The sequence below is a fragment of the Terrabacter lapilli genome (genome assembly GCF_039531305.1).
GTDB classification, from domain to species: Bacteria; Actinomycetota; Actinomycetes; order Actinomycetales; family Dermatophilaceae; genus Terrabacter; species Terrabacter lapilli.
On sequence record NZ_BAAAPU010000007.1, the window covers coordinates 113,099 to 162,550 of the forward strand.

The following is a 49,452-nucleotide window of genomic DNA, read 5'->3' on the forward strand; positions in this document are numbered from 1 at the left end:
GCCCTGCTCCGTCGGATAGGCGAGGTGCACCAGGAGCCCCTCGCCTCCACCGCCCTCGGCCAAGGTGTCGAGCACGGCCTTGTGCATGGCCAGGTAGGCGTCGATGGGCGCCGGGAAGTGGAGCACGTATCCGTACATCGCCAACCTCCATCTCGTCCTTCGATGGGACGGCACAGGTTCGGCACCTGTCAAGCGTCATGACAGTCGAGTGCCAGCTGGGCCACCAGTGGGACTGTCGTCGGTGACGAGGTGTGACGCATCGTCCACGTGGGAGAACTCGCAGCGCACGGCATACCGCCCCGGGCTGCGCCAGGCGAGCGTCGCGGACAGCGCGTCGTCGACGGCATTCCTTGTCGGAGAGGCTTGCTCCGCCCTCGTATGCCGTGTGGCCTGGCATGGCATGGAGGCGAGGACGCCATCGCCCCCGTCCCGCGACGGACGTGTCACGGGACGGGGCGGGCAGCGCACCGCTGGGGCGCGCCTCAGTGGGTGAGCACGGCGGCCGCCAGTGCGCGCCGCTCGGCCGGCGACGGGTCGAACCCGGAGGACAGCTCGGCCCGCAAGGTCTGGGTGTCCAGGGCTCCCTGCCACCGTGCCACCGCGATGCAGCAGACGATGTTGCAGATGGTGCTCGTCAGCGCACGGGCCTCGCTCATGAAGCGGTCGATGCCGACGATGAGCGCGACTCCCGCGACGGGCACGTTCGGCATGACGGTGAGGGTGGCGACGAGGGCGACGAACCCGCTGCCGGTGACGCCGGCGGCGCCCTTGGAGGTCAGGAGCATCATGCCGACCATCAGCAGGATCTGGCTCCACCCCAGGTGGATGTCGCAGGCCTGGGCGATGAACATGGACGCCAAGGTGAGGTAGACGGCCGTGCCCGTGAGGTTGAAGGAGTAGCCGGTCGGCACGACCAGCCCGACCACCCCACGGTCGCAGCCGAGTCGCTCGAGCTTGGAGAGCAGGCGGGGAAGCACCGGCTCGCTGGACGAGGTGGCCAGCACGATGAGGATCTCGTCACGGAAGTACTTGAGCACCTGCAGCAGGCTGAAGCCGGTGATCTTCGCGACCGTGCCCAGGCCGACGAGGACGAAGACGAGGCACGCTGCGTAGAACGCGAGGATGAGCATCCCGAGGTTCCCGATCGAGTGGGCCCCGTACTTGCCGACGGTGAACGCCATCGCGCCGAACGCGCCGATCGGAGCGACCTTCATGAGGTAGCCGAAGACGACGAAGAGCACTCGGTTGAAGCTGGTGATGACATCGAGGGCGACCTGCCCGGCGCTACCGAGCTTGGTGAAGGCGAAGCCGCACAGGGTCGCGATGAGCAGCACCGGCAGGATCGCCCCGTCCGCGAAGGCGCCGACGAAGGTGGTGGGGATGAGCCCGAGGAGGAAGTCGGCGACGCTGTTGTGGCTTGCCTCGGTCGAGTACTTGGCCGTGACGCTCGCGTCGAGGTGGGCCGGGTCGACGTGCATGCCGGTGCCCGGGTGCAGGAGCAGGACCGCGGCGAGGCCGAGCGCGAGGGCCAGGGCCGTGAGGGCGTAGAAGAGGCCGAGCGAGCGTAGGAGGGTGGGGCCCACGCGCTTGACGTCGGACATCGAGGTGATGCCGCTGACGATGGTGCCGAAGACGATCGGGGCGATCATGAACCTGACCAGCTTGACGAACGCGTCGCCCAGTGGCTTGAGGTGGGTGCCCAGGTCTGGCCACAAGGCTCCGACGAGGATTCCGAGCGCGACACCGATGAGGACCTGCACGTACAGGTGCCCGAGGATGGTTTTGATCTTCATTGAAAAAACTTCCTGGGTCGGCCCCGCTCTGGTGAGAGGGCATGGTCATTGAAGCGGTGTTGCTCACGCCACGGTTCGAGCGACCTCGATGTGGGCGGTGGCGAGCTGACGGGCGGCGCGGTCGAGGACGACTTCCGCGACGTCTCCGGCCGGGTCCGTGACGAGCTCGGTCGTGACCACGCCTGCCGGCGTGCCGATCCGGAGCCGATGGCCGTGGTCGGATGTCGACTGCGGCAGGAGGGTACCTGCGACGACCGAACCGGTGACGCCGGCGGCGGCAGAGACCGCCACGGCAGAGGTCAGGCCGATCGCGGGATGCGGCGCCATCATCGAGAGCATTCGCACCCGCACGTCGTGGCTGTCCTCGGGGACGACGGTTCCGTCCGAGGCGGTGTAGGTGCCTGGGGGCGCGACGAGGCCGACTTTGGGGATCGCGTTCTCCGGAGGAGCGCTGGGGGGTCGGAGCCCCATGGCCACTCCCGCTGCCGCGCGGACCTCGAGCAGCAGGGGAAGCGCTTGCGTCAAGCTGTCCGTCATCGAGGACAGGTCCATTCCTAGGTCGGCCGCCCGCACGAAGACAGCCGGTGCTCCGGCGTCGACCATCGTGGCTGGCAGCGACAGACCTCCGGCCGTGACGGTGAGCCGGTCGGCGGCCAAGCCGGTCGGGAGCAGGCTGCCGGTCGACTGCCCCCACGGGGCGTGGAACGACAGGCGCACCGGGACGCCCGGGGCGGCGCTGCCCGGAACCCGTGCCTGGCCGGACGTCGGGACCCGTCGGAGCGGCGTCGCGATGGTCCCCGTGAGGACCGCTCCGGTGTTGAGGTTGCGCATCCTGACGCGGGTGGCCATCTCCCCGGCGGGCACGATGCCGGCCCCCACGGCATACAGGGCGATGGCCGTGGCGCAGTTGCCGCAGTTGGAGCCCAGCTCGACGGCGGTGTCACCGATGCCCACCTGCGCGAAGAGGTAGTCGACGTCCGCCGGTCCGTCCGGCGTCGCGGTGATGATGGCGGCCTTCGAGGTCGTCGAGGTGCCGCCACCGACTCCGTCGAGCTGGCGTGCGTCGGCAGCGCCGAACGCATCGGCCAACAGCTGGAGCATCTCCTCGTGGGTGCTCGCGTGGCGGGCGACGTCGTCGGCATCGAAGAGCCAGCACTTGCTCGTCCCGCCTCGATACCAGTGACCGCGAAGCTGCATGGTCGCCTCCTCTCTCAGAGGGGCCCGCATCGGCCCCGCTGCGCCAACGATCCCGATCCAGAGGCTTCAGGACAATCAGAGAAAAGTTGAGGAGCGTCGACTTTTGCTAAAGTCGACGCATGCTCGACCTCGACCTCCGACGGCTCCGGTTATTGCGCGAAGTCAGCCGGCTCGGTTCGCTCACGGCCGCTGCGGCTGAGCTGTCCTTCACCACCTCGGCCGTGTCCCAGCAGGTGACGAAACTCGAGCACGAGATGGGGGTGGCGCTACTCGAGCGGCACCCGCGCGGGGCCGTGCTGACCGAGGCCGGGCGGGCACTGCTCCGCTACGCCGACGACATCGACCGGATCATCGAGGCCGCTCGTGCCGAGATGGACGAGTTTGCCGGGTTGCGCCGCGGCCAGCTGCGCATTGGCACCTTCCCCACCGTGGGTGCCTCGCTCATGCCCGACGTCGTGCTGGCCTTCCGTGCCCGCCACCCCGAGGTGACCGTCACCGTCGTCAGCGCCCGGCGCGCCGGCCTCGTGGACCGGCTGAAGCGTCGCGACATCGAGCTGACGCTGCTGTGGGACTACCCGTGGCAGCGGATCAAGGACGAGGAGCTGACCACCATCACGCTGATGAGCGACCCGACGCTCCTGCTCCTGCCTCGCGAGCACAAGCTCGCCCACGCCCCCGCCGTACGCGCAGAGGCCCTCCAGGACGAGCACTGGATCGTCCGCGATGAGCACCCGGTCGCCGACGTCCTTCGCCGCGTCTGCAGGGCCGCGGGATTCGAACCCAGCGTCGCGTTCGCGGCGAACGACTACCAGGAGACCCAGGGCATGGTCGCGGCCGGCATCGGGATCGCCCTCGCTCCCCAGCTGGCCCTGAGCGCTCTGCGCCCCGACGTGGTCGCCGTTCCGCTGGAGAACGCACCCAGCCGCAGGATCCTGCTGGCCCATCTCACCGGTCGACACCTCAGCCCGTCAGCCCAACAGGCGACGGAGGTATGCCGATCCATCGCGAGTGCGCACCTGGCGAGTACGTGACGCTCCGGCAACGGCTCGAAGCGTGTACGCGGGCGGTACTGCTCGTGCGGTCGCGAGGCGGCGCTGACCGGCAAATCCGGTAGACCGGTAGACCTACGAATCCCTGTACGTGAGCGGCCCCAGCAAAGTGCCCTGGACGTGGTCGGTCTTTTCGCCGCCTGTCAGCGCAGGCGTTTCATCGCAGCGGGATCGCCAGCCCTTGACCCTCCCCCTAACGCGGACCCCGGCCGGTCGCGCCGTCAAGGAGTTCGCGCGCTGCATCAAGGTGGCCGGCGTGACGTGCAGTCTCCTCGATCATGTGCAGGGCCACCCAGCGCACATCGGTGATGGGCTCCTCGGGCCAGTGGAGCCCGTGCTCGCCCAGCAGCGCCGCGTCCAGGTCCCGCGACTGCAGGACCTCGTTCGAGATCTCGCACTGACGGCGGTACTGCCGGATCACCGCGGCGCCCGAATGTTCGGTGGTGAACGGCGCTTCCGGGTCGTAGGGCGGGTCGTCGATGCCGTCATCCCACGTCACCTGCGGTCGAGTCCCCATGACGACCCATTGGAACCACATCGCTTCGGCGCTGGCCAAGTGCCGAACAAGTCCGAGGGGCGTCCAGCCGGACGGAAGCACCGGCGTGTTCAGCTGCGACTCGTCAAGACCGTCGACAACCGCCAGCACGGCGTTCCGCTGCTGGTCGAGAAAGTACTGCAGCCGATCACGCTCGCTGATCACCAAATCACTCACGCGCTGAACAGTAAGCTCGACCAGCGACACGCTCAACGCCAATCCACAGGGCCCGCCCACCACCTCTTCCGAGCGGCACTAACCACCGCAAGCCGCCCGACGATCTCGGGTCGACCGCTTCCGCGGAAGGCGGCCTGGGCTTTTCGGACCCGTCGGCACCCTTCGATTGCCGACGGACTCGTTCAGCGGGAGGTCAAAGGCGCGAGGCCCGGATCGCTGAGCATGGCTCCGAGCTGGGCGGGAGTGACGGTCACGGAGGGCAGCGTTGTGCGACTCGGCCCGTAGGTCGGCACGACGTAGCCGGACACCCACGCGCCTGAGCTGTTCTTGACGTAGTAATCCGCCGCGGACGGATCCTGGTTCTCGTAGACGTACTGCACCTTGGTGGCCTTGACCGTACCGAGCATCACCGTCTGGCAGCGGAGCTTCACGTTGGGGTTCGGTGGGCGCATCGTGCACACGAATGGGTCACGCCAGACCTGGACGCGGGCGGTCCCGACGGCGGACTGACCCGGTTCGTGCCAGCGGACGCTCAACTCCACGCTCGTCAGCCCCCTGCCGTCGTAGCCCCAGCCGAGCTGGGTGCTCCCCAGATCCGTCGCGTCGAGGTGGCGGCCGTCGGGGTCGAGGTGGCGCAGGGCCGCGACCAAGCTGGCACGGGTGCCCAGGCTCGGTTCCGGCTCGGTAGCAGCGCCAGAGGGCGTGGTCGGGGCCGGCGCGAGCCCGCCGCCGGCGGGCAGCAGGGAGGAAACGGTGACCGCCGATCGGGAGGCGGCGGCCGGCGCATCGGAGCGGTTCGCGGCAGCGCCGTGCAACAGGGACGAGCCCACGGCGAAAGCGCAGACGACCGTCCCGGCGGCCACGAGCCCGCCGAGGCCGGCGCGAATCCGCTGTCGGTGCAGGTTTCGAACGCCGCGTGCGATGTCGTCGGTGACCGGGGTTGAGGGCGGTGGGGCCTGGTCACCCAAGGAGGTCAGTCGGTCGATGAGCTGCTGTTCGTTCATGGTCATCCCCTTTTCGTCAAGAGAGGCTGTTCGAGGGCGGACCGAAGGCGCTCGAGCGCGTCGGAGGTCTGGCTCTTGACCGTCCCCGGAGAGATCGACAGGGTCTCTGCGGTTTCGTTGACCGACAGCCCCCAGTAGTGCCGCAGCACGACGACGACCCGCTGGCCAGGAGACAAGCCACGCAACGCCTGCCACAGCTCATCGGTTTCCTCGAGCGCCACCGGCGCCTGGGCCACCCGGTCGAGCAGCTCATCGCGCGTGCTGCGTTCGCGTCGTCGGTGCGGGCGCCGAACCTCGTCGAGGTGGGCGTTGACGATGACCTTGCGTACGTAGGCATCGACCTGCCCAACTGCGATGACGCGTGGCCACGCCACGTACAGCTTGGCCAGAGCCGTCTGCACCAGGTCCTCGGCCTCGTGCGGGTCACCGCACACCAGAAACGCCGTGCGGTAGAGCCTCGGCCTGCGCGCCGTCACGTAAGCGGCAAAGCCAGCGTCCCGCTCGTCGCGCTTCATAGATCGTCTCCCCTGTTCGTGTCACCTCTACAACGGCGAGGACCCGTGAAGGGTTGGGTGCCGATCCTGATCCGTCTCGCCGTTCAGCCCACGCGGTACAGCGAAGGCCGAGCAGCCAAGCGGGCGCGACCGCAACGGGACCCCCTGGAACATGGCTTCACACAAAGGGCCTTGCCCAGTCTCGGTGGCAGCGGCAACCTACCTGCTTGGGCGGCGCGAGGGTCGCTCGTGGTTCCACACACTGCCGAGCACGTCGGGACCGTCCCGATGCGTGGTGCGGGCGGCCAGGACCTTCTGCTCGACCTCGTTGCTGGTTCTGGTGGGCGTCGTGTGCGGGCGCGAGGAGCGGTGACCAGGCCGGCCTCGCCCTCGCTGGCGCACCGGTCGATCCAGGTCTTGACGCCCTTTGCGGGAGACGCCCATCGCTGCCGCGATGTGCGCTTGGCCGGGTACACCTAGCGCACGAGTGGTTCAACCCAGCGCGGGCCAAGCAAGGTGGGCCGTGAATACGCGTCAGCGGTACTCGGGGTTGTGCCAACCGAAGTGCTCTCCCTCGTTCCAGGCAGAACGCTGGTTGCCGTAGCCGGGCACTCCGCCGGCGGCCTGCAGCATCCGCCCGAGGTGCATGAGGTTCCACGTCATGAACGTGGTGTTGCGGTTGGTGAAGTCGTTCTCCGGGCCCCCGCTACCCGGGTCGAGGTAGCTCGGTCCCGGACCAGCCTCGCCGATCCAGCCGGCGTCAGCGTTCGGCGGGATCGTGTACCCGATGTGCTGCAGGCTGTACAGGACGTTCTGGGCACAGTGCTTGATGCCGTCCTCGTTGCCGGTGATGAGGCACCCGGCGACGCGCCCGTAGAAGAGGTACTGGCCCTTGTCGTTGAGGAGGCCGCTCAGGGAGTACATCCGCTCGATGAAGCGCTTCGTGACACTCGAGTTGTCGCCGAGCCAGATCGGGCCGGCCACCACGAGGATCTGGCTCTCGAGGATGCCTGGGTAGATCTCCGGCCAGGCGTCGGTGTCCCAGCCGTGCTGGCGCATGTCCGGATGGACCCCGGTGGCCACGTCGTGGTCGACGAAGCGCACCTCATCGACCGAGACCCCGTGGTCGCGCATGATGGCTGCGCTCGCGTCGACGAGGCCCTGTGTGTGGCTCAGCTCCGGGCTCTTCTTGAGCGTGCAGTTCACGAAGGTGGCCTTGAGGCCGGTGAAGTCCCAGTCGGTCATGCCACGACTGTCCCCCATCGGGTTCTCCAGCCGCAGCGGTTTCGGGCCGTCGGAAGGGTCCGGCGATTCAGTGCGAGCAGGTTGAACTCCGGTCGCCATGCCACGAAAGAAGAGCGCTACCGGGCGAGGTCGGCGGCCGTCAACGCCGTCGATGCATCGCGGCTCCGGATGAGCCGCACGGTGGCGACGTTAGGTTCCGTGCGGAACCTGCTTTCACATGTCTTACGGAGCCCTTACCGAGGGCGCCGCGATGGCGGTGATGGCCCGCAGCGATGGTTGATTCGGTCATCGGCAAGATCACGCCACGCGAAAGGTCGACGTCATGAACACCCCCCGGTCCACCCGCACACCACTCATGGCCATCGCAGCAGCAGGAGTGCTGCTCGTAGGAGCTGCCGGGGGCGCCTCGGCTCACGAGAGAGGCGTCGTGGGACACGTCTACGAAGCCACCAACGCGGCGACTGGAAACGCGATCACCGTCCTGGACCGCGCCGCTGACGGCTCGCTTCACAGGGTCGGCAGCGTCTCGACGGGCGGGTTGGGCTCCGGCACGTCGCTGAATTCGCAGGGTGGGGTCGCCCGGGACGGCCGAATCCTGTTCGTGGTCAACGCAGGCGACGACACGCTCTCGACCTTGGCCGCGTCGGGGCACGGCCTGGTGCTGCGCGATCGGATCAGCAGCCATGGTGACTTTCCCGTCAGCGTGACCGCTCGGGATGGCATCGCGTACGTGCTCGACCAGAGCAGTGACACGATCCACGGGTTCCGCTACGACGCCTCGGGGCACCTGAAGTCCCTTCCAGGCTCGACCCGGGCCCTGACGCCGAACCCGGCCGGTGGCACGGCTGATGCGGCTCAGGTTTCCTTCACTCCTGACGGGCACAACCTGGTCGTGACGGAGAAGGCCACCAACACGATCGACACCTTCGCGGTGGTCCGCGGATACGCCGGTCGGGCCAAGGCGCACGCATCCGCCGGCACAACGCCGTACGGGTTCGACTTCGACCACCGCGGGCACGCGATCGTGTCCGAGGCAGCCACCGGCTCGGCGTCCTCGTATCGGGTCCGTCCGTTCAGGACGATCACCGCCGCACTGGGCAACGGGCAGAAGGCCGCGTGCTGGGTGGTGGTCGCTCGGGGCAACGCCTATGTCGTCAACGCCGCCAGCAACTCGATCTCCAGCTATCGGATCGCGCCCGACGGGTCCTTGACGTTGAAGTCCGCCGTCGCGGCCACCACGGGGGCCGGGCCCACTGACGCGGCCGTCTCACCCGACCAGACCTCGCTGTCCGTTCGACTCGGTGACGGCTCGGTCGCCTCGTATCGGATCGCCCGAGACGGCTCCCTCACCCCGATCGGGACGGCCGCTGCCACGGCATACGGCACCTCTGGCCTGGCTGAGGACTGAACAACCGCGGAGGTGGCCGCCCGCAGCAACGGGCGGTCACCCTCGCATGCCTTCACCGTCTCGTAAGGGGTTCACGACGCGAGGCGGGCGGAGGGCTTCTAGCGTTGACCCATGGGAGGCCGTGATGGCTAAGGTCCTCGTCGTCGACGACGACCGCACGGTGCGCGAGGTCGTCGCGACCTACCTGCGCGCCGCAGGGCACACCGCCACCGAAGCGGGGGACGGTGAAGCCGCGCTGACCATGATGCAGCGGCACCCGGCGGACCTGGTCGTGCTCGACCTGATGCTTCCAGGCCTCGGCGGGCTCGAGGTGTGTGCCCGTCTTCGAGAGACGTCGGACGTCCCCGTCATCATGCTCACGGCGCTGGGGTCCGAGACCGACCGGTTGGTGGGCTTGAGGCTGGGGGCCGACGACTACGTGACGAAGCCTTTCAGCCCGCGCGAGCTGGCGCTCCGGGTCGACTCGGTGTTGCGCCGGGTGGGTCAGCGCGACGATCGTGGGGCGGTGCTGTCCGACGCCGGTCTGGTCATCGACCCGGCCCAACGACAGGCCACCATCGATGGGGAACCTCTCGCGCTGACGTTGCGCGAGTTCGACCTGCTGTACTTCCTGATGGCGCATCCGCGGACGGTCTGGGGCCGTGAGGCCCTGCTCAAGGACGTCTGGGGCTGGTCGTTCGGGGACCAGTCGACCGTCACGGTCCATGTCCGCCGGCTCCGCGAGAAGGTCGAGGCGAACCCCACCACGCCCGTCAGGCTGGTGACGGTGTGGGGCGTCGGGTACCGCTGGGACCCGTCATGAGTGACACGCTCGCCGTGGCCCTCGTCGCCGCGGCCTGGTCCGGTGTCGCCGGGGCGCTCTGCGCGGCCGTGGCATGGCGGGTCCGGAACGCGTCCATCCGAGTGGCGCTCGGGCTGATCGCCGCCGCGGCGATCGCCGGAGTGCTGTCTGGGGTCGTGGGCACCTCTCGAGCGATGTTCCTCTCGGACCACGACCTCCGCGTCGTCATGGTCGTCTGCGCCGTCTCGGGCGTGGTGTCCATTGGCTGCGCAGCCCTGCTGTCGCGCGTCGTCCTGCGAGCGGCGCAGGAGCTGCGTGAGCTCGCCGGCAGGGTCGGCGGGAGGACGGCGGTCGCCGCGCTGGCGGACGGGCCGCGGGAACTACGCGACGTGGGAACGGAACTGACCCGCAGCCATGAGCGGCTCCAAGCCGCGCAGCAGCGCGAGCAGCACCTGGAACGATCGCGTCGTGAGCTCCTGGCATGGGTGTCGCACGATCTCCGGACGCCGCTGGCCGGCTTACGCGCGATGGCCGAGGCCCTCGTCGACGGGCTCGCCGAGGACCCGCAGCGCTACCACCAGCGCATGCTTGCGGACGTGGACCGGATGACCGTCATGGTGGACGACCTGTTCGAGCTGTCGCGCATCCACGCCGGCACGCTCCAGCTGAGCATGCAGCCAGTGGGCGTGCGCGACCTGGTCAGCGAGTCGATCGCCGGGGCAACCGAGATCGCACGTTCCCGCAACGTGACGGTCGACGGGAGCATCGACGCCGGTCTCGAGGTCAAGGCCGACCCTGGAGCGCTGTCGCGCGTCGTTGGCAACCTGGTGATGAACGCGATCCGCCACACGCCGGATGACGGTGTGGTGGTGGTGAACGGCCACCACGACGGAGCGATGGTCGAACTGTCCGTGACGGACGCCTGCGGCGGGATCGACGACTCCGACTTCGAACGCGTCTTTGACGTGGGCTGGCGTGGCGACCAAGCCAGGACCCCCGAGCCGTATGCCGGTGCCGGACTCGGGCTGGCCATCGTCAAGGGGATCGTTGAGGCTCATCGCGGCACGGTCGCCGTGGCCAACCATCTGGATGGATGCCGCTTCGTCGTGCGGCTGCCCGCCCACCCGTGAGCTTCGCCCGGGCTCACCGCCTGCTGGCGACAGAGAATCCTCGGGCGAAGCCTCTGCTCACGCCTATCGTGCTGCACTGGACTGCGTTGTCCGCAGAACCCCAGCGCCTTTCGGCGCTTCGGCGTTTCCAGTGAGCGCGCCATCTCGGGGGTCCGCCCGCGTCATGTCGCCGCGTGGGGGCTAGGTGGCAGCGTCCTCGAGCAGGCTCTTGAGCGCCTGGAGGTCCTTGCGGTTGGCGCGACGCATGGCGGCGGCCATCACCGGGGCCGCGAGCTGGCCGAAGCCTGAGGGCTCCCCCTCGTTGCGCAGCGTCATCCGGGTTCCACCGATACGGGTGTCGGCCCAGGTGTAGGTCGTCTTCATCGGGAACGGGCCCTCGGCTGTGCTCATCACGAATCGCTCGGCGTCCACCAGTTCGCGGACCTCGTAGGTGTAAGCGATGCGCCGACCCAGAAAGTGGGCGACGAAGGCGATGCGCGATCCGACGGTGGCCGGCGGTGGGGTCTCCCATTCAACGGAACTGATGTTGACGTACCAGCGCGGAGCGTTCTCAGGGTCGGACGCGAAGGCCGCAACCCGATCCCGGGCAGCATCGATCTCGATCGAGGTCTCCACGTCTACGCCCACCGTCCGAGCCTACTTGCGACCCGGCTGACGGGCACGGCTCGGCGACGCCGGTGGGCCGCCCAGCTGCGCCCGGCGCGCGGAGGCACGGCGGCAACGGGTGCTCGTGGCGGCTCGCGGCGGTGCAGCCGCGAAGGGCAAGGACGCGGCATACCGCCGCTTGTCGTGACCTGGGTGTCAGGCGCTAACGGCTTTGTCTCGTCGGCAGCGGGCGTACGTCGGACTTGGTGAGCACTGCGGGCGATGATGGTTCCTGCCCCTTCCCTGCGGCAGGAGACCGCCATGACGAACCGCATCACAGAGACGCTGCAGGTACCCGGCGCCAAGATCACCTATGACGTCCGGGGCCCGTTGCCGACGACCGGAAGACCTCCGTTGCTGATGATCGGCCAGCCCATGGACGCCCGCGGGTTCACTACCCTTGCGGCCCACTTCCCGGAGCGAACCGTGGTGACCTACGACCCGCGGGGCCTGGGCCGCAGCACCCGGAACGACGGACGCACCGACAACGACCCGGACGTGCAAGCCGAGGACCTCCATGCACTCATCGCGGCCTTGGACGCAGGACCGGTCGAGCTGTTCGCCAGCAGCGGCGGTGCAGTCACTGGCCTGGCCCTGGTCGCCGCACACCCCGAGGACGTCCGCACCCTGGTCGCGCACGAGCCCCCGCTGCTGTCCGTCCTGCCCGATGCCGAGCCGGCGCTCGCGGCGGAGCAGGCCGTCCAGCAGACGTACCGGGACAAGGGGCCCGGAGCCGGCTGGGCCCACTTCATGGCGATGAGCATGTGGCGGGGCGAGCTCACCGACGAGTACGCCGCCCAGCCCCCACCAGACCCGGGTTCGTTCGGCCTCCCAGCCGACGACGACGGCTCCCGGGACGACCCGATGCTGTCCGGGGCCTCCAACGCCGTGACCCGCTACGCACCCGACGTCGACGCCCTCAGGACGGCATCCACTCGGATCGTCATCGCGGCCGGGATCGAGTCCGCCGACACGATCACCGGGCGCGCCTCGGCGGCCGTCGCCAAGGCGCTGGGCCAGCCCCTGACGATCTTCCCCAGCAACCACGGAGGATTTCTGGGCGGCGAATACGGCCAAACCGGCGAACCCGAGGCCTTCGCTGCCAGACTCCACGACGTGCTCGACACCCGCTGAACTTCGCGCCACTGGTGGGCAACCCCCTCCGTCGCATTGCCCTTGCCACGGCCCGTCATCCGACGGGCGCTCGGAAGAGTCGCGAACAGGCGCTACCTCCTCGTCGCCGGTAACGGAGCGCCCAGCTGTTACGTCGATGACATCGACCAGGTGGTTGACGAGCTGGCCGCGGCCGGCGTCGAGCTCGTCCGCTACGACGCGTACGACCACGACGCCAGGGGGATCACCCCGCGCGCCGGTGGCGGTCGCATCGCGTGGTTCCAGGATCCTGACGGCAACACCTTCGCCATCGAGGCCGACACCTGAGCCGCACCCCGGGCTACACGCTTCCATCCGCCGCGAGCCGGGCCGAGGCTCACAGCCTCCCGACGTGATGTCGCGCCTGCTCCACGACTGCGTCCACGTCGAGCCCGTAGGCCCAACCTCCGCTCCGGGCAAAGGCGGCCAGCCGTTCCGCGGCGCGGTCGAAGAGTCGATCGGCTCCGACCTGGTTCCCGCGGGCCGCCTGGGTCATGGCAACACAGACCTGCGCCAGCCCCTGCCACAGATCCCTCTCCTCGGCCGGGCCCGCCTTCCACCGCGCCTCCAGCACCTCGTGGGCAGAGAACGGCCGTCCGGCCCTCACGAGCTGCCGGGCTGCCTCGAGGGTCTCGTCCGGAGGGAGGGGCTCCTCCGACACCGGCTCGACACCCTCAGCCCCATAGGGCAGCGGACGGCCCAAGGCGTCGCGAGGCCTTGCCTGGCGGGCGCGGCCTTCGGCGTCCCGGTCACGATCGGGCCCAGTCATACGACCAGCCTCCCAAGAGGCAGGCATGTCACTAATTTGCGTGATCATGCGCGCTTGAGGTCGACATCAAGCAGAAATGTGCAGTCAAAGCCTTGACCGTGGAGTAAGCGGCTGCCTAATGTCGCAGCACCGTTCCATCCGAAATGTCGTTTTTCGACGCGTCCTTGGCCGCGACGTCGCCCTCGCTCCGCGACCAGCTCTCCCACCCGTCGCGCGCGTGGCGCGCCTCCCCAAGGAACGTTCCATGACAAGAAATCGCACCCCCGGAAGGACCCCGCAATCTTGGGCGACGCCTCGCACCTGGGTCGTGACCGCTGTTGGGGTGGCGGCCCTGTGCCTCGCTCCCGCGCTGTCCGCGGCCAGTACCGCAACGGCCGCGCCCGCGCGATCCGCATCACCGCAATTTGCGGCGTCGAAGGACGAACTCCGTCTCCGAGTTCCTGCATCCAGCGGCGCACCCGGCTACCGGTTGGACATCCAACGTGCACCGTTGCGCATCACGACGGTGCGCGACGGGCACACCGTGCTGCAGACTGCCAGTGCCGCAGTAGGTTTCACGACCGCAGCAGGCCCGGGATCGGCCACGAACGTCACCGATGCGCGCTGGCATGACGGAGTCCTCGACCTGACGCTGGCCACAACTGTGCCGGGCGACACGGTGAACTACCGGATCACCCCCTCAGCCGACCGGTACCGCGTCACCTGGTCCGTCACAGGAACGAGCGCCGCCACCCAAGTGGCCGCCCGCTACGACCTGGCCTCCGCCGGCCACTGGTACGGCCAAGGGGAGGCGCAGACGCCCGACGGCGGCCCCTACACCCGCCAGCCGTGGCCGCTCGACTCCGGCACTGTCCACGACGACGCGATGGCCCCCGCCGAGTACCTCATGACCGACCCGTTCTGGTTCACCGAGCGGGGCACCGGGCTGTGGGTCGACACCCATAACGTCATGGACGTCTCCATGAACTCCGAACAGCACGGCGTCTTCGGCTACGCGATCAAGGACGCGAACTCGATGGACGACACGGTGTTCGTCGAGCGCAATGCCCGGGACGTGTACCGCGACTACATCGGGATCACCGGTACACCCACCAAGAGCGACGCCACCCCGGCTGAGTTCCGGACACCGCTGTTCAACACATGGGCCCAGAACTACACGGCCGTCTCCCAGCAGTCGGTAATGGACTACGCCAAGGGCCTGCACAGCGCCGGGATCCCGCTGCACGCGATCCAGATCGACGATGGCTGGTCGACCCGCTACGGCGACTTCGACTTCAACACCAAATTCCCGGACCCCAAGGGCCTCTCCCAGCAAATCCACTCCATGGGCTACGACTTCGGCCTCTGGGTGACGTTGTGGATCAACAACGACGCCAAGAACTACGCCTACGCTGCCGACCACGGCTACCTGCTGAAGTCCAAGACGGACCCGACCAAGCCGTGCAGCGTCACCTGGTGGAACGGCACAGCCGGCATCGTCGACCTGGGCAACCCGGCAGCCAAGGCCTGGTACATCGCGCAGCTGAAGAACCTGCAGAGCACCTACGGCGTCGACGGCTTCAAGTTCGACACCCGCTTCTTCGACGAGTCCTGCGCCACCTACCCCGGCTACAGCGCCCTCGACTACATCAAACTCGGCGCCCAGGTCACCGGCCTGTTCGACCAGCAGGGCGCGGGCGTACGCCTCTCGTGGACCGGTTCACAGAAGTACGGCTTCGTCATACGCGAGGTCGACAAGGGCACCGGATGGAACTCCCTCCAAGCCGGCGTCGCCCAAGCCATGGCGATCAGCACGATCGGCTACCCGTTCGTCGAGACCGACATGATCGGCGGCTCGCTCGGGCAGCCACCGGCAACCAAGGACGTGCTGGTCCGGTGGGCGCAGGCAGCCTCCCTCATGCCACTCATGTACTCCTCCACTTCACCACTGGGCGTGAGCAACGCCAGCGGCAGCCAGACCTACGACGCCCAGACCGCGCAGCTGTACGCCGACGCCGTACGCCTCCACCAGACGCTGGCCCCGTACATCGACACACAGGTGAACCGCGCCGTCCGCACCGGGGAGCCCATCATGAAGCCGCTGTTCTTCGACTTCCCGAACGACCACGCTTCCTACACGGTGGACGACGAGTGGCTGCTCGGCGACGCCCTGCTCGCGGCGCCAATACTCACGACCGGCACGAGCCGCAACATCCACCTGCCGGCCGGCAGTTGGTACGACGTGCTGCGCCATCGGGTCGTGCACGCCGGGGCGCGGGGTGTCACGCTCGCCGATTACCAGGCCAGCCTCGCCCAGACCCCCATGTTCGTGCGGCTCGGGACCGGCTCGTCGCCGCGCCTGATGCAGGCGATGACTCAGCGGGGCCACCAGTGAGCGCGCTGACACGGGCGCTCGCCGCAACGGCCGCCGCGGGCCTGGGCCTCTCGCTCGTGGCCGCGCCGGTGGTCGCTCAAGAAGCGAATCGCACCGCACCGAGCGCCGCTTCCCCACGGGCCGCGGCGCCGGCCGTCCTCCCAAGCCTGCGCCAGTGGACGGGCCGGCCCGGCAGCTTCGAGCTGACACCCAAGTCCCGCATCGTCGTCGAGTCGAACGCGTTGCAAGCCACGGCCACGACCCTCCGCGACGACTTGGAGCTCGAGACCGGACACCGACTTCGAGTGCTGAGGGGGAGAGCTCACGCGGGGGACATCGTGCTCACGCTGGACCCCGACACCAGCCTGGGTGCTGAGGGCTACCGGGTCGACTCCGGCCAGGAGCTGAAAATCAGCGCGCCCACCGATACCGGCGTCTTCTACGGCACCCAGACCGTCGAACAGATCCTCAAAGCCGACCCACACCGAACGCGGGTACCGCACGGCTCAGCGAGCGACTGGCCGAATTTCGGTGAGCGCGCTCAGATGCTTGACGTCGGGCGGAAGTACTACCCGATCTCCTACCTGCGCTCGCAAATCCGCACGATGGCGTGGGAGAAACTCAACACCTTCCACCTGCACCTGAGCGACTGGGAGGGCTTCCGCATCGACCTGCCACAGTTCCCCGGGCTGGCCGCTGCCGAGTCTTACACCCCGGCGCAGCTAAAGGACCTGCAGGCCTACGCCAACCGGTACCACGTCACGATCATCCCCGAGGTCGACCTGCCCTCACACGCCACCGCTTTCACGCACTGGGACCCGACTCTGCGGTTCAGCTGTCACTCGCTGGACTACAGCCACTGGCCAGGGGCGCAATACGGGGGCTGGGTCATGAACATCACCACTCCGCATACCCGCGCCTTCGTTCATGACCTGCTCGCCGCGGTGATCCCGATCTTCGACAGCAAGGTGTTCCACATCGGCGGGGACGAATATCCGTATGACGCCGACCAGGCGGCCTGCCCGGAACTCGTGGCCTACCAGCATCAGCGCGGCTTCACCTACACCGGTGACGTGTTCACCGACTTCTTCAACTCGCTCGACGAGCAGGTCCGGTCCTACGGCAAGACGACCGAGATGTGGGAGTGGTGGGACTTCAACAACCAGAAGACCAGCATCCAGCCGAACAAGGACATCATCATTGACTCGTGGGTCAACAACGACCCGAGCGGATTGGCGGCGCAGGGTTACCGCGTCGTCGGGACGCCCGAGCAGACGCTGTACGTCAGCGCGGGTTTCGGGCAGAAGCCCGGCGACTACGGCTACGTCGACCTTCAGAACGTCTACGAGAACTACCCGTTCGAACACCCGGCCGGCGTGCTGGGCTACAGAGTCAGCCGCTGGTCCGACAAGGCCGAGACGCAGTCCCCGCAGTGGCTGGACTTCTTCGCCCGTCGCCCGCTCCAAATTCTCGCAGAACGCACCTGGGGCGGCCCACGCTCTTCATCGGTGTGGCAGTTCTTCGGCCGGGCCGACGCGATTGGCGACCCTCCACCCTCCCAACTCACCGGCCTCTCCAAGTCCGCAATCTCGGTTACGTCGCTGGACGGCGCCGCAGCTGGTGAGGCGCGCGCCATGCTCGACAACAACCCCTACACCAAAGTCAGTACAACAGGGGCACTCCCTCAAGGGATGACCCTCGACCTCGGCGTTCCGACCCGTCTAGCAGGGCTGCGCTACGAGCCCCCGCAGGATGGAACCACGGCCGGGCGCATTGCGGGCTATCGCATTGAGGTCGCCTCCAGCCCCGGCCGCTGGCGCCTTGCAGCGACCGGAACCTTCAACGGCGACCAGACCGAACAAGAGGTCGACTTCGCGCCGACCCATGCGCGCTGGCTGCGCCTGATCGCTCTGTCGACGTCCGACGGCGGAAACACCGTGAGCACCGCCGAGCTCACCCCGCTGCAAGCGCCATCATCGCCCTGACACACCCAGCACGACGGTACCCGCCGATCTCCGGACCGGCGGGTACCGCTGTAAGTGCTGGGCACCTCGGCAGGCCTCTGACGTTGGGCCCCTTGTCGCCGGTGCTCAGGCCGCTGGCGGCAACGTGACGCCGAACCCTGCGACGGCGAGACGCAGCAGGACCTGTCCGGGGACAAGCAGGTCGGCAACCCGGGCGGCGCTGAGCACCTCGAGCTCGGCGAGCCGCGCAACGTACGCCCTCGGTACCGGCGAGCCGCGCACGCTGCAGCTCGGCGGTGTTATGCCACACCTTCCGGCGCGCCTCGGCCAGGAACCGTCGCGACGCCGCCCGGTTGGCCGGCAGCAGGACGCGGTCGAGCAGCGTCCGTCCGGACCTCGTGGCGAGCTCGGAGTCCTCGGCAGCAACGCGAGCGGCGAGCACGGCGTCGATGCGCTCGTGGTCCCTCCGGCGGCGGGCCAGCAGGTGAGGGTCTTCGAAATCGGCGTCGTCGATGACGGCGAGCAGGGCCTGCGGCAGGTCGTAGTTGATGTGGGCGTTGACGCCGACGAGGACGTTGCGCAGGGCAGGCAGGCCCGCAGCCACGCCGAACGCGAGGCGCCAAGGGCGGGACACCGCCCCGGCCCCGGCGAGGTCGGCGTCGAGCGCCTCGAGGTAGAGATCGGCGAAGACCACATCCCACCGTTCCGCCCACCCCGGGTCCTCGAACCTCGCATCCTCGACGGCGCGCCCCACCGCGAGCGTCGTGCGTCGGTAGGTGGCGAGGAAGTCACGCTGCGCCGAACGGTCCGCGCCGGTGAGCGACCCGAGCCGTCCGAGACGTTCAAGCCGTTCGTCCATGGCAGCCACGACGTCGGCGACGGTGCGCCTGTCCCCGGATCCGCTCATGTCCAGAACTCCCTCACCGGGACGAGTAACCGCCCCTATTCTGGAGCCAGCAGCGCGGAGCGTCAGCGGGTTCCGTAGACGCTCCACCTCGCGTCCCTCGGGCGAGGAGACCTCATGTATGACGCGTCCGCTCATGGCCCGCGGTCGTTCGACCCGGTCGCCCTAGGGCACCACGAGACCGACGCCTGGGCCGCCTACTACTGCCACGAGTGGGACCTGTCCGACCGGTGGGTCTCGGGCGGGTGCGACCGGGCCGACCCGCTCCTGGCCGCCGAGCGGCGCGCGCTCGTTGCCAGCTGCAGCTCCCTGCTCGACACAGTTGCATGGGTCGGGGACCGTCGGTCGTGACCGCGGCGGCACTTCCCACCCGTGCCCGGCCGGAACGCGACGACCGGGTGCTCCGCCCGACGCGAGTCCTCGCCTGGGGCATCACTCCCTTCCTCGCGGCCGGAGTCGTGCTGCTCTACGGCTTCCCGGCCGACACCGGCCGGCTCTTCGCCTGGCCCGTCTCCCCGCCCATCACGGCAATGGTGCTCGCCTCGGCCTATCTCGGCGGCATCTGGTTCTTCGTCCGCACCGCCCGAGTGCCGCGCTGGGCGCTGGTGTCCGCGGGGCTGCCCGCCGTGACGGTCTTCGCAGCGCTGCTGGGTGTCGCGACCGTCGTGCACTGGGACCGCTTCACCCACGCACATCCCGCGTTCTGGGTCTGGGCCGGGCTCTACTTCCTCGCCCCACCCCTCGTCGCCCTCGTCTGGGTCGTCAACGCCCGCGTCGCGGCACCCGCCCGCGACGACGAGCGACGCGTGGAGCCGATGACGCGCGGCGTCATCGGGTATGGCGGCGCGGCCTCGGTGCTGCTCGGTGTGCTGCTCTGGAGCCTCCCCCAGACGATGTCCCGGATCTGGCCCTGGTCGCTGACGCCACTGACCGCGCGCGTCATCGGCGCCGTCTTCTGCCTCGGCTGCGCTGGGCTCGTCGCCTTCACCGACGCTCGCTGGATCCGGGTTCGAGTGCTCGTCGAGGCCGAGACCGTCATGGTCGCCGCGATGCTCCTGGCGCTGCTGCGCGGCCGGGCCGAGCTGCACCCCGAGCGGCCGCTGACGTGGGTGCTGCTCACCGGCATGTTGGCGGCCCTGGCGGGCTCGGCCCGCCTGCTGTACGCGATGTCCCGACGTGACCCGCCTCGTTGAGGTGCGGGCACGAGCACGGGCCCGCGTCACACCGCCGCCTGTAGCTACACGACGTGGAACTCGACTCGGTGGACAAGGGTGTTGTCGCCGATCGGCCCGGCGTGGGCCGCGCGGTCCCGAAGAGACTCGCGATCGGCCTCGCCTGATGCGGCAACGTCGTCGTCGGTCACGGCCGAGAAAGGCAGCACCTCGATGGAGTCGATCTCGATGACGACGCCGGCAGTCCGGTAGCGGCCTCCCTCCTTGACCTGCGGCCTGCTCCAGAGCCTGATCGAGACCGTGACCTCGCCGCCGGCAACGCGCTCGCGAAGGTCTCGGCTGAACATCATCCCAACACGCTAGGTCCGCCTCCATGCGCGCGTCGATGTAGCCCCCTCCACCGCGATCCGGGCTAGCGCTTACAGCTTTCCGACGTGACGACGCGCTTGCTCCAGGTCGGCATCCATCTCGACCCCGGCTTCAAGGGTCTCTTGGGGCGGCAGGAGCTTCTCGGACACCGGCTGGACCCCCTCGGCTCCATAGGGCAACGGACGGCCCGAAGCGTCGCGAGGCCTCGCCTGGCGAGCGCTGCGTGGGCCTGCGGTGTCCCGGTCACGATGAGGTCCCGTCATACGGCCAGCCTTCCAACAGGCGGCAGCATCCGACGGCGTCACGGGGACGGCGCCGCTTGGCGCGGGAGTGGGAGGCGCCGCCAACGCCACCTCTCGGGCGGCGCGCTGCCGCTGTCCTTGGTGGTCGGGGGCCTTCGGCGGCGGGCCGCGCATTCCACGCGAGACGGCGGCCGATCCAATCACTCAACGGGAAGGGGTGACCCACGCGGGGGCATGCCCCAGCGCGGGTCACCACCCACGGCAGTCACCGAGTGGCAGCTCTGATGGCGGCAACAATCGCGGCGACAAGGAGCCCGAGGAGCAGCAGCACCACCACCACCGGGGCCAGCAGCAGGGTCAGCAGCAGGACCAGCACCGCGACCACCCTGAGCGGGACACTGGCTCCCGCCCACGCGCCCTTCATCGCCGCCCACACAGGGTTCTTGCCCAGCAGGTGAGCCTTCAGGCCCTCGAGGGCGGCTCTCCCGGCCGCTCCCTCGGAGGCCGTGTACTCCTCGATCCTGCGAATCCAACGATCGACCTTGTGCGAGAGCTTGGCAGCCGCGGCCTGCACTGCCGCCTCCACGAGGCGTCCGAGGGCGGGTGCCAGAGCAGAGGAGACGGGGGCGCGCTCGACCGAGTCGCCTGCGACCTCTGATGTCGTCATGCCGCCACCCCCTCAGTTCAGAGGATCCCTCGGTGGGGTTCGCTGCTCTCGTCCACGGTATCCCGTCCAACCGCTGCCAAGGCGAGGTGAAGCTCCGATCTCATGCGGGGCCTCAGCCCGGCAAGAAGTGGCGGCGCTGTATGCCGCATGGTCGGACAAACGTCCTCCGCGCGGCAGATGGAGACCTGCCACCGACACGACCTGCGCGCGTGACCGCCACGTCGATCGATCGCGGGGTGGTCGCTGGGAGCTGTCTCAGAGCTACAGCCCGAACGTGTGCCACTCGCCTTCGGAAACCACCTCGACAGAGTCGCCGATGACCTTGATGGCGGTCTGCTCGTCGATGGCATAGGCCGGGCCGCCGATGTCAGCGGCCCACCGCTCCGCGTCCGCAAGGGTGTTCGTCGGGAAGGCGTTCAGGTGAGGGAAGATCGCGAACTCGACGAACCCCAAGGTCCGATCGTCACTGGCCGCCGGCCAGCTGACGAAGTCCGAGCCGATTCGCGGTGCCATGACCATGCTCCCGGCGCTCACTCCGACCCAGGTCGTCTCGGTCAGGGAGGACAGGTGGTCGACCAGGCCGGATTGCCGCAGCCAGTGACACAAGTACGTGGCATCGCCGCCGTCAACGAGCAGAACGTCGGCCTCCCGGATCCAGTCGACCCATCTCTCCGTGTCGATGGTGGGCAGGGCGGTGAGCTCGAGCACGCCCACGGACTTCCACCCCAGGGAGGTCATGGCGTCTCCTGGGCCCTCGCCACTGACGAAGCTGCGCACCGACCGCGGCCCGCACATGGCATGCCCCCATTGCGCGGTCGGGATGCAGAGCGCGGAAGACTCGGAGATCGGCTTTCCCAACATGCCGACGAGCGCATCGCGGATGGTTGCGTTCCTCACGCCGCCTGAGGTGAGAAGCAGCTTCATCGCGGGGCTCCTTGGCGTAGCCGGGACTGTGGGGTAACGGACGGGCCGGTGAAGCCGCCCCGGGTGTCGATGGGTGTTGACACCGTACACACAGACCTTGCCACCGTGGGCGCATGAGCACGCACAGGTTCGGCTTGGCGGATGCGTCACCCTCTGGGGGCCTGGCCCCCTCGACTCGCTTTCCGGAGGCTATCCGTTCAGCCCTGCCGCGTAGCCAGAGCCTCGAAGTTCTCGTAGAGCTCAGGGACGCCGTGCTTCTCGCGCAGCTTCACGGCGGCTGGGCCCACCCGGGTCCATAGCCCTGAGACCCAGAGCCAGTCCAGGACCAGGTCGGTGTCCAGGAGTCCGTTCTTGGTGAGCGTGCCAACGGTCTCGCCCCAGGTCAGGATTCGAGATACGAGAACGTCCTCGGCGGAGGCCGTTTCGGGGTCGAAGGTGTCGCTCCACACTGCGTGCTGCGCTTCCTCGATGCCCATCGTGGAGCCCCACTGTGCGAGCTGCACGAGCAGGATTGCGTCTTCCCGATTCGCCACGTCACGTCTCCTGTCCGGACATCTGCCCTGGACCTTGATGGTGCTGTTGGCGACGTTACTCGCCACCCTGTGAAACCGGAGGGGCTTTGCCCGGGACCGTGTTTGGCTCCAGCGACCATTGAGGCAACGTCAGGACCCCAGACCGAGCTGTCGCGATGCCGTCCGCGCCTGAGCTCTGACAGGATTTGGCAGCGTCACATCGCCGCGTGGCGGACACATGGGGATACCGGAGGTGCCGATGAGGCGCAGGGTCGGGCGTCTGACGTCAGGGGATCGCCGGAGTCCATCGATGCCTGCGCCACTCATCCCAGGTGGCGAATCCTGCGGGTGGGTCGTCGACAGGTTCACTACCGTCCAGTTCCCCTGGTGTCGGGATGCTGATGATGGCAGCCCACCTGGCGAGTTCCTCGTCGGACATGGGCCACGTGGTGTGGGGCTCGTTGGCATGGCGCCGGTCAAGTCGTTGCCGTTGCTCGGCGGGCGTGAGTTCGAAATAGCGCATCTCCACCGCCGCACCACGGTCGGTTGCGGCCGCTCGTAGAGCGGAGCGCTCGTCTCGGCCCCAAAGGCCGAAATCAATCACGACGTTGATGCCGAGCTGGAGAGCGCGCAGCCCGATCTCGATGAGACGTCCTTCGACCACGTCCGAGGCCGACGGTGGGTTCGCGAGCCCGTACAGGGCCTTCATCCACTCGTCCTTCGTGAGGCGAAGAGCGTTCTTCTCCATCTCTATCCGCCGCGCCTCTGTGGTCTTCCCCGTGCCTGGCAGTCCTACGGTCAGGAAGAGCGTTGGTCGCGCCGTCATCACTGATCCCTTCGAGGTGTCGCTTCATCGTCGTCGACGTCCATTCCAGCCGCGAGTCGCGCGGGGTGCATCGCCTCCCCGGGACCTTCGCTTCCTGGGCATTCCCCTTCGGTAGCGTCGCACCATGCGGAAGATCGGGCTGCTTGGCGGCATGAGCTGGGAGAGCTCCGCTCTCTATTACCAGTTGATCAACGAGGGCGTTCGTGCTCGTCTCGGTGGTCTGCATTCGGCCGCGTGCGTGATGGCTTCACTCGACTTCGCAGCCATCGAAGAGATGCAATCCGCCGGCGACTGGGCCCGCGCCGGCGACGTCCTGGCACAGGAGGCGCGCGGGCTGGTCGCCGCTGGAGCAGAGTGCCTGGTCCTGTGCACCAACACCATGCACAAGGTGGCATCCGACATCGAGAGTGCGGTCGAGGTGCCGCTCCTGCACCTGGTGGATGTCACTGCCGACGCCATCCGCACGTCGGGTCTGGAACGAGTGGCCCTGCTCGGAACCCGCTTCACCATGGAAGAGCCGTTCTATCGGGAGCGAATGATGCTTCGCGAGGTCGAGACCCTGGTGCCCGACGCCGGTGAGCGAAGGATCGTCGACGAGGTGATCTACAACGAGTTGGTGCTCGGGGTCGTCAAGGATGATTCGCGAGCTCAATACCGAAAGATCATCGAACGCCTCGCGCAGGCGGGAGCGCAAGGCGTCATCTTGGGATGCACCGAGATCGAGCTCCTTGTCAGTCCGCAGGACTCACCCATTCCGGTCTTCGCCTCGACGGCGCTTCACGCTCGAGCCGCCGTTGACTTCGCCCTAGCCGACTGACTTCGCAGGCAACGACCTCACTGAGGACAGACGCTGCTTACCGTGCTGCCCGCATCGAGAGCGCATGGGACCAAGGAGCGGGGGCTCGGTCTAGTCGGGCCGCTTCGCGCGACCGACGGCCGAAAAGGCCTCGTAGACAAGGAAGGCCGGCCACGCGAAGCCCTTGAGGATGCCGATCGCGCGGTCACCGTTCGTGTCCGCTGTCCTCCAGTAGTAGACCCAGGCGCCGATCATCCCCAGCCCGTACACCGGCTGGCCACCGTTCGGCTGGCCGCCTCGGCGCTTCACGTCCTGGCCCTTCTCACCCATGTCACCAAGCGTAGGAGCACGTGGCTCTGGCGTCAGGCCGTCTGCGGCGTCACAGCGCCGCTGACGGGCTGGTACGCCACACCCACCTGCGTACGGACGTAGTTGGGCGGCCGGTGCCGGAGGCTTTCGGCCGCTGGAAGCGAGCTTCGATCCGAGCCCATCGGCTCTTGCGGCCGAGGCGACTACTTCGACGTGGGGCGCTGCACCTGCGCGGAGTGGGGGCGTCGACGGTGACGACGGGCCGCCCAGCGGGCTGCTTCGTTGGCAGCGGCCGCCGCGGCGACGGTCAGGGTCAGTGCCGTAAGGGCGAGGTCCCCCTTGTTGTGGTCCCGTACACGCATACCCCCAACGTGCCGAGCTGCAAAACGCGATAGGACCCGGTGGATTGACTCTGGCATGTCCGCCGCGATCCGCCAGGTCAGCGACATTCGGGCAAGGCGCATCCAACCGAACCCTGTCGGCGCGGACAGCGCCGTCGGTCGGGTCTGGCTTCACCTGGGACTGCCACCAGACCGCACGGCCCCGGAAAGCATCGGCCCGCCGCGAGCAGGCCCTACGAACCAGAGCGGTGCAGCAGTCTGTCTGTGGTGGCCAGCACCCGGAAGGCAGCCCGTTGCAGGGGCACGGGCGGCCCCGCCAAGTACATGTCGTGAGCGAGACCGAGTCGGGCCGTGACCGGGAGCGAGGGCATGCCCTTGGAGTTCACGCGTCCTTCGCGGGCGAGACGGAAGAACTCATCGAAGAACTGCTCGATGCCGTCGCCTGGTGTGAAAGTGATGCGCACCCTGGCGGCGGCGCCACCGTGCGGAGCCCACGCGTGCGGGTTGCCAGCAGGCACGACGACGGTCTCACCGGGACCCCGCACCGACTCCTCGCCTCGACATCGCAGCAGGATGCGGCCGTCGAGGACCTGGAACTTCTCCTCTTGGGAGCGATGGATGTGCTCGGCCGCCAAGAACGCTGTGGGGCTCAGCTCGAGGTCCAGCTCGGCGAGCGCGCCGCCGGTCTGTTCGCTCGTCCGCACGAACGTGATGCGCTCCCCGGTGACCGGGTTCTCAATCACATCACCGACGTCGACCATCATCGGAACGTAACAGAGCCTGGCCCGGCACATCCCAGATGTGCTGAATTCCGTGCCCCGCGAGCGCTACGCCGGGAAGAGAAGCCGACGGTGGCATAGGCAATCGCGAGGAGGGACCCGGCTACCGTCGAGCCGCATCATCGATCTCAGGCTAGCCCGCGACGTCGTGGCTACTTCCACCTGAAGTGGACGAAGACGCGACCGAAGTTGTCGGAGTCCTTCTCGACCCGGTGATAGAAGGCCTTGATGTCCTTGCGGTCCAGGAAGCGCAGCACCCGCTTCTTGAGCTGACCGGAGCCCTTCCCCGGGATGATCTCCACCAAGGGCGCCTTCTTCTCGACGGCCTCGTCGATGATGGCCTTGAGGGCTCGCTCGATCTCGTCCCCGCGGTTGTAGATGTCGTGCAGGTCGAGTTTGAGCTTCACCACGCCATCCTCCGCCTAAGACGTCGGCAGCGCCGCGTCACGTCCCGGCGCTCGGTCGAGTACGGCTTGATCCGGGCAAGAGGGTCGCTTCATGGATCATGCTCGTCCTGTGAGTGAATCCATCCCAGCAGCGTTGCACCACAGCCAGATCATCGACCTCACGACGACCGGCCGTCGGAGCGGCCAGCCTCGACGCATCGAGATCTTCCTGCACTACGACGATGGGCAGCTGTTCATCACGGGCATGCCTCGGAGCGACCGAACGCGTGACTGGATCCGCAACATAGAGGCCGACCCGCACGTCGTGATCCACCTGAAGCAGTCAGCGGTCGTCGACGTGAACGCGACGGCGCGAGTGGTGACCGACCCGGACGAGCGACGACCGTACATCGAGGCCGCCGCCAGGCGCTGGCGTCGTACCGACATACCGGAGATGTTGGAGCACAGTCCGCTGATCGTGCTCACGGTCGAGGACCACGCCGACCACCAGCCCGACCAGTAGAGGATCTGCGAACAATGCCGTTGAGCGACTTCCCCGTCAGAGCGTCAGTCGCGGTGTCCCACATAGGGCGGGCCATCGCGTTCTACGAAGGCCGACTGGGCCTGGAACCGCTGACGTCCGGCCCCAGCGCCGCCATCCCGGACGGCAGCCGCGTCTACGGATCCGGCGGTGGCCCCGCCCTCAACGTCTACCAGTCCGCGACGGCTGGGCAGTCACGGGCCACCTTGGCCACCTGGTACGTCGATGATATAGACCAGGTGGTTGACGAGCTCGCCGCGGCCGGCGTCGAGCTCGTCCGCTACGACGCGTACGACCACGACGCCAGAGGGATCACCCCGCGCGCCGGTGGCGGTCGCATCGCCTGGATCCAGGATCCTGACGGCAACACCTTCGCCATCGAGGCCGACACCTGAGCCGCACCCCGGGCCACACGCTTCCATCCGCCGCGAGCCGGGCCGAGGCTCACAGCCTCCCGACGTGATGTCGCGCCTGCTCCACGAGGGCGTCCACGTCGAGCCCGTAGGCCCAACCTCCGCTCCGGGCAAAAGCGGCCAGCCGTTCCGCGGCGCGGTCGAAGAGTCGATCGGCTCCGACCTGGTTCCCGCGGGCGGCGTGGGTCATGGCAACACACACCTGCGCCAGCCCCTGCCACAGATCCCTCTCCTCGGCCGGCCCGGCCTTCCACCGCGCCTCCAGCACCTCGTGGGCAGAGAACGGCCGTCCGGCCCTCACGAGCTGCCGGGCTGCCTCGAGGGTCTCGTCCGGAGGGAGGGGCTCCTCCGACACCGGCTCGACACCCTCAGCCCCATAGGGCAGCGGACGGCCCAAGGCGTCGCGAGGCCTTGCCTGGCGGGCGCGGCCTGCGGCGTCCCGGTCACGATCAGGTTCCGTCATGGCGACCAGTCTCCCAACACGCGGCACAGCTGGCGGTGCCGGCGACGCGAGGCAGACTGGTCTTCTTCCTCTCGCCCCATCGACGACCCGGTCGTCAGTCACTCGACCGTGGTGACAGGAGCCCCGCATGCGAGCACAGATCTTCTTCATCACGCTGGCTGTCGAGGACCTCGACCGCGCCCTCGGCTTCTACCGAGACGGGTTGGGCTGGCCGACCGAGGGCGTGGTGGGCGGCGAGTTCCACGACGAGGTCACCGGCGCCGACGGGACCATCGCCTTCATCACCCTCGAGGGTGGCCAGAAGCTCGGCCTCTACGAACGTGCGAACCTGGCCAAGGACGCCAGCCTGCCTCTCGGCCACCCCAGCTCGACGGAGTTCAGTCTCGGCATCCCGGCGACATCTCGGGAAGAGGTCGACGCGATGCTCGACCAGGCCCGCCGGGCAGGCGGGACCCTGCCCGCCCCGGCCCACCTGCGACCCTTCGGCGTGTACTCCGGCTACTTCACCGATCCCGACGGGCACCTCTTCGAGGTCGCCTGGGACACCAACGCATAGCACGCCGACCCACGGGCTGGACCCACGGCATACCGCCCCGACCCGGGCCGGCAGCGGCTGCGCGTCTCGCTCCTCCCAAGGAACCGCAAAGAGCCCGTCCCGGTCCGCGACACGGCATCGTCGATCCCGGCTCACGCCGTTCGTTGTATGCCTGAGAGGCGGAACGTCGGACGGTGCCGACGTCCTACGGGTGAACGGAGTCCCAGGATGAGCAGACCTTTCCGATTCGGGGTCGTCGCCCCGCTGCTCACCGACGTGCCGACGTGGCGCAACTTCGTGGGCCGTATCGCCGACAGCGGCTATTCCACCCTCCTGATGCCCGATGTGCCGCAGTGGCAGCCCGCCCCGGCCCCGGCACTGGCGGTCGCAGCTGCCCAGACAGGTCTCCGTGTCGGCACCTGGGTCTACGCCTCACCCCTGCGCCCCGCCTGGAGCACCGCCTGGGAGGCGCACTCTATGACCGTGCTCACCGAGGGCCGCTTCGAGATGGGCATCGGTACCGGACGCCCCGGGATCGAGGACGAACTCCGACAGCTCGGTATGCCGGTCGCGTCACCGGGCGAGCGACTGACCCAGGTGCGTCAGACCTTGGCGACCTTGCGGAATCTGGACGGCCCAGACGTCCACACGCCGGTCGTCATGGCCGTCCGCGGGCCGAAAGCGCGAGCGCTGGCACTGGAGGCCGCCGACACCGTCACCATCGCGGCGCTGGCGAGCGACAGTCGTGCCGCGGTCGCCGCCATGGCCACCGACCTCCTCGCCGAGCGTGACATCGAGCTGGCGCTGCACGTGCCGGTCGTAGGCGACACCGTCGCACCCTTCATGGCATCCGCGCGAGAGACCGACCCCACCGCACTGCGCGAAGCCGACTCGCTGGCGGTCCTGCCCAAGGACCCAGCGGCTGCTGCCGAAGAGATCCACCGGCGGCGCGAGGAGATCGGCTACTCCTACTTCGTGATCGGGGCAGGGTCCGCAGAGCTGTTGGCCCCGGTGGTCGCCGAGCTCAGCGGTCACTAGCCCCGCTGCAGCTTGCGTGTCGCCGCGTGCCCTCCCGAAGCGAAGCCGGCCAAGGCTGGACGCGGCCCTCAGGGAGTGATGGGTGGGGCGTCCAGCACCTTCGGCACGTACTCGACCAGCTGGATCCGACCGTCGAACGTCCGGCTGTCCACCATGTCGAGCGCAACGTCCGGATACCCGTCGTAGATGCGCTCCCGCCCCGTGGCCCCGGTGATGACGGGGAAGATGACGACCCTGAACCGGTCGACGAGTCCGGCCGTGAGCAGGGATCGCGACAGCGCCAGGCTCCCGATGGTGCGCATCGACCGGTCGCCGTCCTGCCTCATCTTCCGCACGGACTCGACCGCGTCGCCGGCCACCAGGGTCGAGTTCTTCCACTCGAGCGGCTCGGTCAGCGTGCTGGAGAAGACGACCTTGGTCATGCCGGTGAGCACATCCGTCCCCGGCTCACGGTCCTTCGTGAAGGCGTACATGAGTCGGTACGTGTTGGCTCCCATCAGGATGGCGTAGTCCCTCTCCGGGTTCTCATCCAGCCAGGCGAGGTACTCAGGGCCCTGCAGGCCCCACCATCCGGGCCAGCCCTCGGCGGACGCGTAACCGTCGAGCGACGTGATGAAGTCGACCACCAGCTCAGCCATCTCGGCCCCTTTCATGCATCCCAGTCAGCTCGTACTCGTGCCACCGCCGCCGCGCGATGGTGAGTCCGTCGAAAGCCGTCAGAACCACGCTCCCGACGCCTGGAGCCCACGGACGACTGCGGACCTTCCCGCAGCGACGCCGTGACCAGCCTAGGAGCCGGGGCCTCCGCCGACGACGACGGCCGAAACGCTCGCGGCGATGATGGCGGCCATCATGCTGTCGACGGCGGAGCGGACCGCGGCAGCGGCCCAGTCCCCCTCCGCGATCCGGCTCGCGCTCGAGGTCAGCTCCCGCTTCGAGAGCCCGATCGCCCTCGGATCCACCACCTCGTGGACGACGTCCAACGCCGACAGCAGCGCGGTGAGGGCGCCGGTCCGAGCATCCGTGGTCTCGCCATGTCGCAGTGCCGAGTAGAGCGCGGCGCGCACCACCGCTTCGTGAGTGGCGTCCTGCGTGGGCCAGTGATGAGTCGGGACGACGCCGAGGATCCTGCCCTCCTCCGCGCGAAGGACGCCACCCGCTGCAAGACGCTCGTAGAGCCGGCCGCGCGTGCCCTTGCCCAGTGCGGTCACGACGCTCTGGGGCTTCCTGCCCTCCCTGCTCCTGACTGTCGTCAGGGCGTGGTCGAGCACCTCGTCTCCGGTGGCGCCGGCGTCTCGGACGACGAGGCGGCCCGCGGGCACGTGCTCGTCCGGGCCGGCGACGTCGACACGTTGCATGAGCGTCAGCTCCATGAGCAGGGCTCCGCCGAGCGCGATGTCGACCAGGGTGCTGGAGGCAGCCAGCTTCCCCGTGTCGTCATCGGTGAGCAGCAGCAAGAGATCCTCGGCGATCAGCATGCTTCGATGCTCCGTCGTCCCGGCGGAACCCCATAGGGCCGTTGGACCCTCCCCTGCCGGTCACCCGCGCGGCGGCGACGCAGTCAGCTGGGTCAGCGGGCGTGCGGACAGTCGAGATGTTCCCGGCGGTCGCCGCGCCACACCCCACGCGAGGCAAGATGGGAGGACAGCCGTGAACCAGGAGGCCGGCCTGACTCAGCTCACCCCTACGCCGCAGGCCCGCGCAGCCCTGCGCTGGTCGCTGGGTCACGCCCTGCCCCGCACCGCGCTCAAGCGGGCGGCCAACGAGGGTGACCTCCACGGCCGCATGTTCCTGGCCACCCACTCACCCGACCAGGCAGCGATCGAGCCGGTCCTGGACGAGCTGCGTGCACACGCCCCGTTCTACCGGGGCAGGTTCGCCTGGGTGACCGCGGACCATGCCGCGGCGCGAGCCGTGCTGTCCAACCCGGATGCCGGCGCCCGGCGCGTTCCGGTGGACAGGGGAAGCTCCCTTGCTCGGCTGCAGGTGTGGGCCATGCAGGACGCGCCGCTCGGACCCCTCACCCCACCCTCCTTGCTGGTGACCGAGCCGCCGGACCACACCCGCTACCGCAAGCTCGTGTCGCGGGTCTTCAGCGCGCGGGCCGTCGAGAAGCTGCGCGGCCGCACCCAGCAGATCGCCACCGAGCTCCTCGACCAGATCGACGCGAGAAGCCCGGTCGACCTCATGGCGACGTACTGCAGCCTCCTGCCGGTCACCGTGATCGCGGAGATCCTCGGTGTCCCGGAGCGTGACCGCGACAAGGTGCTCAGGTTGGGGGCCGCGGCCGCGCCCAGCCTCGACCTCGGGCTCTCGTGGACGACGTTCCGGCACGTCGAGTCCGCGCTGCGCGAGTTCGATCAGTGGCTGGGGCAGCACCTCGAGGACCTGCGTCGACAGCCGGGCGACGACCTGCTCAGTCAGCTCGTCGCCGCCCAGGAGGACGGCGTCGGCCTCACCGACGTCGAGCTGAGGTCCACCGCCGGGCTGGTGCTTGCGGCCGGCTTCGAGACCACCGTCAACCTGCTCGGTAACGGCGTCGCGCTGCTCGCGAGCAACCCCGAGCAGCGCAGGCTGCTCACCGAGCACGACGACCTCTGGCCCAACGCTGTCGAGGAGGTCTTGCGGGTCGACCCGCCGGTGCTCCTCACCGGACGCGTGGCGATGGCCGACACCGAGGTCGCCGGCGTCCCGATGCGGCGCGGAGCCGTGATGGTGGCGCTGCTGGCCGGCGCGAACCGCGATCCCCGGGTCTTCCCGGAGCCGGACACGTTCGACGTGACGCGGCACAACGCCCGCGACCATCTCTCCTTCTCCGCCGGTCGGCACTTCTGCCTCGGGGCGGCGCTGGCCCGGATGGAGGGCGAGGTCGGGCTGCGGACACTGTTCGAGCGCTACCCCGAGCCACGGGTGGAGAACGGCGCCGTACGCCGGAGCACCCGCATCCTGCGCGGCTACGAACGCCTTCCCGTGACGCTCGACCCCTGACGCTCAGGTCTCGACGTAGACGACGATGGTGTCGGGGTGCACGCCGTCGTAGCGCATGGCTTCCGCGCCGGCCTCGCTCTCCATCACCGCCTGGAAGGCAGCCATGTCGGCCACCTCCATGCTGAGCCCGACCTGGTTGGGGCGGTTCGGGTCGACGAAGGTGTGGATGTCGGTCGCGACGGACCCGAAGACCTCCTCACGTTTCGGGGAGGCACTCCAATGAGCGACGTCGTCGACTTCGTGGGTGGCGATCAGCCTGGGCATCCGGTGTCCTTCAGTCGTTGAAGTGGTCCACGGAGTGCGGATCTCCTTCAGGCTACGTTCGGGCGAACACCCGCATCACGGCTCGGCCGTTTTCACAGCGCGGCGCCCAGCTGGGCACGCCCGACTTCACCCGGGAACGACGTGTACGCCCGCCTGCCGAGCCCTCAGCCCACCATCTCGTGGAGCCGGACCCCGTGGTCCGAGGCGATCATCTCGGCGGCCTTCTCGCCGATCATGATGGCCGCGGCGTTGGTGTTACCGCTGACGACGTTCGGCATCACGCTCGCATCAGCCACACGAAGGGCCTGTATGCCGTGCACCCGCAGCCGCGGGTCGACGACGTCACCGATCCGGCAGGTCGACGTCTCGTGGTAGACGGTCAGCGCGTAGTGGCGGGCCAGGTCCTCCAGCAGCGCGTCGCTCGGTTCGGAGCCGGCCTCGTGGCCGTGGGCCTGCGCCAGGTGCGGCGGGATGACGGGATCACCCAGGCCACCGCCGGGCCACGCCTTCGCGATCTCGAGGGCCTTGCGCATCACGGCGACCATGACCGACACGTCGTGCGGGTCGTCGAAGTAGTTCAGGTCGATCCGCGGAGGGACGGCCGGGTCCGCGCTGGCCAGCGTCACCGAACCCTCGGAGTGCGGCTGCACGGGGTTGGGCAGCACGACCACCTGACCGCGGGTCGGGTCGAGGAACGTCTCCGGGTCCTCGAAGAACGCCGCTGGCGGGAGCCGGAAGACGCTCTCCCAGATCGGCGGCGAGTAGCCGGTGGCGAGGAAGCCGATCTGGGCGTCGTGGGTGTGCTCGTCGCCCAGCCCGGTCGAGAAGAACGCGACGGCGTCGTAGAGGGAGGACGACGCGAGTCCCCGGCCGGTGGTGAACCACTCGCCGATGCGGCGCTCGGCCTCGGCCTTGGCGGCGGCAAGCGCCTCCGGGAGGTCGGCGTCCTCGGCCGGGTCGGCCGGGAGCGGCCCGGCCGGGGCCCGCAGCGCATCCGGCCCCAGGGACAGGGCGACCTCGGTCATCGTCTCGCCGATGCCGTCGGCGGCGAACATCAGGGGTGTGTGGAGGTGGTCCTTGAGGTGACGCCCGACGTCCGGGAGGTCGACGACGCATACGACCCCGACAGCCTCGAGCTCGTCGCGAGCGCCGACCCCGGAGAGCAGCAGCAGGTGCGGCGACCCGATGGCGCCCGCGCAGAGCACCACCTCGGTGCCCGCGGTCACCTCCTCGCGGGTGCCGTTCTCGGTGCGGTAGGCGACCCCGGTGGCCCGGACCGCCTCGCCGTCCGCCTCGAGCAGGACCCGCTCGACGAGCGCGCCGGTGATGACGGTCAGGTTCGGCCGGTCCATCGCAGGTTCGAGGTACGCGTGGAAGGTCGAGCTGCGCCGGCCGTCCTTCGTCGTCGTCTGGAAGAGCGAGGCCACCCCGTCGGGGTCGAGACGGTCGCGACCGTTGTAGTCACCCTGCTTGAGGCCCGCCGCGCCGGCCGCCTCGACGAACTGGTTCGAGGCGCGCAGGACCGGCTGGCGCACGGACACCCCGACCGGGCCGTCGTAGCCGTGCCTGTCGCGGTCGGGGTGCAGCTCGGGGCTGTCCACGAAGCCCTCGGCCTTGAGGAAGTAGGGCAGGACCTCGTCATAGGACCAGCCCTCGGCGCCCCCGGCCGCCCAGGAATCGAAGTCGCCGGGGTGCCCGCGGACGTATGCCATGTAGTTGAGTCCCGAGGAGCCGCCGAGCATCTTGCCGCGGGGCACCATCATCCGGCCGCCGACCAGGCCCTTCCCGACCCCACCCGGATCGCCGTTGAACATCCAGTCGGTCACCGGGTCGTTCTGCAGGCTCGCGACCGCGGCCGGCACCAGCTCCGCGGGCGGCGGCGGGCCGCCGGCCTCGAGCAGGCACACGCGGACGTCCGGGTCCTCGGTCAATCGGGCGGCGACCACGGCGCCGGCCGACCCCGCCCCCACGATCACGTAGTCGTACGTCGAGCCCATCGCTACCACCTCTTCGTGGCGCCTCGCCGGGCGGCGGGGACGGTATCGCCACGGAACCACACTCCCGAAGGGCAGACAAGGGACGGGTCGAGGTCCCCGCGCTCAGCGGCCGGAGAGCTCCAGTCCGAATGCCGTGGCCATCGAGGGAGCAGAGCGGGCCTCACCGAGCGGCTCCGCCCCGAGGACCTCGCTGTAGAGGCGCGCGAGCGAGTAGTGGGTCAGCGGCGTCGTGACGACGGCGCCGTGCATGGACGGGTGGGCCACGGCGGTCAGGACGAGGTTGTCCTGGTGGTGGTCGTCCTCGTCGGCGGTGACCACGATGGCGAGATGCCCGGCCCTCCAGTCCGGACCGGCCATCACCATCCCGATCTGGGTGCGGAGCCAGCCGTCGGCGACCGCGAGATCGCAGTCGTGGGCGTCGTTGCACAGGTCCGGGACCACCATGCCGGCGTTGGGCAGCCGCCCGTCGGCCACGTCCTTGCCCAGCTCGGTGATCGGGACGTCGTACTTCTCGCAGGAGGAGCGCTCGGTGAGGTGGTAGGCCCACGGGTTGTGCTTGACGGCATACTGCCCGGAGTTCTCCGTCGCGCAGTTGCCGGGCATCCCCTCGGCATACAGCTTCGCCGTCTTGCCCAGCGACAGCGCCTGCCCGAACACCGACGGCTGGTCGGTCGTGTGGCTGGAGGGCGGGTCGTCGTCGGTGATGCCGAACGTGCTGCCGCCGGTCATCGCCAGGTAGTTGGGCAGCGAGGGGTGCGTCACTGCCTGGTAGCTCGTCGCGACAGCGAACTGCTTCCCCAGTGCCGCCGTGTACGGCATCGCCTCACGCATCTGGTCCAGCGAGTGGTTCTCGACGACGAACACCAGCAGCTTGGTCACGTTCGCCGGCTGCACCGTGGCGAAGGTGTCGGGCGCGGAGGGCTCAGGCGCCGCGGGCTGCCCCACGCCGCAGCCGCCGAGCACCAGGAGCGCCGCGGCGACCATCGACCCGGCCACCTTGTTCGACACGAGTCCTCCAAGGCCTGAAACGGAGTGCCGCGCCGACCGTACCTCCGTGGAGTCGTCGTGGGCCGGGATACGGCCACCTCGGGTCCGACTACCCTCGGATCCGCCGCCCGGCCGGGCGGACCGCCCAGACGACCGCCCACGTGGCTGACGTCGACCGAGCTCCGAGGAGAACCGTGCTGGCCAAGTTTCCGGGACGCTGCATGCGCTGTCAGTCGCCGATCCGGGCAGGGGACGAGATCGTCGGCGCCGGCGGCACCGACACCGGGTGGGTGCACGCCGACTGCGGGAGCGAGCTCGCGCTCCCGGGCCTGGGCGCGGCGCAACCGGCGGCGTCCGGCGCGCCGCCGAGCCAGGCCAGGGGCAAGGGCAGGGGCAGGGGCAAGGCCACGACACCGAAGCCGGCGATGATCGCCCCCGACGGTGCGACGTTCGTCTACACCGACGGCGCGTGCTCGGGAAACCCCGGCCCCGGCGGCTGGGCCTGGGCGATCGACCGGGACCGCTTCGCGTCCGGCTCGGAACGACCGAGCACCAACCAGCGGATGGAGATCCGCGCGGCGCTGGAGGCGGTCACCGCGCTTCCCGGCCCGCTGGTGGTGGTGAGCGACTCGACGTATGTCGTGAACTGCTTCCGCGACCAGTGGTGGGACGGCTGGCTCAAGCGCGGCTGGACCACCTCGGCGAAGAAGCCGGTGGCGAACCGCGACCTGTGGGAGCCGCTCGTCATGACAGTCAAGGAGCGCGGCGACGTCGCCTTCCAGTGGGTCAAGGGCCACTCGGGCCACGAGATGAACGACCTCGTCGACGAGCTCGCCGTGGCGGCCAGTCTCCGCCGGGACTAGGGCGCTCCCCACCGCGTCGGGAGCGGTGTCCGCGCGGACCGGGGCCCTGCCCATCGAGGGACCGGCCGCTCACTCCGCCTTGCCCGGGGCGGCGGCAGACCCGGTCGTCGAGGCAAGGAGGCGTCGCGCTCGACGACCGAGGTCGCTCAGATCGACCCGACCCTCTTCGGCGGCGGCCGCCAGGCGCGCGGCCAGGTCCAGGGCCTCGTCGAGCTCCGGGCCGACCACGGCAGCCTCCTGGCCCATGTCTCGAAGGATGGTGGCCTCGGTCCTCGAGGCGATCAAGGGATCGGAGATGCCGTCGATCCAGACCCTGGTGCGGCGGCCGTCACCGCGTTCCTCGCCGGTGATCCGCTCCAGGGCGAAGATGCGATCCGCGCGGGCGAACGTGCCGAACCCCAGAGCCACCATCCGAGTGTCTGACGCCACGCTCACATCTTGGCACCCGGGACCCACCGATCGGCTCCGCTCCGGCTCGTGAGGCCTCCGCCGGTTCGCCCACGCCCATCCGCGCTTCAGGCACCCGGCCCGCTCGACGGGCGCCACGGCTCGTGCTGGTGCGCGAGCCAGACCTCTCGAGGCTCGAGTGCCCGGATCAGCCGCTGGCCTTCGGTGCGTGGATCGTCGAGCTCGTCGAAGAAGACAGCCGAGTCACCGGCGATGACGACCGGTCGGCCGCCCGTCTCGACGACCACGACCTGCGAGCCGCGGATGTGACCCGGCGTCGCAACGAGCCGGACGCCCGGCAGCAGCTCGAGCGTGCCGTCCACGGGCACGTACTGCACGCCGGGAGCGTCGACCCACTCGCGGATCGTGTAGTCGTCCTCGCTGCGCGCGTCGTCCAGCTCCACGCGCTGCACGTAGACCGGCTTCCCGGCGAAGAGGTGGTTGCCGCCGCAGTGGTCGAAGTGCAGGTGCGTGTTGACGACGACGTCGATCCCGGCCAGGTCGAAGTCGGGCTGCTCGCTCAGCGGAGTGAGCTGGGGATCCATGTCCTCCACCGCCGGGTGCAGCTGCGTCAGGCCGGTGTCGACGAGCACGCGTCCCATGGGGTGGTCGATGACGTGGACGTAGACCGGCATCCGCTGGCCCTCCGGGAGCAGCTCGGCGACGAGCACCGGCGTGATGGTCGGGGCCGAGGCGCCGCCGCCCGGTCCCTCGCTCTTCTCGGTTCGTGGATCACCCATGGGCGAGAGTCTGGTGCACCGGAGCCGGCCGGCGGTGAAAACGCGGCAGGTCGTTGCCGCCCATGCCCTCGCTGGATCCGGACTCGGTCGGCTCGAGGGCTCTCCCACCGGCCGCCGAGGGCGCACGATGGAGAGATGACCACCGGCGCGAAGCGGCCTCCCGCGGCCGCGCGAAGGTTCAACCAGCTCGCCGTCAAGGCGGCGGGCTCCAGGTTCATCCCGCTCTGGGCTGCCGTCGAGCACCGGGGCCGTCGGAGCGGGCGGACGTACACGACACCCGTGGCAATTGCCGCCTCCACACCAGACGCCCTGTACATCGGTCTGCCCTGGGGTCCAGGCACCGACTGGGTGCGCAACCTGCTGGCAGCAGGCCGTGGCACGGTGCGCTGGAAGGGGGTGTCGTATGCCGTGAGCGAGCCGACGATCGTCGGCAGCGCGGAGGCGCTGGCCGCCGCCAAGACGCTGCCGCGCCTGATGATGTCGCGATGGAAGCTCGAGCACTTCCTGCGGCTGCACCGAGACCGCGTCGCCTGACTGTCGCAGGGGGTCTCGGCCTTCTAGGGTGACTCCGTGCTCATGAACCGGTCGGCGCCGCATGCGCGTGTGACTCCTGTCCTGACCGTGTCCGACGTCCGGGCGGCCGTGGCCTGGTACACCGAGGTTCTCGGGTTCGTCGAGCACGTCCGCATCGGCGAGGGGCATCGCGCGCAGCTCGGCCTGCCGGACGCGCCGGCGGCCGAGCTGGTCCTGTCCGAGGTCCGCCCCGGTCGGCGGACGCCGGAACGTGAACGGTCCCACCAGGTGATGCTCAAGGTCGCCGACGTCGCCGCCCTCGTCGAGACGGCCGTGGCGCGCGGAGCCGTCCTCGTCGACCCGCCGCACGACTGGGAGTACGGCGAGCGTCAGGCCACGATCGACGACCCGTTCGGGCACCAGTGGGTGCTCAACCAGACCCTGGTCGACGTCGCACCGGAGACGTGGGGCGGCCAGACCGTGACGCCACGTCCACCCTCCCCCTAGCCCCTCCCCGAGCACGGTCGACCGCTCCGGGAGGCAGCCCTGTCGCTGCGCGAGGAGCCGTCGAGACATCCCACCCCCATGGTCCGGGAAGCGGTCCGCTGCCGTCGCCGCGAGACTACGGTCGAAGCATGAGCATCAAAGACGTGGGCCCGGATCCTCAGGCGTTCGACCTCGAGGGCGAGACTCTCGAGAACGAGAGCTACCGCACGGTCGCCTGGAGCGGGAAGTACCTGCAGGTCACGCTCATGTCCATCCCGGTCGGCGGCGACATCGGCCTCGAGCAGCACCCCGAGACCGACCAGTTCATCCGGCTCGACAGTGGTCACGGTCGCGCGCAGATGGGCCCCTCGAAGGACCAGCTGACGTTCGACGAGCCGGTCACCGACGGCTGGTGCGTCCTCGTCCCGGCGGGGAGCTGGCACAACGTGACGAACGTCGGCGACCAGCCGATGCAGCTCTACACCGTCTACGCGCCGCAGCACCACAGCCCCGGGAAGGTCCACGAGACCAAGGACATCGCCGCCGCCGACACCGACGACGAGCCCGCGGACTGGTCCGTGCAGCCCGAGTCCGCCCCCGACCGGCACGCGTAGGTCTAGCCTCCCTGAGCAGAGGAAGCCGCTGCTCGACGTAGGGAGGTGGGCATGACCGTCGCCCAGGTGCTGCGACCAGTCGTCGATGCCGCCCTCGGCACGGAGGTCCCGGTGCGGATCGACTGCTGGGACGGCAGCTCGACCGGACCGGCGGACGCCCCGGTGGCGGTCCACTTCACCTCGCGCCGCGCCCTGCGCCGCCTCGTCTGGGCGCCCAACGAGCTCGGCTTCGCCCGCGCCTACGTGTCCGGGGACGTCGAGATCGAGGGCGACCTGCTCGACGCGCTGACCCGCTTCGACGCCCTGGCCGACCCCGACCGCGGACCCGGCGTGCACGTCGGACGCGACACCGTCGCCGCCGTCGCCAGGGCCGCCCTGCGGCTCGGTGCGCTGGGCCTGCCGCCCCGGCCGCCCGCCGAGGAGATCCGGCTCTCCGGGCGCCGGCACGGGCAGGGCCGCGACGCGAAGGCGGTCTCCCACCACTACGACGTCGGCAACGACTTCTACGCCCTGGTCCTCGGGCCGTCGATGGTCTACTCCTGCGCGTACTTCGAGGAGGCGCCCGGGGCGGCATACGCGCTCGAGGACGCCCAGCGCGCGAAGCTCGACCTCGTCGCCCGCAAGCTCGGGCTGCGTCCCGGCCTGCGCGTCCTGGACGTCGGGTGCGGGTGGGGGTCGTTCGTCCTCCACGCGGCCAAGGCATACGGCGTGACGGCCGTGGGCGTCACCCTCTCGCAGGAGCAGGCGGCCTTCGCCCGCGCCGCCGTCGAGGCGCAGGGGCTCGGCGACCGCGTCGAGATCCGCGTCCAGGACTACCGCGACGTCCCCGACGGGCCGTACGACGCGATCGCCAGCATCGGCATGGCCGAGCACGTGGGCCGCTCGCAGCTGAGCACGTATGCCGCCCACCTCCACTCGCTCCTCGCGCCGGGTGGGCGTCTGCTGAACCATGCGATCTCGCGCCGCCCCGGTCCGCCCGGCGACCCAAAGGGCGACAGGACCTCGTTCATCGACCGCTACGTCTTCCCCGACGGTGAGCTGCACCCGCTCGCGACGACGGTCGACGTGCTGGAGTCGGCGGGGTTCGAGGTCCGTGACGTCGAGTCGCTGCGCGAGCACTACGTCGACACGCTGCGCGCCTGGGTGGGCAACCTCGAGGCGAGCTGGGACGAGGCCGTGCGGCTCTCGAGCGCGGGCCGGGCGCGGGTGTGGCGGCTCTACATGGCCGGCTCGGCGCTCGGGTTCCGGTCCAGCCGGCTCGGCGTCAACCAGGTCCTGGCGGTGAAGCCGGGTCCCGGCGGGAGCAGCGGCCTCCCGCGGACGCGGGCCGAGCTGCTCGACGGCGCCGGCTCGCGGGACCTGTCCGACCAGCGCCCGGTCGTCGCCCGCGAGGCGGTGGCGCCGGCGACCTCGCTCGGCCTGCTCGTGGGCTCCGCCCTGGGCCGCTCCCTGCGGGGGCCACTCGCTGCCCGGCGCGACGTGGGACGGCCGGCGTTCCGGTGACCACCACGCCTTCCCCGACCTCGCGCGCCGCGACCGCCCTGGTCCTCGCCGGCGGAGGCGCGGCCGGCAACGCCTGGCAGCTCGGCCTCATCGCCGGGCTGGCCGACGCCGGGCTCGACGTCACCGACGCCGACGTCATCATCGGGACCTCGGCCGGGTCGACGGTCGCCGCGCAGGTCAGCTCCGGGACGAGGCCCCACGAGCTGTATGCCGCCGTGCTCGCCGAGGTGCCCCCGGCACCTCCCGGCGGGGCCCGGCAGGGCAGCGGGCGCGCCCGGCAGCTCTCCGGGCCCGACTACCTGGCCTGGTCGGACCGGATCATCGCGGCGTCGCACGACCCGTCGGACATGCGCCGCCGGATGGGTGCGGCGGCACTCGAGAGGGACACCTCCGGAGGTGAGGCGAGCCGCCGCTGGCGCGACATCGTCGCGGCTCGGCTGCCCAGCCTCGACTGGCCGGCGCAGGCCGTGCTCATCACGGCCGTCGATGCCCTGACCGGGGAGCCCGTCGTCTTCGACCGCCGCAGCGGCGTCGACCTCGTGGATGCCGTCGCCGCCAGCACCTCGTCGATGACGCCCTACCGCATCGGCGACCACGCGTACCTCAACGGCGGCTACCGACGGAGCGAGAACGCCGACCTCGCCACGGGCTACGAGCGGGTGCTCGTCATGTCACCGTTCGGCGGTCGCACTCGCATGCCGCTCGGGTGGGGCATGGACCTGGCCACCCAGGTCGAGGAGCTGCGCGCGGCCGGCAGCAGGGTCGAGACCGTCTTCCCCGACGCCCGGTCGGGTGAGGTCTTCGACGCCAACGCGCTCGACCCGTCGACGCGCCTCCCGGCCGCGCGGGGTGGCCATGAGCAGGGCCGAGCACTTGCCGAGCGGCTCGGGCGGTTCTGGCGCTGACCACCTGACGGCCTGGCTGGCCCTGGACGAGGGCTGGAACCCGCGATCCCCCGACCGAAGGGTCGGGGGATCGCCGTGATTCTGGGTGTCAGGACCGCTTGGAGTCAGATGCCCTTGACCTTCTCGGCCTGCGGACCCTTCGGACCCTGCGTCACCTCGAACTCGACCTTCTGGCCCTCCTGCAGCTCGCGGTAGCCGCCGCTCTCGATGGCCGAGTAGTGAACGAAGACGTCGGCGCCGCCGCCGTCCTGCTCGATGAAGCCGAAGCCCTTTTCGCTGTTGAACCACTTCACGGTGCCTGTTGCCACTGGTCGTGCCTTTTCTGTCAGCGAGGCCCCCCGTGTGGAGGCCCCAGACTGCCGATCGTTCGCGACGAGCCGGACACCCGAGACTTCGCGAGCCGGCTTGCCGCGCCCAGCCCGTTACTGCGATGACCGGGACGGCACCCGGACAGGACGCTAGCAGTCGCCGGTCCTCCTCCGCTGCGGACCGGTCACGCCTCGGCCCGCAGGACCTTCTTCATCGGCTTGCCCTTGGCCAGCTCGTCGACGAGCTTGTCGAGGTAGCGGATCTTGCGCATCAGGGGGTCCTGCACCTCTTCGACGCGCACGCCGCACACCCTGCCGGTGATGAGGCCGACGTTGGAGTTCAGCTCGGCCGCGGAGAAGAAGTCCTCGAACGTCGTGCCGGCCTCGAGATGGTGCTGGAGCTCGGCATCGTCGAAACCGGTCAGCCACTCGATGACCTCGTCCAGCTCGGCCCGGGTGCGGCCCTTCCGCTCGAGCTTCGCGACGTAGGCCGGATAGACCGACGCGAACGACGTGGTGAAGATGCGGCTGCTCATCCTCCCGAGCGTAGCCACCACGCCGCTACCGTCGGGGCCATGGCCATCGCCCGCTACCCCAGCTTCGTCATCGACTGCCCCGACGCCGCTGCGCTCGCCACCTTCTACGGCACCCTGCTCGACTGGCCGGTCAAGGCCTCCGACGGGTGGGCCGAGATCCGCGACACCACGGGCCAGTGCATCTGCTTCCAGCAGGTCGAGGACCACACGCCGCCGCAGTGGCCCGGCCAGCAGGTGCCGCAGCAGATGCACCTCGATGTCATGGTCGAGGACCTCGACGAGGCCGAGCCGCAGGTCCTGGCCCTCGGCGCGACGAAGCCCGAGCACCAGCCCGGCACCTCGTTCCGGGTCTTCCTCGACCCCGCCGGGCACCCCTTCTGCCTCTGCGTCGACTGACGGCGTCGACTGAGGTCGAAAGCCCCGGCAGACGCAAGCCGAAAGCCCCTTGCAGGACCAACGCCTCTGGTGCGCGCCCGTGCCTCGAACTAGCGTCGAAAGTGGGAGGAGGTGAGATCAATGGCAACACTGACACGGAGCATCACGATCCACGCCCCGGTCCAGACCGTGTTCGACATCGCGTTGGACATCGGCGAGTTGTGGCACGCCAAGGACGTCGCCCTGGCGGATGTCGACCTCAAACCCGACGGCGTCGGCACATCGGCGAGGATCTTCTCGCACGCCTTCGGCTTCCACATCGAGGGCGGCCTCGAGTACACCGAGGTCGTGCCCAACGAGCGGATCGTCGCGCAGGTGCACTTCTTCGCGGAGAAGCCGACGTGGACCTTCACGTTCCACGCTGCCGACGGCGACACCACGGTGACCGCCGTGGGCGAATGGGAGCTGAAGGTCCCAGTGGTGGGCAAGCCCATCGAACACATGATGGTCAAGGAGCACGAGCCCTTCCTCGAAGGAATCCTCGAGCACCTGAAGACCAAGGCCGAGGCCACCGTGCCCGCCTGATCCCGGGTTACAAGGGCCGCCGGGTCCTGCCTGAGAGCGAGAGCGCGGCGGCTCTCGCCTGCCGGTCACCGACCCCGCGCCCGACGAGCAGTCAGCGGATGCGGGCCAGGTCCAGCGTCCACACCGGGTTGCCCGGTGCCGCCTCGACCCGGGCGCCGCTCGCGACCCGCGTCGCCGGCTGGAGGAGGGGCACGAAGGGGCTGCGCGCGTTCATCGCGAGCTGCCACGCGGCATACGCCCCCGCCCGGTCGTCGCCCACGGACGCGCTCGCGGCCTCCGTCAGGTCGTCGACGACAGGGTCGGCGCCGCGCTTCCAGCCGGCACGGGTGCCGAGCAGCTCGCCGGGGGCGAACGCGAGGTAGTTCGCCGGGTCGAGGTAGTCCGGGCTCCAGCTCCACAGCCCGAACGCCGTGCGTCCGTCGCGGTACGCCGCCACCACGTCGCGCGCGGGAGCGGGGTTCAGCTTGACCTTGATCCCGACCTCGGCGAGCTGGTCGCGCACGGCCGTCGCGAGCGCTGTCCGCGGGATGCCCTGGATCGGCAGGTCGGCGGCATACGACAGCGGGATCGGCTGGCCGGCGTACCCGGAGCGCTTCAGCGCCGCCCGCGCGGCCGCGAGGTGGCGCGGAGGCACCACGGGCATCGTCACCACGGGCGTGGGTATGCCGTCCGCGCCCGTCGTGACGACCGCACTCGGGGTCGCGGGGTCGCCCGTCGCCGACGTCACCGGCCCGGTGTTCGTGCTCGTCGTGGGAGCCGGGGTGCCGGTCGAGCCGGCCGCCGTGGACGACCCGCTCGGCGTCGGCTGCGGCGCGACGTCCTTCAGGGCGCCGACGATCCCGGCCGGGATGAGCCCGGCGGCCGGCTCCGACCCCGACGCGGCCTCGGCCAGTGCCACCCGGTCGAGGCCGAGGCGCACGGCCTCGACGAAGTCGGGGTTGGCGGTCCAGGCGTTGACCGCCTTGTTGCGGTCGAGCGCGAGGTAGACGAGGGTGCTCGACCGCATGGTCTTGACCGTGACGGCCGGCGTCTGCGAGCCGGCGGTCGCCTCGGTGCCGGCAGTCGTCGACGGGGTGGCGGTCGGGTCGAGCCCGGCGCTGGCGACCTCGCTCGCCTGCGACGGCGAGAGGTCGAGGGCGACGTCGGCGTCGCCTGACTGGACGTCGGCGAGCTGCTGCTGAGGCGTCGTGTTGCGGACGACGAGCTCGGGGAACTTCGGCCGGGTCCCCGTCCAGTGCGGGTTGGGCGCGAGGCGCACCTCGGCACTGCCGCGCACGCTGTCGAGGACGTACGGGCCCGATCCTGCCGAGTGGGTGGTCAGGTAGCCGGTGGCGGTGTCACCCGGACCGATCGTGCCGCCGTTGGCCTTGACGACCGTGCTGTTGAGGATGCCGAACGCCGGGTTGGCGAGGACGGCGGGCAGGGCGAAGTTCGCGGACGGGGAGCTCAGCGTGAAGGTGCGCGCGTCGACCCTGACCGTGGAGACGGTGCCCAGCAGGGAGGAGACCGGCCCGCCGAGGCCCTTGGCCCGCTCGATGGTGAAGAGGACGTCGTCGGAGGTGATCGGCGTGCCGTCGGAGAAGACGAGGCCCTTGCGCAGGCGGAAGGTGAGCCACCGGCCTTCGGGCGAGAGGGTGTAGTCGGCGAGCCCGGGCTCCACCTTCGTCGGGTCGTCGGGGTCGAGCGACGTCAGCGTCGCGTAGAGCGCGTGGCTCACCATCGCGCCGGTGCGGTTGAACTGCTGCGTCGGGTCCAGCGTCGTGTGGTCGAAGACCGCGTCGACGACGAGCGGCCGGGTGGCGGTCGACGTGCTCGCGGCGGCCGGCGTGGACCGCGGGGTGGTTCCTCCGGTCGGCCCCGGCGCGTCGGGGTCCGCGGTGCAGGCGGCGACCGGGCCGAGCGCGAGGACGCCGAGGGTCGCCACCACCAGCGGGCGGACCGGACGTCGACGCATGGGCTTCCTTCGGGCTGCCCGGCGGTCGGCGCGAACGCGGGGGCTGGTGGTCACAGGGTGCGGCAATCGGGGTACCCATGCGCACCGCTGCGAACCGGAGCACCCCTGTCCGTGCCTGGCAGTCTAGCGGCCACCACCCGCGACGCCGCCCGGCTGCGTCGTGGCCGGCGCCAGCACGAGGTAGGCCTGTGCGACGAGCACCACCACGATGGCGACCCACTTCCCGGCGGGCAGCTCCACGCCGTAGCGCCAGCGGTCGACGAGGACGAGACCCACCTGGAGCATGACGACCCAGCCCATCGTGACGAGGGCGAGCTCGGCGTACCTCAGCGACGACGCATACACCCAGAAGAGGACGAGGAAGCTGCCGGCGCCCAGGACGAGTGCCCGGACGCTCCCGTGCTGGGCCCACTCCTTGGCGAGGACCGCGCCGAGCAGGTCGAGGCCGGCGAGGCTGACCATGGCGACCGTCGCCACGACGGGCACGGGCCAGGCCGCGGGGACCTTGATGAGGGGGATGACGTCGGTGACGCCCATGCCAGCCGTCCTTGCTCGGGTGGCCCCACCCGGCCGGCGGGACCTTCCGGTCAGAGCGCCCGGGCCGCGCCGCTGATACGGCTCAGGCCTGCCCGCCCTCGAACCACGCGACGAGCTCCGGGTCGAGCGTCGGCACGTCGACAGGGTGCCCGCCAGTGCGCAGCGACACCGTGGCGGACGCACCGGCGGCGACGGCCTCGCGGGCCGCCACCGGGGAGGTGTCGGTCATGCCGCCGTCGCGCGCGAACCGGACGAACTCGGCGATCAGCAGCGGGTCGGCCCCGCCGTGCCCGAGGGTGTCGGCGGGCGGGATCTCGATGACCTCGTCGGCGTCGTCGCGGTAGCTGTCGGTGCGGCGCGTCCACACCTTCACCGTCGCGCCGGGGCCGTCGCCGAAGTTCTCGAGCCGGCCCCTGGTGCCGATGACGGTGTAGCTGCGCCAGTAGTCCGGCGTGAAGTGGCACTGCTGGTAGGAGGCGAGGACGCCGCCCTCGAGGACGAGGTTCGCCATCGAGAGGTCCTCCACGTCGACCACCGGGTTGAGCTCGCGCTGCTCGGTGGGCGGGCAGTTGTCGAGGGAGTACCAGTCGGCCATCCGCCGGTCGGAGTTGTCGCGGCGGTCGGTGATGTCGCCGTAGACGGCGAGCGCCCCGACCGCGCTGACCCGGCGCGAGTAGGCACCGGCGAGCCAGTGGATGACGTCGAGGTCGTGGGCGCCCTTCTGCAGCAGCAGGCCCGTCGTGTTGCGCCGGTCGGCGTGCCAGTCCTTGAAGTAGTAGTCGCCGCCCGCGGACACGAAGTGCCGGACCCACACCGCCTTGACCTCGCCGATCGTCCCCGCCTGGATCACGTCGCGCATCGCCCGCACCACCGGCATGTGGCGCATGTTGTGCCCGACGTAGAGGCGGGTACGCGTGCGGTGCGCCGCCTCGAGGATGCGGTCGGCGTCCGCGACGCTCGTCGCCAGCGGCTTCTCCACGAAGGTCGGTATGCCGGCCTCGAGCGTGCGGACGGCGTGCTCGGCGTGCACGTGGTCGGGGGTCAGGACGAGCACCGCGTCGACGTCGGCCCGCACGTCGGGAGCGAGCAGCTCGTCGAGGCTGTCGACGACGCGTACGCCCTCGACGCGGTCGGTCGCGTCGGCGCGGCCCCGCTCGGACGAGTCGCAGACCACGGTGACGCGGCTGCCCTCGCCCGGGCGGTGGGCGTAGCGGGCGAGGCTGGCGCGCAGACCGAAGCCGACGATGGCGATGCGCAGGTCGCCCTGCAGGTCAGGCGTGTCCCTCACGCGGGTCAGGCTCCCACGTAGGCCGCGAGGTGCTGGCCTGTGAGGGTCGAGCGGTCGGCGACGAGGTCGGCCGGGGTGCCCTCGAAGACGATGCGGCCGCCGTCGTGGCCGGCGCCGGGGCCGAGGTCGATGATCCAGTCGGCGTGCGCCATGACGGCCTGGTGGTGCTCGATGACGACGACCGACCGGCCCGAGTCGACGAGGCGGTCGAGCAGGCCGAGCAGGTTGGCGACGTCGGCCAGGTGCAGGCCGACGGTCGGCTCGTCGAGGACGTAGACCTCGGCCTTCTCGGCCATCTGCGCGGCCAGCTTGAGGCGCTGCCGCTCGCCGCCGGAGAGCGTCGTGAGCGGCTGGCCGAGCGTGAGGTAGCCGAGGCCGACGTCTGCCAGGCGCTCGAGGACCTTGTGCGCGGCCGGCGTGCGGGCCTCGCCGTCGGCGAAGAAGTCGAGTGCCTCGGCCACCGACAGGTCGAGCACGTCGGCGATGTTGCGGCCACCGAGCTCGTACTCGAGCACCGCCGCCTGGAAGCGGCGGCCCTCGCACTCCTCGCACGTCGACTCGACGGTCGCCATGACGCCGAGCTCGGTGTAGATGACGCCGGCGCCGTTGCACGCGGGGCAGGCGCCCTCGGAGTTGGAGCTGAAGAGGGCCGGCTTGACCCCGTTGGCCTTGGCGAACGCCTTGCGGATCGGCTCGAGCAGGCCGGTGTAGGTGGCCGGGTTGCTGCGGCGCGAACCGCGGATGGCGCCCTGGTCGACGACGACCACGCCGTCGCGGCCCTCGACCGAGCCGTGGACGAGCGAGCTCTTGCCCGAGCCGGCGACCCCCGTGACGACGCACAGCACGCCGAGCGGGAGGTCGACGTCGACGTCGCGGAGGTTGTGGGTGTTTGCGCCGCGGACCTCCAGCGCCCCGGACGGCTCGCGGACCGACTCCTTGAGGCTGACCCGGTCGTCGAGGTGGTGGCCGGTGATGGTGTCGCTGGCGCGCAGGCCCTCGACGGTGCCCTCGTAGACGACCTGCCCGCCGCCGCTGCCGGCACCCGGGCCGAGGTCGACGACGTGGTCGGCGATCGCGATCATCTCCGGCTTGTGCTCGACGACGAGGACGGTGTTGCCCTTGTCGCGCAGCTGGAGCAGCAGCCGGTTCATCCGCTCGATGTCGTGCGGGTGCAGCCCGATGCTCGGCTCGTCGAAGACGTAGGTGACGTCGGTGAGCGAGGATCCGAGGTGGCGGATCATCTTGGTGCGCTGGGCCTCCCCGCCCGAGAGCGTCCCGGCCGGCCGGTCGAGGGAGAGGTAGCCGAGGCCGATCTCGGCGAAGGAGTCGAGCAGGTGCTGCAGCCCCTTGAGCAGCGGCGCGACCGACGGCTCCTGCAGCTCCCGCAGCCACTGCGCCAGGTCGGAGATCTGCATCGAGCACAGGTCGGCGATGTTCTTGCCCCGGATCCTCGACGACAGCGCCTCCTTCGACAGGCGGGTGCCGTCGCAGTCGGGGCACGTGGTGAAGGTGACCGCCCGCTCGACGAACCGGCGCACGTGCGGCTGCATCGCGTCGAGGTCCTTGGACAGCATCGACTTCTGGATCTTGCTGATGACCCCCTCGTAGGTGAGGTTGACGCCCTCGACCTTGATCCGCTCGGGCTGGCCGTAGAGCAGCTTCTCGCGCTGCTTGTCGGTGAACTTCCCGATCGGCTTGTCCATCGGAAGCCCGGCCCCGGCGAAGATGCGGCCGTACCAGCCGTCCATGCTGTAGCCCGGGACGAGGAGCGCCCCCTCCGACAGCGACCTGGTCTCGTCGTAGATCGCGGTGAGGTCGAAGTCGTTGACCGACCCCATCCCCTCGCACCGCGGGCACATGCCGCCCTGGTAGACCGCCTCGCGCACCACGGCGGTCTCCGTGTGGCTGCCGCGGTCGGTCTTCATGACCCCGCTCGCGACCCGCGTCGGCACGTTGAAGGCGAACGCCGTGGGCGGCCCGATGTGCGGCGTGCCGATGCGGCTGAAGAGGATCCGCAGCATGGCGTTCGCGTCGGTCGCGGTGCCCACCGTCGAGCGGGGGTTGGCGCCCATCCGCTCCTGGTCGACGATGATCGCCGTCGTCAGCCCCTCGAGGAGGTCGACGTCGGGCCGGGCGAGCGAGGGCATGAACCCCTGGACGAAGGCGCTGTAGGTCTCGTTGATGAGCCGCTGCGACTCGGCCGCGATCGTCGCGAAGACGAGCGAGCTCTTGCCCGAGCCCGAGACCCCGGTGAAGGCCGTCAGCCGCCGCTTCGGCAGCTCGACGGTGATGTCACGCAGGTTGTTCTCGCGTGCACCCTGCACCCGGATCACGTCGTGGCGGTCGGCCGGGACGGCATACGGCGTCGTCGCCGTGGCCTCGCCGGAGACGGTGGTCATCGTGTCAGCCATGGGAAGACGCTACGGTCGCCGGCCCGGTGACGCACGCGATTACGGCGCCGCTCGCTCACGGCAGCAGGTCGTCGAGGTAGAGCGGGAGCATCTCCCGCCAGGTGGGCCAGTCGTGGTCGTATGCCGTGCCCCAGTCGTCCACCCGGTTGGGGATGCCCTTGCGCCCGAGGACCTCGGCAACCGCCCACGACTCCCCGACGTCCTCCCAACGGCCGCTGCCGGACGCCAGCACGATCAT

The 49,452-nt window shown here is 69.8% G+C and carries 56 protein-coding genes and 1 pseudogene (1 of these 57 running past the window's edge); 24 read left to right on the forward strand and 33 right to left on the reverse strand.

What is annotated here, in order from left to right; genetic code table 11:
• The 3 genes from ABD241_RS08375 to ABD241_RS08385 all read right to left on the reverse strand — a co-directional run.
• On the reverse strand, nucleotides 1-138 hold the beginning of the coding sequence (locus tag ABD241_RS08375) for a hypothetical protein (protein ID WP_344060482.1). It extends 180 nt beyond the left edge of the window; only the first 138 of its 318 coding nucleotides appear in the window; its start codon is at nucleotides 136-138; its stop codon lies off the left edge, out of view.
• A 344-nt stretch (nucleotides 139-482) separates the two neighbouring features.
• Complete coding sequence (dctA, locus tag ABD241_RS08380) at nucleotides 483-1,793, reverse strand: C4-dicarboxylate transporter DctA (protein ID WP_344060485.1); 1,311 nt, start codon at nucleotides 1,791-1,793, stop codon at nucleotides 483-485.
• Between the two features lie 63 nt (nucleotides 1,794-1,856).
• A complete protein-coding gene (locus ABD241_RS08385; protein ID WP_344060488.1) occupies nucleotides 1,857-2,990 on the reverse strand; it encodes a PrpF domain-containing protein in 1,134 nt (377 codons plus the stop codon).
• A 119-nt stretch (nucleotides 2,991-3,109) separates the two neighbouring features.
• Here ABD241_RS08385 and ABD241_RS08390 point away from each other — a divergent pair, with 119 nt between their 5' ends.
• Complete coding sequence (locus tag ABD241_RS08390) at nucleotides 3,110-4,021, forward strand: LysR family transcriptional regulator (protein WP_344060491.1); 912 nt, start codon at nucleotides 3,110-3,112, stop codon at nucleotides 4,019-4,021.
• Between the two features lie 211 nt (nucleotides 4,022-4,232).
• On the opposite strand, the gene ABD241_RS08395 is transcribed toward ABD241_RS08390, so the two are convergent.
• The 4 genes from ABD241_RS08395 to ABD241_RS08410 form a co-directional block, all read right to left on the reverse strand.
• Complete coding sequence (locus ABD241_RS08395) at nucleotides 4,233-4,751, reverse strand: DinB family protein (protein WP_344060494.1); 519 nt, start codon at nucleotides 4,749-4,751, stop codon at nucleotides 4,233-4,235.
• A 182-nt stretch (nucleotides 4,752-4,933) separates the two neighbouring features.
• Nucleotides 4,934-5,755: a hypothetical protein gene (locus ABD241_RS08400; protein WP_344060497.1), complete on the reverse strand. Its 822-nt coding sequence runs from the start codon at nucleotides 5,753-5,755 to the stop codon at nucleotides 4,934-4,936.
• Nucleotides 5,756-5,757: 2 nt separating this feature from the next.
• Nucleotides 5,758-6,270, reverse strand: coding sequence for a SigE family RNA polymerase sigma factor (locus ABD241_RS08405; RefSeq protein ID WP_344060500.1), 513 nt, complete (start codon nucleotides 6,268-6,270; stop codon nucleotides 5,758-5,760).
• Between the two features lie 513 nt (nucleotides 6,271-6,783).
• Complete coding sequence (locus tag ABD241_RS08410; protein ID WP_344060504.1) at nucleotides 6,784-7,494, reverse strand: flavodoxin family protein; 711 nt, start codon at nucleotides 7,492-7,494, stop codon at nucleotides 6,784-6,786.
• Nucleotides 7,495-7,849: 355 nt separating this feature from the next.
• Here ABD241_RS08410 and ABD241_RS08415 point away from each other — a divergent pair, with 355 nt between their 5' ends.
• From ABD241_RS08415 to ABD241_RS08425, 3 genes are all read left to right on the forward strand, one after another.
• Entirely contained in the window at nucleotides 7,850-8,902 is a 1,053-nt protein-coding gene (locus ABD241_RS08415; RefSeq protein ID WP_344063453.1) for a lactonase family protein, read from the forward strand.
• Nucleotides 8,903-9,026: 124 nt separating this feature from the next.
• Nucleotides 9,027-9,704 carry a response regulator transcription factor gene (locus ABD241_RS08420; protein ID WP_344063456.1) on the forward strand — a complete coding sequence of 226 codons (678 nt, stop codon included), beginning with the start codon at nucleotides 9,027-9,029 and terminating at the stop codon, nucleotides 9,702-9,704.
• Nucleotides 9,701-10,813 (forward strand): sensor histidine kinase, encoded by a 1,113-nt coding sequence (locus ABD241_RS08425; protein ID WP_344060507.1) that lies wholly within the window; start codon nucleotides 9,701-9,703, stop codon nucleotides 10,811-10,813. Before ABD241_RS08420 ends, ABD241_RS08425 begins: the two co-directional genes overlap by 4 nt.
• A 180-nt stretch (nucleotides 10,814-10,993) precedes the next feature.
• On the opposite strand, the gene ABD241_RS08430 is transcribed toward ABD241_RS08425, so the two are convergent.
• Nucleotides 10,994-11,428 carry an SRPBCC family protein gene (locus ABD241_RS08430; RefSeq protein WP_344060509.1) on the reverse strand — a complete coding sequence of 145 codons (435 nt, stop codon included), beginning with the start codon at nucleotides 11,426-11,428 and terminating at the stop codon, nucleotides 10,994-10,996.
• Nucleotides 11,429-11,719: 291 nt separating this feature from the next.
• On the opposite strand from ABD241_RS08430, the gene ABD241_RS08435 reads away from it, so the two are divergent.
• Both ABD241_RS08435 and ABD241_RS08440 read left to right on the forward strand, forming a co-directional pair.
• Complete coding sequence (locus ABD241_RS08435) at nucleotides 11,720-12,592, forward strand: alpha/beta fold hydrolase (RefSeq protein ID WP_344060512.1); 873 nt, start codon at nucleotides 11,720-11,722, stop codon at nucleotides 12,590-12,592.
• Between the two features lie 150 nt (nucleotides 12,593-12,742).
• Nucleotides 12,743-12,898, forward strand: a complete 156-nt coding sequence (locus ABD241_RS08440) for a VOC family protein (RefSeq protein ID WP_344060515.1) — start codon at nucleotides 12,743-12,745, stop codon at nucleotides 12,896-12,898.
• Between the two features lie 49 nt (nucleotides 12,899-12,947).
• On the opposite strand, the gene ABD241_RS08445 is transcribed toward ABD241_RS08440, so the two are convergent.
• Nucleotides 12,948-13,271, reverse strand: coding sequence for a DUF309 domain-containing protein (locus ABD241_RS08445; protein ID WP_344060517.1), 324 nt, complete (start codon nucleotides 13,269-13,271; stop codon nucleotides 12,948-12,950).
• Between the two features lie 598 nt (nucleotides 13,272-13,869).
• On the opposite strand from ABD241_RS08445, the gene ABD241_RS08450 reads away from it, so the two are divergent.
• Complete coding sequence (locus tag ABD241_RS08450) at nucleotides 13,870-15,753, forward strand: glycoside hydrolase family 31 protein (RefSeq protein ID WP_344060519.1); 1,884 nt, start codon at nucleotides 13,870-13,872, stop codon at nucleotides 15,751-15,753.
• Nucleotides 15,750-17,717, forward strand: a complete 1,968-nt coding sequence (locus ABD241_RS08455; protein WP_344060522.1) for a family 20 glycosylhydrolase — start codon at nucleotides 15,750-15,752, stop codon at nucleotides 17,715-17,717. Before ABD241_RS08450 ends, ABD241_RS08455 begins: the two co-directional genes overlap by 4 nt.
• Here the strand turns inward: ABD241_RS08455 and ABD241_RS08460 are convergent.
• On the reverse strand, nucleotides 17,686-18,603 hold the full coding sequence (locus tag ABD241_RS08460; RefSeq protein ID WP_344060524.1) for a DUF5995 family protein: 918 nt from the start codon (nucleotides 18,601-18,603) through the stop codon (nucleotides 17,686-17,688). The two genes, ABD241_RS08455 and ABD241_RS08460, sit on opposite strands and share 32 nt — an antisense overlap.
• 114 nt (nucleotides 18,604-18,717) lie before the next feature.
• Between ABD241_RS08460 and ABD241_RS08465 the strand changes: the two genes are divergently transcribed.
• The gene (locus ABD241_RS08465) at nucleotides 18,718-18,951 is read left to right on the forward strand and encodes a hypothetical protein (RefSeq protein ID WP_344060527.1); all 234 of its coding nucleotides are present in this window, start codon (nucleotides 18,718-18,720) and stop codon (nucleotides 18,949-18,951) included.
• Nucleotides 18,927-19,793, forward strand: a complete 867-nt coding sequence (locus ABD241_RS08470; protein WP_344060530.1) for a hypothetical protein — start codon at nucleotides 18,927-18,929, stop codon at nucleotides 19,791-19,793. Before ABD241_RS08465 ends, ABD241_RS08470 begins: the two co-directional genes overlap by 25 nt.
• 44 nt (nucleotides 19,794-19,837) lie before the next feature.
• Here the strand turns inward: ABD241_RS08470 and ABD241_RS08475 are convergent, their stop codons facing one another.
• The 5 genes from ABD241_RS08475 to ABD241_RS08495 all read right to left on the reverse strand — a co-directional run bounded on the left by ABD241_RS08475 (nucleotide 19,838) and on the right by ABD241_RS08495 (nucleotide 23,312).
• A complete protein-coding gene (locus ABD241_RS08475; RefSeq protein WP_344060533.1) occupies nucleotides 19,838-20,122 on the reverse strand; it encodes an ASCH domain-containing protein in 285 nt (94 codons plus the stop codon).
• Nucleotides 20,123-20,648: 526 nt separating this feature from the next.
• Nucleotides 20,649-21,050, reverse strand: a complete 402-nt coding sequence (locus tag ABD241_RS08480; RefSeq protein WP_344060536.1) for a hypothetical protein — start codon at nucleotides 21,048-21,050, stop codon at nucleotides 20,649-20,651.
• A gap of 261 nt (nucleotides 21,051-21,311) precedes the next feature.
• Nucleotides 21,312-21,974 carry a Type 1 glutamine amidotransferase-like domain-containing protein gene (locus tag ABD241_RS08485; protein WP_344060539.1) on the reverse strand — a complete coding sequence of 221 codons (663 nt, stop codon included), beginning with the start codon at nucleotides 21,972-21,974 and terminating at the stop codon, nucleotides 21,312-21,314.
• Nucleotides 21,975-22,171: 197 nt separating this feature from the next.
• Nucleotides 22,172-22,573: a DUF4760 domain-containing protein gene (locus tag ABD241_RS08490; protein WP_344060542.1), complete on the reverse strand. Its 402-nt coding sequence runs from the start codon at nucleotides 22,571-22,573 to the stop codon at nucleotides 22,172-22,174.
• A 199-nt stretch (nucleotides 22,574-22,772) separates the two neighbouring features.
• Nucleotides 22,773-23,312 (reverse strand): P-loop nucleotide/nucleoside kinase family protein, encoded by a 540-nt coding sequence (locus ABD241_RS08495; protein ID WP_344060545.1) that lies wholly within the window; start codon nucleotides 23,310-23,312, stop codon nucleotides 22,773-22,775.
• A gap of 124 nt (nucleotides 23,313-23,436) precedes the next feature.
• Here ABD241_RS08495 and ABD241_RS08500 point away from each other — a divergent pair, with 124 nt between their 5' ends.
• Nucleotides 23,437-24,129 (forward strand): aspartate/glutamate racemase family protein, encoded by a 693-nt coding sequence (locus tag ABD241_RS08500; protein ID WP_344060548.1) that lies wholly within the window; start codon nucleotides 23,437-23,439, stop codon nucleotides 24,127-24,129.
• A gap of 90 nt (nucleotides 24,130-24,219) precedes the next feature.
• On the opposite strand, the gene ABD241_RS08505 is transcribed toward ABD241_RS08500, so the two are convergent.
• The 3 genes from ABD241_RS08505 to ABD241_RS08515 form a co-directional block, all read right to left on the reverse strand.
• Complete coding sequence (locus ABD241_RS08505) at nucleotides 24,220-24,438, reverse strand: hypothetical protein (protein WP_344060551.1); 219 nt, start codon at nucleotides 24,436-24,438, stop codon at nucleotides 24,220-24,222.
• A gap of 553 nt (nucleotides 24,439-24,991) precedes the next feature.
• Complete coding sequence (locus ABD241_RS08510) at nucleotides 24,992-25,522, reverse strand: cupin domain-containing protein (RefSeq protein ID WP_344060554.1); 531 nt, start codon at nucleotides 25,520-25,522, stop codon at nucleotides 24,992-24,994.
• Between the two features lie 167 nt (nucleotides 25,523-25,689).
• Complete coding sequence (locus ABD241_RS08515) at nucleotides 25,690-25,944, reverse strand: Smr/MutS family protein (protein ID WP_344060557.1); 255 nt, start codon at nucleotides 25,942-25,944, stop codon at nucleotides 25,690-25,692.
• 109 nt (nucleotides 25,945-26,053) lie between these two features.
• Between ABD241_RS08515 and ABD241_RS08520 the strand changes: the two genes are divergently transcribed.
• Nucleotides 26,054-26,446, forward strand: coding sequence for a nitroreductase family deazaflavin-dependent oxidoreductase (locus tag ABD241_RS08520; RefSeq protein WP_344060560.1), 393 nt, complete (start codon nucleotides 26,054-26,056; stop codon nucleotides 26,444-26,446).
• Nucleotides 26,447-26,499: 53 nt separating this feature from the next.
• Nucleotides 26,500-26,859, forward strand: a complete 360-nt coding sequence (locus ABD241_RS08525; RefSeq protein WP_344060563.1) for a VOC family protein — start codon at nucleotides 26,500-26,502, stop codon at nucleotides 26,857-26,859.
• A gap of 49 nt (nucleotides 26,860-26,908) precedes the next feature.
• Here ABD241_RS08525 and ABD241_RS08530 read toward each other — a convergent pair whose 3' ends face one another.
• Nucleotides 26,909-27,232, reverse strand: a complete 324-nt coding sequence (locus ABD241_RS08530) for a DUF309 domain-containing protein (RefSeq protein ID WP_344060566.1) — start codon at nucleotides 27,230-27,232, stop codon at nucleotides 26,909-26,911.
• A gap of 235 nt (nucleotides 27,233-27,467) precedes the next feature.
• On the opposite strand from ABD241_RS08530, the gene ABD241_RS08535 reads away from it, so the two are divergent.
• Nucleotides 27,468-27,896: a VOC family protein gene (locus ABD241_RS08535; protein ID WP_344060569.1), complete on the forward strand. Its 429-nt coding sequence runs from the start codon at nucleotides 27,468-27,470 to the stop codon at nucleotides 27,894-27,896.
• 207 nt (nucleotides 27,897-28,103) lie between these two features.
• Nucleotides 28,104-28,913 (forward strand): LLM class flavin-dependent oxidoreductase, encoded by an 810-nt coding sequence (locus tag ABD241_RS08540; RefSeq protein ID WP_344060572.1) that lies wholly within the window; start codon nucleotides 28,104-28,106, stop codon nucleotides 28,911-28,913.
• Between the two features lie 68 nt (nucleotides 28,914-28,981).
• Here ABD241_RS08540 and ABD241_RS08545 read toward each other — a convergent pair whose 3' ends face one another.
• Both ABD241_RS08545 and ABD241_RS08550 read right to left on the reverse strand, forming a co-directional pair.
• Entirely contained in the window at nucleotides 28,982-29,551 is a 570-nt protein-coding gene (locus ABD241_RS08545) for a dihydrofolate reductase family protein (RefSeq protein WP_344060575.1), read from the reverse strand.
• Between the two features lie 150 nt (nucleotides 29,552-29,701).
• Nucleotides 29,702-30,391, reverse strand: a complete 690-nt coding sequence (locus ABD241_RS08550) for a GOLPH3/VPS74 family protein (protein WP_344060578.1) — start codon at nucleotides 30,389-30,391, stop codon at nucleotides 29,702-29,704.
• Between the two features lie 172 nt (nucleotides 30,392-30,563).
• Here ABD241_RS08550 and ABD241_RS08555 point away from each other — a divergent pair, with 172 nt between their 5' ends.
• On the forward strand, nucleotides 30,564-31,901 hold the full coding sequence (locus tag ABD241_RS08555; RefSeq protein WP_344060581.1) for a cytochrome P450: 1,338 nt from the start codon (nucleotides 30,564-30,566) through the stop codon (nucleotides 31,899-31,901).
• A 3-nt stretch (nucleotides 31,902-31,904) separates the two neighbouring features.
• Here ABD241_RS08555 and ABD241_RS08560 read toward each other — a convergent pair whose 3' ends face one another.
• From ABD241_RS08560 to ABD241_RS08570, 3 genes are all read right to left on the reverse strand, one after another.
• Nucleotides 31,905-32,165 (reverse strand): hypothetical protein, encoded by a 261-nt coding sequence (locus tag ABD241_RS08560; protein WP_344060584.1) that lies wholly within the window; start codon nucleotides 32,163-32,165, stop codon nucleotides 31,905-31,907.
• A 164-nt stretch (nucleotides 32,166-32,329) separates the two neighbouring features.
• Entirely contained in the window at nucleotides 32,330-34,162 is a 1,833-nt protein-coding gene (locus tag ABD241_RS08565) for a GMC family oxidoreductase (protein ID WP_344060586.1), read from the reverse strand.
• A gap of 102 nt (nucleotides 34,163-34,264) precedes the next feature.
• On the reverse strand, nucleotides 34,265-35,170 hold the full coding sequence (locus ABD241_RS08570; RefSeq protein ID WP_344060588.1) for an alkaline phosphatase family protein: 906 nt from the start codon (nucleotides 35,168-35,170) through the stop codon (nucleotides 34,265-34,267).
• A gap of 200 nt (nucleotides 35,171-35,370) precedes the next feature.
• Here ABD241_RS08570 and ABD241_RS08575 point away from each other — a divergent pair, with 200 nt between their 5' ends.
• On the forward strand, nucleotides 35,371-36,012 hold the full coding sequence (locus ABD241_RS08575) for a ribonuclease H family protein (RefSeq protein ID WP_344060591.1): 642 nt from the start codon (nucleotides 35,371-35,373) through the stop codon (nucleotides 36,010-36,012).
• A gap of 69 nt (nucleotides 36,013-36,081) precedes the next feature.
• On the opposite strand, the gene ABD241_RS08580 is transcribed toward ABD241_RS08575, so the two are convergent.
• Both ABD241_RS08580 and ABD241_RS08585 read right to left on the reverse strand, forming a co-directional pair.
• Nucleotides 36,082-36,441, reverse strand: a complete 360-nt coding sequence (locus tag ABD241_RS08580) for a hypothetical protein (protein WP_344060594.1) — start codon at nucleotides 36,439-36,441, stop codon at nucleotides 36,082-36,084.
• An 86-nt stretch (nucleotides 36,442-36,527) separates the two neighbouring features.
• Nucleotides 36,528-37,199 (reverse strand): MBL fold metallo-hydrolase, encoded by a 672-nt coding sequence (locus tag ABD241_RS08585; RefSeq protein ID WP_344060597.1) that lies wholly within the window; start codon nucleotides 37,197-37,199, stop codon nucleotides 36,528-36,530.
• Between the two features lie 135 nt (nucleotides 37,200-37,334).
• Here ABD241_RS08585 and ABD241_RS08590 point away from each other — a divergent pair, with 135 nt between their 5' ends.
• From ABD241_RS08590 to ABD241_RS08610, 5 genes are all read left to right on the forward strand, one after another.
• The gene (locus tag ABD241_RS08590; protein ID WP_344060600.1) at nucleotides 37,335-37,733 is read left to right on the forward strand and encodes a nitroreductase family deazaflavin-dependent oxidoreductase; all 399 of its coding nucleotides are present in this window, start codon (nucleotides 37,335-37,337) and stop codon (nucleotides 37,731-37,733) included.
• 69 nt (nucleotides 37,734-37,802) lie between these two features.
• Nucleotides 37,803-38,219, forward strand: a complete 417-nt coding sequence (locus ABD241_RS08595) for a VOC family protein (RefSeq protein ID WP_344060602.1) — start codon at nucleotides 37,803-37,805, stop codon at nucleotides 38,217-38,219.
• Between the two features lie 128 nt (nucleotides 38,220-38,347).
• Nucleotides 38,348-38,812, forward strand: a complete 465-nt coding sequence (locus ABD241_RS08600; protein ID WP_344060605.1) for a cupin domain-containing protein — start codon at nucleotides 38,348-38,350, stop codon at nucleotides 38,810-38,812.
• Nucleotides 38,813-38,863: 51 nt separating this feature from the next.
• Nucleotides 38,864-40,315, forward strand: coding sequence for a class I SAM-dependent methyltransferase (locus ABD241_RS08605; protein ID WP_344060608.1), 1,452 nt, complete (start codon nucleotides 38,864-38,866; stop codon nucleotides 40,313-40,315).
• The gene (locus ABD241_RS08610) at nucleotides 40,312-41,220 is read left to right on the forward strand and encodes a patatin-like phospholipase family protein (RefSeq protein WP_344060611.1); all 909 of its coding nucleotides are present in this window, start codon (nucleotides 40,312-40,314) and stop codon (nucleotides 41,218-41,220) included. The genes ABD241_RS08605 and ABD241_RS08610 overlap by 4 nt, the downstream gene beginning before the upstream one ends.
• Nucleotides 41,221-41,324: 104 nt before the next feature.
• Here the strand turns inward: ABD241_RS08610 and ABD241_RS08615 are convergent, their stop codons facing one another.
• Both ABD241_RS08615 and ABD241_RS08620 read right to left on the reverse strand, forming a co-directional pair.
• Entirely contained in the window at nucleotides 41,325-41,528 is a 204-nt protein-coding gene (locus ABD241_RS08615; RefSeq protein WP_142180378.1) for a cold-shock protein, read from the reverse strand.
• Nucleotides 41,529-41,713: 185 nt separating this feature from the next.
• On the reverse strand, nucleotides 41,714-42,064 hold the full coding sequence (locus tag ABD241_RS08620) for a DUF2200 domain-containing protein (protein ID WP_344060618.1): 351 nt from the start codon (nucleotides 42,062-42,064) through the stop codon (nucleotides 41,714-41,716).
• A gap of 39 nt (nucleotides 42,065-42,103) precedes the next feature.
• Between ABD241_RS08620 and ABD241_RS08625 the strand changes: the two genes are divergently transcribed.
• Together ABD241_RS08625 and ABD241_RS08630 are read left to right on the forward strand one after the other, a co-directional pair.
• A complete protein-coding gene (locus ABD241_RS08625; RefSeq protein ID WP_344060621.1) occupies nucleotides 42,104-42,460 on the forward strand; it encodes a VOC family protein in 357 nt (118 codons plus the stop codon).
• Nucleotides 42,461-42,580: 120 nt separating this feature from the next.
• Nucleotides 42,581-43,024 carry an SRPBCC family protein gene (locus ABD241_RS08630; RefSeq protein WP_344060624.1) on the forward strand — a complete coding sequence of 148 codons (444 nt, stop codon included), beginning with the start codon at nucleotides 42,581-42,583 and terminating at the stop codon, nucleotides 43,022-43,024.
• 91 nt (nucleotides 43,025-43,115) lie between these two features.
• On the opposite strand, the gene ABD241_RS08635 is transcribed toward ABD241_RS08630, so the two are convergent.
• The 5 genes and pseudogenes from ABD241_RS08635 to ABD241_RS08655 all read right to left on the reverse strand — a co-directional run.
• A complete protein-coding gene (locus ABD241_RS08635; RefSeq protein WP_344060628.1) occupies nucleotides 43,116-44,978 on the reverse strand; it encodes an ABC transporter substrate-binding protein in 1,863 nt (620 codons plus the stop codon).
• A 123-nt stretch (nucleotides 44,979-45,101) separates the two neighbouring features.
• The gene (locus ABD241_RS08640) at nucleotides 45,102-45,515 is read right to left on the reverse strand and encodes a hypothetical protein (RefSeq protein WP_344060631.1); all 414 of its coding nucleotides are present in this window, start codon (nucleotides 45,513-45,515) and stop codon (nucleotides 45,102-45,104) included.
• 82 nt (nucleotides 45,516-45,597) lie between these two features.
• Nucleotides 45,598-46,812 carry a Gfo/Idh/MocA family protein gene (locus tag ABD241_RS08645; protein ID WP_344063459.1) on the reverse strand — a complete coding sequence of 405 codons (1,215 nt, stop codon included), beginning with the start codon at nucleotides 46,810-46,812 and terminating at the stop codon, nucleotides 45,598-45,600.
• Nucleotides 46,809-49,202, reverse strand: a complete 2,394-nt coding sequence (locus ABD241_RS08650; protein ID WP_344063461.1) for an ATP-binding cassette domain-containing protein — start codon at nucleotides 49,200-49,202, stop codon at nucleotides 46,809-46,811. The genes ABD241_RS08645 and ABD241_RS08650 overlap by 4 nt, the downstream gene beginning before the upstream one ends.
• 67 nt (nucleotides 49,203-49,269) lie before the next feature.
• Nucleotides 49,270-49,452: pseudogene (locus tag ABD241_RS08655) on the reverse strand (esterase family protein); the annotation flags it as partial.

What these genes read in the sequence shown, in the direction of transcription:
- ABD241_RS08630 (WP_344060624.1), top strand. Translation starts at nt 42,581, where the DNA reads ATGGCAACACTGACACGGAGCATCACGATCCACGCCCCGGTCCAGACC.
- ABD241_RS08495 (WP_344060545.1), bottom strand. Translation starts at nt 23,312, where the DNA reads ATGACGGCGCGACCAACGCTCTTCCTGACCGTAGGACTGCCAGGCACG.
- dctA (WP_344060485.1), bottom strand. Translation starts at nt 1,793, where the DNA reads ATGAAGATCAAAACCATCCTCGGGCACCTGTACGTGCAGGTCCTCATC.
- ABD241_RS08480 (WP_344060536.1), bottom strand. Translation starts at nt 21,050, where the DNA reads ATGACGACATCAGAGGTCGCAGGCGACTCGGTCGAGCGCGCCCCCGTC.
- ABD241_RS08635 (WP_344060628.1), bottom strand. Translation starts at nt 44,978, where the DNA reads ATGCGTCGACGTCCGGTCCGCCCGCTGGTGGTGGCGACCCTCGGCGTC.
- ABD241_RS08560 (WP_344060584.1), bottom strand. Translation starts at nt 32,165, where the DNA reads ATGCCCAGGCTGATCGCCACCCACGAAGTCGACGACGTCGCTCATTGG.
- ABD241_RS08585 (WP_344060597.1), bottom strand. Translation starts at nt 37,199, where the DNA reads ATGGGTGATCCACGAACCGAGAAGAGCGAGGGACCGGGCGGCGGCGCC.
- ABD241_RS08550 (WP_344060578.1), bottom strand. Translation starts at nt 30,391, where the DNA reads ATGCTGATCGCCGAGGATCTCTTGCTGCTGCTCACCGATGACGACACG.
- ABD241_RS08485 (WP_344060539.1), bottom strand. Translation starts at nt 21,974, where the DNA reads ATGAAGCTGCTTCTCACCTCAGGCGGCGTGAGGAACGCAACCATCCGC.
- ABD241_RS08410 (WP_344060504.1), bottom strand. Translation starts at nt 7,494, where the DNA reads ATGACCGACTGGGACTTCACCGGCCTCAAGGCCACCTTCGTGAACTGC.
- ABD241_RS08405 (WP_344060500.1), bottom strand. Translation starts at nt 6,270, where the DNA reads ATGAAGCGCGACGAGCGGGACGCTGGCTTTGCCGCTTACGTGACGGCG.
- ABD241_RS08540 (WP_344060572.1), top strand. Translation starts at nt 28,104, where the DNA reads ATGAGCAGACCTTTCCGATTCGGGGTCGTCGCCCCGCTGCTCACCGAC.
- ABD241_RS08385 (WP_344060488.1), bottom strand. Translation starts at nt 2,990, where the DNA reads ATGCAGCTTCGCGGTCACTGGTATCGAGGCGGGACGAGCAAGTGCTGG.
- ABD241_RS08400 (WP_344060497.1), bottom strand. Translation starts at nt 5,755, where the DNA reads ATGAACGAACAGCAGCTCATCGACCGACTGACCTCCTTGGGTGACCAG.
- ABD241_RS08415 (WP_344063453.1), top strand. Translation starts at nt 7,850, where the DNA reads ATGGCCATCGCAGCAGCAGGAGTGCTGCTCGTAGGAGCTGCCGGGGGC.
- ABD241_RS08590 (WP_344060600.1), top strand. Translation starts at nt 37,335, where the DNA reads ATGACCACCGGCGCGAAGCGGCCTCCCGCGGCCGCGCGAAGGTTCAAC.
- ABD241_RS08620 (WP_344060618.1), bottom strand. Translation starts at nt 42,064, where the DNA reads ATGAGCAGCCGCATCTTCACCACGTCGTTCGCGTCGGTCTATCCGGCC.
- ABD241_RS08435 (WP_344060512.1), top strand. Translation starts at nt 11,720, where the DNA reads ATGACGAACCGCATCACAGAGACGCTGCAGGTACCCGGCGCCAAGATC.
- ABD241_RS08535 (WP_344060569.1), top strand. Translation starts at nt 27,468, where the DNA reads ATGCGAGCACAGATCTTCTTCATCACGCTGGCTGTCGAGGACCTCGAC.
- ABD241_RS08605 (WP_344060608.1), top strand. Translation starts at nt 38,864, where the DNA reads ATGACCGTCGCCCAGGTGCTGCGACCAGTCGTCGATGCCGCCCTCGGC.
- ABD241_RS08470 (WP_344060530.1), top strand. Translation starts at nt 18,927, where the DNA reads ATGGGTCGGGGACCGTCGGTCGTGACCGCGGCGGCACTTCCCACCCGT.
- ABD241_RS08505 (WP_344060551.1), bottom strand. Translation starts at nt 24,438, where the DNA reads ATGGGTGAGAAGGGCCAGGACGTGAAGCGCCGAGGCGGCCAGCCGAAC.
- ABD241_RS08465 (WP_344060527.1), top strand. Translation starts at nt 18,718, where the DNA reads ATGTATGACGCGTCCGCTCATGGCCCGCGGTCGTTCGACCCGGTCGCC.
- ABD241_RS08565 (WP_344060586.1), bottom strand. Translation starts at nt 34,162, where the DNA reads ATGGGCTCGACGTACGACTACGTGATCGTGGGGGCGGGGTCGGCCGGC.
- ABD241_RS08640 (WP_344060631.1), bottom strand. Translation starts at nt 45,515, where the DNA reads ATGGGCGTCACCGACGTCATCCCCCTCATCAAGGTCCCCGCGGCCTGG.
- ABD241_RS08625 (WP_344060621.1), top strand. Translation starts at nt 42,104, where the DNA reads ATGGCCATCGCCCGCTACCCCAGCTTCGTCATCGACTGCCCCGACGCC.
- ABD241_RS08390 (WP_344060491.1), top strand. Translation starts at nt 3,110, where the DNA reads ATGCTCGACCTCGACCTCCGACGGCTCCGGTTATTGCGCGAAGTCAGC.
- ABD241_RS08425 (WP_344060507.1), top strand. Translation starts at nt 9,701, where the DNA reads ATGAGTGACACGCTCGCCGTGGCCCTCGTCGCCGCGGCCTGGTCCGGT.
- ABD241_RS08460 (WP_344060524.1), bottom strand. Translation starts at nt 18,603, where the DNA reads ATGAGCGGATCCGGGGACAGGCGCACCGTCGCCGACGTCGTGGCTGCC.
- ABD241_RS08600 (WP_344060605.1), top strand. Translation starts at nt 38,348, where the DNA reads ATGAGCATCAAAGACGTGGGCCCGGATCCTCAGGCGTTCGACCTCGAG.
- ABD241_RS08500 (WP_344060548.1), top strand. Translation starts at nt 23,437, where the DNA reads ATGCGGAAGATCGGGCTGCTTGGCGGCATGAGCTGGGAGAGCTCCGCT.
- ABD241_RS08650 (WP_344063461.1), bottom strand. Translation starts at nt 49,202, where the DNA reads ATGACCACCGTCTCCGGCGAGGCCACGGCGACGACGCCGTATGCCGTC.
- ABD241_RS08575 (WP_344060591.1), top strand. Translation starts at nt 35,371, where the DNA reads ATGCGCTGTCAGTCGCCGATCCGGGCAGGGGACGAGATCGTCGGCGCC.
- ABD241_RS08510 (WP_344060554.1), bottom strand. Translation starts at nt 25,522, where the DNA reads ATGATGGTCGACGTCGGTGATGTGATTGAGAACCCGGTCACCGGGGAG.
- ABD241_RS08475 (WP_344060533.1), bottom strand. Translation starts at nt 20,122, where the DNA reads ATGATGTTCAGCCGAGACCTTCGCGAGCGCGTTGCCGGCGGCGAGGTC.
- ABD241_RS08545 (WP_344060575.1), bottom strand. Translation starts at nt 29,551, where the DNA reads ATGGCTGAGCTGGTGGTCGACTTCATCACGTCGCTCGACGGTTACGCG.
- ABD241_RS08420 (WP_344063456.1), top strand. Translation starts at nt 9,027, where the DNA reads ATGGCTAAGGTCCTCGTCGTCGACGACGACCGCACGGTGCGCGAGGTC.